Origin of the sequence: Vibrio sp. 10N.286.48.B8 (assembly GCF_003050085.1) — a bacterium.
In the GTDB taxonomy this organism is placed as follows: domain Bacteria; phylum Pseudomonadota; class Gammaproteobacteria; order Enterobacterales; family Vibrionaceae; genus Vibrio; species Vibrio crassostreae.
On sequence record NZ_PIGD01000006.1, the window covers coordinates 1 to 57,671 of the forward strand.

General features: G+C 43.7%; 54 protein-coding genes, 2 tRNA genes, 1 other RNA gene and 2 pseudogenes (1 of these 59 running past the window's edge). 38 read left to right on the plus strand and 21 right to left on the minus strand.

The features are described from left to right. Positions 1–121: 121 nt before the first annotated feature. Together CWO08_RS08900 and CWO08_RS08905 are read right to left on the minus strand one after the other, a co-directional pair. Positions 122–206, minus strand: a tRNA-Tyr gene (locus tag CWO08_RS08900). 103 nt (positions 207–309) lie between these two features. Continuing rightward, a tRNA-Tyr gene (locus CWO08_RS08905) sits at positions 310–394 on the minus strand. Positions 395–783: 389 nt separating this feature from the next. Between CWO08_RS08905 and CWO08_RS08910 the strand changes: the two genes are divergently transcribed. Both CWO08_RS08910 and vexH read left to right on the plus strand, forming a co-directional pair. Further along, positions 784–1,860 carry an efflux RND transporter periplasmic adaptor subunit gene (locus tag CWO08_RS08910; protein ID WP_146161757.1) on the plus strand — a complete coding sequence of 359 codons (1,077 nt, stop codon included), beginning with the start codon at positions 784–786 and terminating at the stop codon, positions 1,858–1,860. Beyond that, positions 1,860–4,973: a vibriobactin export RND transporter permease subunit VexH gene (gene vexH / locus CWO08_RS08915; RefSeq protein WP_108020301.1), complete on the plus strand. Its 3,114-nt coding sequence runs from the start codon at positions 1,860–1,862 to the stop codon at positions 4,971–4,973. The genes CWO08_RS08910 and vexH overlap by 1 nt, the downstream gene beginning before the upstream one ends. A 125-nt stretch (positions 4,974–5,098) precedes the next feature. Here the strand turns inward: vexH and CWO08_RS08920 are convergent, their stop codons facing one another. Then, the gene (locus CWO08_RS08920; protein WP_108020302.1) at positions 5,099–5,692 is read right to left on the minus strand and encodes a thioredoxin domain-containing protein; all 594 of its coding nucleotides are present in this window, start codon (positions 5,690–5,692) and stop codon (positions 5,099–5,101) included. A 186-nt stretch (positions 5,693–5,878) separates the two neighbouring features. Here CWO08_RS08920 and CWO08_RS08925 point away from each other — a divergent pair, with 186 nt between their 5' ends. After that, positions 5,879–6,199, plus strand: a complete 321-nt coding sequence (locus CWO08_RS08925; protein ID WP_004736423.1) for a DUF1244 domain-containing protein — start codon at positions 5,879–5,881, stop codon at positions 6,197–6,199. Between the two features lie 85 nt (positions 6,200–6,284). Here the strand turns inward: CWO08_RS08925 and CWO08_RS08930 are convergent, their stop codons facing one another. Continuing rightward, entirely contained in the window at positions 6,285–7,352 is a 1,068-nt protein-coding gene (locus tag CWO08_RS08930) for a PLP-dependent cysteine synthase family protein (protein WP_017631053.1), read from the minus strand. Between the two features lie 129 nt (positions 7,353–7,481). On the opposite strand from CWO08_RS08930, the gene CWO08_RS08935 reads away from it, so the two are divergent. Further along, the gene (locus tag CWO08_RS08935) at positions 7,482–7,955 is read left to right on the plus strand and encodes an Lrp/AsnC family transcriptional regulator (protein ID WP_017631052.1); all 474 of its coding nucleotides are present in this window, start codon (positions 7,482–7,484) and stop codon (positions 7,953–7,955) included. 71 nt (positions 7,956–8,026) lie between these two features. Further along, complete coding sequence (locus CWO08_RS08940; protein ID WP_048658196.1) at positions 8,027–8,692, plus strand: hypothetical protein; 666 nt, start codon at positions 8,027–8,029, stop codon at positions 8,690–8,692. A 100-nt stretch (positions 8,693–8,792) separates the two neighbouring features. On the opposite strand, the gene tesB is transcribed toward CWO08_RS08940, so the two are convergent. After that, positions 8,793–9,653, minus strand: coding sequence for an acyl-CoA thioesterase II (tesB, locus tag CWO08_RS08945; protein ID WP_026084268.1), 861 nt, complete (start codon positions 9,651–9,653; stop codon positions 8,793–8,795). 167 nt (positions 9,654–9,820) lie between these two features. On the opposite strand from tesB, the gene CWO08_RS08950 reads away from it, so the two are divergent. Continuing rightward, complete coding sequence (locus tag CWO08_RS08950) at positions 9,821–10,261, plus strand: YbaY family lipoprotein (protein WP_108020303.1); 441 nt, start codon at positions 9,821–9,823, stop codon at positions 10,259–10,261. A 59-nt stretch (positions 10,262–10,320) separates the two neighbouring features. On the opposite strand, the gene CWO08_RS08955 is transcribed toward CWO08_RS08950, so the two are convergent. After that, complete coding sequence (locus CWO08_RS08955; protein WP_017631048.1) at positions 10,321–10,623, minus strand: MGMT family protein; 303 nt, start codon at positions 10,621–10,623, stop codon at positions 10,321–10,323. A 51-nt stretch (positions 10,624–10,674) separates the two neighbouring features. Here CWO08_RS08955 and CWO08_RS08960 point away from each other — a divergent pair, with 51 nt between their 5' ends. Both CWO08_RS08960 and ffs read left to right on the plus strand, forming a co-directional pair. Next, complete coding sequence (locus CWO08_RS08960) at positions 10,675–11,418, plus strand: hypothetical protein (protein WP_108020304.1); 744 nt, start codon at positions 10,675–10,677, stop codon at positions 11,416–11,418. Positions 11,419–11,629: 211 nt separating this feature from the next. Then, an RNA gene (gene ffs / locus CWO08_RS08965) (signal recognition particle sRNA small type) lies at positions 11,630–11,726 on the plus strand. Between the two features lie 199 nt (positions 11,727–11,925). Here the strand turns inward: ffs and CWO08_RS08970 are convergent. Continuing rightward, entirely contained in the window at positions 11,926–12,402 is a 477-nt protein-coding gene (locus CWO08_RS08970; RefSeq protein ID WP_258185293.1) for a hypothetical protein, read from the minus strand. Positions 12,403–13,076: 674 nt separating this feature from the next. On the opposite strand from CWO08_RS08970, the pseudogene CWO08_RS08980 reads away from it, so the two are divergent. From CWO08_RS08980 to CWO08_RS09005, 5 genes and pseudogenes are all read left to right on the plus strand, one after another. Next, positions 13,077–13,947, plus strand: a pseudogene (locus tag CWO08_RS08980) (IS5 family transposase). Positions 13,948–14,232: 285 nt separating this feature from the next. Next, positions 14,233–15,156 (plus strand): phytanoyl-CoA dioxygenase family protein, encoded by a 924-nt coding sequence (locus CWO08_RS24210; protein ID WP_258185294.1) that lies wholly within the window; start codon positions 14,233–14,235, stop codon positions 15,154–15,156. A gap of 44 nt (positions 15,157–15,200) precedes the next feature. After that, a complete protein-coding gene (locus CWO08_RS08995; RefSeq protein ID WP_258185295.1) occupies positions 15,201–16,325 on the plus strand; it encodes an MFS transporter in 1,125 nt (374 codons plus the stop codon). Then, positions 16,322–17,491: an acetyl-CoA carboxylase biotin carboxylase subunit family protein gene (locus tag CWO08_RS09000; protein ID WP_108020305.1), complete on the plus strand. Its 1,170-nt coding sequence runs from the start codon at positions 16,322–16,324 to the stop codon at positions 17,489–17,491. Before CWO08_RS08995 ends, CWO08_RS09000 begins: the two co-directional genes overlap by 4 nt. An 82-nt stretch (positions 17,492–17,573) precedes the next feature. Next, positions 17,574–18,350, plus strand: a complete 777-nt coding sequence (locus CWO08_RS09005) for a group II intron maturase-specific domain-containing protein (RefSeq protein ID WP_258185297.1) — start codon at positions 17,574–17,576, stop codon at positions 18,348–18,350. Positions 18,351–18,727: 377 nt separating this feature from the next. Here CWO08_RS09005 and CWO08_RS09010 read toward each other — a convergent pair whose 3' ends face one another. The 4 genes from CWO08_RS09010 to CWO08_RS09025 form a co-directional block, all read right to left on the minus strand. Next, the gene (locus CWO08_RS09010; RefSeq protein ID WP_017105442.1) at positions 18,728–18,979 is read right to left on the minus strand and encodes a GlsB/YeaQ/YmgE family stress response membrane protein; all 252 of its coding nucleotides are present in this window, start codon (positions 18,977–18,979) and stop codon (positions 18,728–18,730) included. Between the two features lie 93 nt (positions 18,980–19,072). Next, the gene (locus CWO08_RS09015; protein ID WP_108020381.1) at positions 19,073–20,800 is read right to left on the minus strand and encodes an aspartate:alanine exchanger family transporter; all 1,728 of its coding nucleotides are present in this window, start codon (positions 20,798–20,800) and stop codon (positions 19,073–19,075) included. A 74-nt stretch (positions 20,801–20,874) separates the two neighbouring features. Then, positions 20,875–22,269 (minus strand): glutamate decarboxylase, encoded by a 1,395-nt coding sequence (locus CWO08_RS09020; protein ID WP_108020306.1) that lies wholly within the window; start codon positions 22,267–22,269, stop codon positions 20,875–20,877. Positions 22,270–22,596: 327 nt separating this feature from the next. Further along, a complete protein-coding gene (locus CWO08_RS09025) occupies positions 22,597–22,935 on the minus strand; it encodes a hypothetical protein (protein WP_102268976.1) in 339 nt (112 codons plus the stop codon). 247 nt (positions 22,936–23,182) lie between these two features. On the opposite strand from CWO08_RS09025, the gene CWO08_RS09030 reads away from it, so the two are divergent. The 5 genes from CWO08_RS09030 to CWO08_RS09050 all read left to right on the plus strand — a co-directional run bounded on the left by CWO08_RS09030 (position 23,183) and on the right by CWO08_RS09050 (position 26,400). Then, complete coding sequence (locus CWO08_RS09030) at positions 23,183–24,016, plus strand: AraC family transcriptional regulator (RefSeq protein ID WP_017631022.1); 834 nt, start codon at positions 23,183–23,185, stop codon at positions 24,014–24,016. Positions 24,017–24,120: 104 nt separating this feature from the next. Continuing rightward, a complete protein-coding gene (locus CWO08_RS09035; protein ID WP_108020307.1) occupies positions 24,121–24,849 on the plus strand; it encodes an AzlC family ABC transporter permease in 729 nt (242 codons plus the stop codon). Between the two features lie 2 nt (positions 24,850–24,851). Continuing rightward, a complete protein-coding gene (locus CWO08_RS09040; RefSeq protein ID WP_108020308.1) occupies positions 24,852–25,181 on the plus strand; it encodes an AzlD domain-containing protein in 330 nt (109 codons plus the stop codon). A 49-nt stretch (positions 25,182–25,230) separates the two neighbouring features. Next, positions 25,231–25,536 (plus strand): NIPSNAP family protein, encoded by a 306-nt coding sequence (locus CWO08_RS09045; RefSeq protein ID WP_108020309.1) that lies wholly within the window; start codon positions 25,231–25,233, stop codon positions 25,534–25,536. Between the two features lie 81 nt (positions 25,537–25,617). Further along, on the plus strand, positions 25,618–26,400 hold the full coding sequence (locus CWO08_RS09050) for a ribonuclease H family protein (protein ID WP_108020310.1): 783 nt from the start codon (positions 25,618–25,620) through the stop codon (positions 26,398–26,400). Positions 26,401–26,574: 174 nt separating this feature from the next. Here the strand turns inward: CWO08_RS09050 and CWO08_RS09055 are convergent, their stop codons facing one another. Next, a complete protein-coding gene (locus CWO08_RS09055; protein ID WP_108020311.1) occupies positions 26,575–27,723 on the minus strand; it encodes a glycosyltransferase family 4 protein in 1,149 nt (382 codons plus the stop codon). Positions 27,724–28,039: 316 nt separating this feature from the next. On the opposite strand from CWO08_RS09055, the gene CWO08_RS09060 reads away from it, so the two are divergent. The 5 genes from CWO08_RS09060 to CWO08_RS09080 all read left to right on the plus strand — a co-directional run bounded on the left by CWO08_RS09060 (position 28,040) and on the right by CWO08_RS09080 (position 32,094). Beyond that, a complete protein-coding gene (locus CWO08_RS09060; protein WP_108020312.1) occupies positions 28,040–28,966 on the plus strand; it encodes a glycosyltransferase in 927 nt (308 codons plus the stop codon). A gap of 16 nt (positions 28,967–28,982) precedes the next feature. Continuing rightward, positions 28,983–30,419, plus strand: a complete 1,437-nt coding sequence (locus tag CWO08_RS09065) for a lipopolysaccharide biosynthesis protein (protein WP_102530472.1) — start codon at positions 28,983–28,985, stop codon at positions 30,417–30,419. A 135-nt stretch (positions 30,420–30,554) separates the two neighbouring features. Further along, on the plus strand, positions 30,555–30,887 hold the full coding sequence (locus tag CWO08_RS09070) for a hypothetical protein (RefSeq protein ID WP_048658209.1): 333 nt from the start codon (positions 30,555–30,557) through the stop codon (positions 30,885–30,887). A 109-nt stretch (positions 30,888–30,996) separates the two neighbouring features. Further along, the gene (locus CWO08_RS09075) at positions 30,997–31,611 is read left to right on the plus strand and encodes a LysE family translocator (RefSeq protein WP_108020313.1); all 615 of its coding nucleotides are present in this window, start codon (positions 30,997–30,999) and stop codon (positions 31,609–31,611) included. Positions 31,612–31,659: 48 nt separating this feature from the next. Further along, on the plus strand, positions 31,660–32,094 hold the full coding sequence (locus tag CWO08_RS09080; RefSeq protein ID WP_108020314.1) for an N-acetyltransferase: 435 nt from the start codon (positions 31,660–31,662) through the stop codon (positions 32,092–32,094). Between the two features lie 75 nt (positions 32,095–32,169). On the opposite strand, the gene CWO08_RS09085 is transcribed toward CWO08_RS09080, so the two are convergent. The 4 genes from CWO08_RS09085 to CWO08_RS09100 form a co-directional block, all read right to left on the minus strand. Beyond that, entirely contained in the window at positions 32,170–32,637 is a 468-nt protein-coding gene (locus CWO08_RS09085) for a DUF3429 domain-containing protein (protein WP_108020315.1), read from the minus strand. Further along, positions 32,634–33,179 (minus strand): glutathione peroxidase, encoded by a 546-nt coding sequence (locus tag CWO08_RS09090; RefSeq protein ID WP_108020316.1) that lies wholly within the window; start codon positions 33,177–33,179, stop codon positions 32,634–32,636. Before CWO08_RS09090 ends, CWO08_RS09085 begins: the two co-directional genes overlap by 4 nt. Positions 33,180–33,259: 80 nt before the next feature. After that, on the minus strand, positions 33,260–34,579 hold the full coding sequence (locus CWO08_RS09095; protein WP_108020317.1) for an AarF/ABC1/UbiB kinase family protein: 1,320 nt from the start codon (positions 34,577–34,579) through the stop codon (positions 33,260–33,262). Positions 34,580–34,801: 222 nt separating this feature from the next. Next, positions 34,802–35,188, minus strand: coding sequence for a thiol-disulfide oxidoreductase DCC family protein (locus CWO08_RS09100; protein ID WP_102432873.1), 387 nt, complete (start codon positions 35,186–35,188; stop codon positions 34,802–34,804). A 401-nt stretch (positions 35,189–35,589) separates the two neighbouring features. Here CWO08_RS09100 and CWO08_RS09105 point away from each other — a divergent pair, with 401 nt between their 5' ends. Continuing rightward, positions 35,590–37,380 carry a hypothetical protein gene (locus CWO08_RS09105; protein WP_108020318.1) on the plus strand — a complete coding sequence of 597 codons (1,791 nt, stop codon included), beginning with the start codon at positions 35,590–35,592 and terminating at the stop codon, positions 37,378–37,380. 90 nt (positions 37,381–37,470) lie between these two features. Here the strand turns inward: CWO08_RS09105 and CWO08_RS09110 are convergent, their stop codons facing one another. Continuing rightward, the gene (locus CWO08_RS09110; protein WP_108020319.1) at positions 37,471–38,814 is read right to left on the minus strand and encodes a sigma-54-dependent Fis family transcriptional regulator; all 1,344 of its coding nucleotides are present in this window, start codon (positions 38,812–38,814) and stop codon (positions 37,471–37,473) included. Positions 38,815–39,100: 286 nt separating this feature from the next. On the opposite strand from CWO08_RS09110, the gene CWO08_RS09115 reads away from it, so the two are divergent. The 6 genes from CWO08_RS09115 to CWO08_RS09140 all read left to right on the plus strand — a co-directional run bounded on the left by CWO08_RS09115 (position 39,101) and on the right by CWO08_RS09140 (position 43,924). After that, positions 39,101–39,658 (plus strand): DUF1439 domain-containing protein, encoded by a 558-nt coding sequence (locus CWO08_RS09115; RefSeq protein ID WP_108020382.1) that lies wholly within the window; start codon positions 39,101–39,103, stop codon positions 39,656–39,658. Positions 39,659–39,884: 226 nt separating this feature from the next. Next, positions 39,885–41,447 (plus strand): glutamate synthase-related protein, encoded by a 1,563-nt coding sequence (locus CWO08_RS09120; protein WP_108020320.1) that lies wholly within the window; start codon positions 39,885–39,887, stop codon positions 41,445–41,447. A gap of 242 nt (positions 41,448–41,689) precedes the next feature. Then, positions 41,690–42,211, plus strand: a complete 522-nt coding sequence (locus CWO08_RS09125) for an NADPH-dependent FMN reductase (RefSeq protein WP_055320105.1) — start codon at positions 41,690–41,692, stop codon at positions 42,209–42,211. A gap of 187 nt (positions 42,212–42,398) precedes the next feature. Continuing rightward, on the plus strand, positions 42,399–42,839 hold the full coding sequence (soxR, locus tag CWO08_RS09130) for a redox-sensitive transcriptional activator SoxR (protein WP_055320106.1): 441 nt from the start codon (positions 42,399–42,401) through the stop codon (positions 42,837–42,839). A gap of 148 nt (positions 42,840–42,987) precedes the next feature. Beyond that, positions 42,988–43,368, plus strand: coding sequence for a VOC family protein (locus CWO08_RS09135; protein WP_102432870.1), 381 nt, complete (start codon positions 42,988–42,990; stop codon positions 43,366–43,368). 136 nt (positions 43,369–43,504) lie between these two features. Then, complete coding sequence (locus CWO08_RS09140; RefSeq protein WP_102478463.1) at positions 43,505–43,924, plus strand: globin; 420 nt, start codon at positions 43,505–43,507, stop codon at positions 43,922–43,924. Positions 43,925–44,019: 95 nt separating this feature from the next. Here the strand turns inward: CWO08_RS09140 and CWO08_RS09145 are convergent, their stop codons facing one another. Continuing rightward, complete coding sequence (locus CWO08_RS09145) at positions 44,020–44,790, minus strand: hypothetical protein (protein ID WP_108020321.1); 771 nt, start codon at positions 44,788–44,790, stop codon at positions 44,020–44,022. A 139-nt stretch (positions 44,791–44,929) separates the two neighbouring features. On the opposite strand from CWO08_RS09145, the gene CWO08_RS09150 reads away from it, so the two are divergent. Both CWO08_RS09150 and CWO08_RS09155 read left to right on the plus strand, forming a co-directional pair. Beyond that, entirely contained in the window at positions 44,930–45,319 is a 390-nt protein-coding gene (locus tag CWO08_RS09150; protein WP_108020322.1) for a DUF4345 domain-containing protein, read from the plus strand. 9 nt (positions 45,320–45,328) lie between these two features. After that, positions 45,329–46,829 (plus strand): annotated as a pseudogene (locus CWO08_RS09155) (arylsulfatase). Between the two features lie 113 nt (positions 46,830–46,942). Here CWO08_RS09155 and CWO08_RS09160 read toward each other — a convergent pair. Then, positions 46,943–47,428, minus strand: a complete 486-nt coding sequence (locus tag CWO08_RS09160) for an Lrp/AsnC family transcriptional regulator (RefSeq protein WP_019825927.1) — start codon at positions 47,426–47,428, stop codon at positions 46,943–46,945. 122 nt (positions 47,429–47,550) lie between these two features. Here CWO08_RS09160 and CWO08_RS09165 point away from each other — a divergent pair, with 122 nt between their 5' ends. Then, entirely contained in the window at positions 47,551–48,150 is a 600-nt protein-coding gene (locus tag CWO08_RS09165) for a LysE family translocator (protein WP_108020323.1), read from the plus strand. Between the two features lie 145 nt (positions 48,151–48,295). Here the strand turns inward: CWO08_RS09165 and ahpF are convergent, their stop codons facing one another. Together ahpF and ahpC are read right to left on the minus strand one after the other, a co-directional pair. After that, the gene (gene ahpF / locus CWO08_RS09170) at positions 48,296–49,888 is read right to left on the minus strand and encodes an alkyl hydroperoxide reductase subunit F (RefSeq protein ID WP_108020324.1); all 1,593 of its coding nucleotides are present in this window, start codon (positions 49,886–49,888) and stop codon (positions 48,296–48,298) included. Positions 49,889–50,087: 199 nt separating this feature from the next. Beyond that, positions 50,088–50,645, minus strand: a complete 558-nt coding sequence (gene ahpC / locus CWO08_RS09175; RefSeq protein WP_016798107.1) for an alkyl hydroperoxide reductase subunit C — start codon at positions 50,643–50,645, stop codon at positions 50,088–50,090. A gap of 440 nt (positions 50,646–51,085) precedes the next feature. Between ahpC and CWO08_RS09180 the strand changes: the two genes are divergently transcribed. The 5 genes from CWO08_RS09180 to CWO08_RS09200 form a co-directional block, all read left to right on the plus strand. Continuing rightward, positions 51,086–51,577 carry a VOC family protein gene (locus tag CWO08_RS09180; RefSeq protein WP_105059226.1) on the plus strand — a complete coding sequence of 164 codons (492 nt, stop codon included), beginning with the start codon at positions 51,086–51,088 and terminating at the stop codon, positions 51,575–51,577. Between the two features lie 305 nt (positions 51,578–51,882). After that, the gene (locus tag CWO08_RS09185) at positions 51,883–52,335 is read left to right on the plus strand and encodes a septal ring lytic transglycosylase RlpA family protein (RefSeq protein ID WP_102480192.1); all 453 of its coding nucleotides are present in this window, start codon (positions 51,883–51,885) and stop codon (positions 52,333–52,335) included. A 287-nt stretch (positions 52,336–52,622) separates the two neighbouring features. Continuing rightward, complete coding sequence (locus CWO08_RS09190; protein ID WP_108020325.1) at positions 52,623–54,056, plus strand: hypothetical protein; 1,434 nt, start codon at positions 52,623–52,625, stop codon at positions 54,054–54,056. Positions 54,057–54,447: 391 nt separating this feature from the next. Next, positions 54,448–55,461, plus strand: coding sequence for a manganese-dependent inorganic pyrophosphatase (locus CWO08_RS09195; protein ID WP_108020326.1), 1,014 nt, complete (start codon positions 54,448–54,450; stop codon positions 55,459–55,461). Positions 55,462–55,684: 223 nt separating this feature from the next. Further along, positions 55,685–57,671 carry the 5' portion of an AAA family ATPase gene (locus CWO08_RS09200; protein ID WP_108020327.1) on the plus strand. Its footprint extends 227 nt past the window's final position, so only the first 1,987 of its 2,214 coding nucleotides appear in the window; its start codon is at positions 55,685–55,687; its stop codon lies beyond the right edge, outside the window.

A 57,671-nucleotide genomic window follows, 5' to 3' on the forward strand; every position in this document is an offset into this window, starting at 1 on the left:
GCCACTCGGGAACCCCTCCAGGGTGTGTCTTACTTTTCACAAAGTAAGCCTAAATTGATGTTTTCCCATAAGCCCATCAACTAGGTTGTTCTCTTAACTCTCAAAAGAGGTAAGAAGAATATGGTGGAGGGAGACGGATTCGAACCATCGAAGGCAGTGCCGGCAGATTTACAGTCTGCTCCCTTTGGCCACTCGGGAACCCCTCCAGGGTGTGTCTTACTCTTCACAAAGTAAGCCTAAATTGATGTTTTCCCATAAGCCCATCAATCAGGTTGTTCTCTTAACTCTCGAAAGAGGTAAGAAGAAATATGGTGGAGGGAGACGGATTCGAACCATCGAAGGCGGAGCCGGCAGATTTACAGTCTGCTCCCTTTGGCCACTCGGGAACCCCTCCAGGGTGTTTTTTCCTAACTCATAATGGATAGGCTAAAGAGATGTTTTTCCCAACGCATCTCTCAAGTGCGGAGCGCATCATAGCAAACACGTTAAACGTGTAAAGGGTTTTTCTTATGGTTTTGTGTTAAATGCTGCCTTTTTGGGCAAAGATGGCGAAAAGTACGCATATTGCTCGTGAAGTGAACATCTGTACTAAGGTTTACGTACTGAGGGGTAACACCTTGAGGTGATTGGCTTTCTGTATTGTGTTCAATGTGTCTAAAGCGTGATGAAACGTAAATGGAATTTAATCTAGATTTACACTTCTTGACGTTACAGTATTCATTAGTTGATAGAATACGGTTAATTTCATTTATAGATAATAAATCTTACTTGCAGACCATTATTATGAAGCATAAATCTGTTATAACCCTGCTTAGCTTGTCTATCCTTATGGCGTCTCCAGCCGCACTTGCTAAACGTATGGGCCCTAGCACTGTCACTGTTGTTACTGAGCAGGTTGATATTCACCAAGTTAGCCAATCTCTTTCTTTGGTCGGTAAGTTAGAAGCCGAACAATCTGTAATGATCACTTCTGAAGTGGCTGGCCGAGTCGACTCTATCAAGATCAAAGCGAACCAAGATGTCACTAAAGGACAGATGTTGGTTCAGCTAGACGACGACAAAGCGAAAGCAGCCGTCGCAGAAGCTCAAGCATATCTAAAAGACGAACAACGTAAGCTGGCGGAATTTCAACGCCTAGTGAAACGTAATGCGATCACTCAAACGGAAATCGATGCACAGAAGACCAATGTTGAGATTGCGAATGCCCGTTTAGCTGCGGCAAATGCCAACCTAAAAGATCTTCACATCAGCGCGCCTTTCTCTGGCACGGTCGGTTTTATCGACTTTAGCCGAGGCAAAATGGTGACATCAGGTACCGAACTGGTGACTCTAGATGATCTGTCTGTGATGCAGTTAGACCTACAGATCCCAGAACGCTACCTTTCAATGCTATCAAAAGGTATGAAAGTCACCGCTCGCACTAGCGCGTGGGGCGATACTCAATTTACCGGTACAGTGGTTGGCATTGATTCTCGCATCAACGCTGAAACCCTGAACCTACGAGTTCGAATTCACTTCGACAACAATAACGATTACCTAAAGCCGGGCATGTTAGTGTCGGCTGATATGGACTTCCCACCGGTTGAAGCGCCGATCATCCCTGTACAAGCGTTGGAATACTCAGGTACTAAACGCTTTGTTTACGTGATTGGTGAAGATAATAAAGCGACTCGTACCGAAGTTTTCCTTGGCGCACGTATCGATAACGAAGTTGTGATTGAAAAGGGCATCGAGATTGGCCAGAAAATCGTGGTGCAAGGCATTGTGAATATGCGTGACGGTGTGTTGGTTCAAGAGCTCGCTGTTAATCGCCCTGCAGGTTCTGCAAGCGATAAAAAAGCACAAGAAGGCGCTAACTAATGTTGTTATCTGATGTTTCTGTAAAGAGACCAGTAGCGGCTGTCGTATTGAGCCTGCTATTGGTTGTGTTTGGTATTGTCTCTTTCAATAAGCTCGCCGTGCGTGAGATGCCTGATATTGAAAGCCCGGTGGTTTCGATCAGTACTCGTTACGAGGGTGCATCGGCCACCATCATTGAAAGCCAAATAACCTCCAATCTTGAAGACCAGTTATCCGGTATCAGTGGTATCGATGAGATCGAGTCTACGACGCGTAACGGTATGTCGCGTATTACGATTACCTTCGAATTGGGTTACGACCTTAATACGGGTGTCAGTGATGTTCGTGATGCGGTAGCTCGTGCGCAGCGTTCCCTGCCAGATGAAGCCGACGATCCGATTGTTTATAAGAACAACGGTAGTGGCGAAGCATCGGTTTATATCAACCTAAGTTCAACCGAGATGGACCGAACGCAGTTAACAGACTATACAGAACGTGTGTTGATTGACCGTTTCAGTTTGATCTCTGGTGTGAGTTCGGTGGATATCTCGGGCGGCTTGTACAAAGTAATGTACGTGAAGCTGAAACCTGCTTTGATGGCTGGCCGTGGTGTGACTGCGTCTGACATTACTGCAGCGTTGAACAGTGAGAACATTGAAAGCCCGGGTGGTGAAGTTCGTAACGATGCGATCGTTATGTCGGTTCGTACTGCACGTTCTTATACTGAAGCAAAAGACTTCGAATACCTCGTTGTAAAACGTGCTTCTGATAACACGCCTATTTACTTGAAAGACGTAGCAGATGTTTACATCGGTGCAGAGAACGAAAATTCGACCTTTAAGAGTGACGGCGTTGTTAACGTAAGTATGGGTATTGTGCCTCAATCAGATGCAAACCCACTTGAGGTGGCTGACTTAGTCCATAAAGAAGTTGAAGCGATTCAAAAATTCCTGCCTGACGGTACGCGTTTGGCTGTCGATTATGATTCAACGGTCTTTATCGATCGTTCTATCTCAGAGGTATACAGCACACTCTTTATTACGGGTGGCTTGGTTATCCTTGTGCTTTACGTCTTTATTGGTCAAGCACGTGCAACGCTGATCCCAGCGGTGACGGTTCCTGTATCTTTGATCTCGTCGTTTATTGCGGCGTACTACTTCGGTTTCTCTATCAACCTGATTACCTTGATGGCACTTATCCTGTCTATCGGTCTGGTTGTAGATGACGCCATCGTAGTAGTAGAGAATATTTTCCACCATATCGAGCGTGGCGAATCGCCATTGCTTGCCGCTTATAAAGGTACTCGTGAAGTAGGCTTTGCGGTAATCGCAACGACGCTCGTACTGGTTATGGTATTCCTGCCAATCTCGTTCATGGATGGCATGGTAGGCCTGCTATTTACGGAGTTCTCTGTATTGCTGGCAATGTCGGTGATCTTCTCGTCTGTCGTGGCATTAACGTTAACGCCAGTTCTAGGCAGTAAGATCCTAAAAGCGAATGTGAAACCTAACCGCTTCAACTTGTTCATTGAGCGTGTGTTCGGCAAACTTGAAAAGGGTTACAGAGCGGTATTGCGCCGTGCTCTAAACTGGCGTTGGGCAGCTCCAATCATCATTATTGCGTGTATGGGCGGTAGCTATGGTTTGATGCAACAAGTGCCTTCGCAACTGACTCCGCAAGAAGACCGTGGTGTTATCTTTGCGTTCGTTCGTGGTGCCGATGCAACCAGTTACAACCGAATGTCTGCCAACATGGACATCGTTGAAGAGCGCCTAATGCCGTTGCTTGGTCAAGGTTTCTTGAAATCATTCAGCATTCAATCACCAGCGTTTGGTGGTAATGCGGGTGACCAAACAGGCTTCGTTATCATGATCCTAGAAGATTGGGATGAGCGTGATGTGACGGCGCAAGAAGCCTTGAACGAAGTTCGTAAATCGTTGAATGGCATCCCTGATGTGCGTGTATTCCCGTTCATGCCGGGCTTCAAAGGCGGTTCAAGTGAGCCCGTTCAATTCGTACTTGGCGGTTCTGATTACACTGAACTTCAGAAGTGGGGTGAACTGTTAAAGCAAGCGGCTGAAGACTCGCCAATGATGGAAGGCGCGGACATCGATTACTCTGAGAAAACACCAGAGCTATTGGTTACCGTAGACAAGCAGCGTGCTGCAGAGCTGGGTGTGAGTGTTTCTGATATTTCAGACACGTTAGAAATCATGCTTGGCGGCCGCAGTGAAACCACCTTCGTTGACCGTGGTGAAGAGTACGATGTTTACTTGCGTGGTGATGAAAACAGCTTCAATAACGCCAACGATTTGAGCCAAATCTACATGCGAACTCAGTCTGGTGAGCTAGTCACGCTTGATACACTGACGCACATTGAAGAAGTGGCATCATCGATTCGTTTGTCGCACTACAACAAGCAAAAATCAGTAACCATTAAAGCGAACCTAATGGAAGGTTACACGCTGGGCGATGCGCTGGATTTCCTTGATGAACAAGCCATTGAACAGCTGCCGGGTGATATCTCAGTAAGCTACTCTGGCGAGTCTAAAGACTTCAAAGAGAACCAATCGAGCATCTTAGTAGTGTTTGCGTTAGCGATGTTGGTAGCCTACTTGGTACTTGCAGCGCAGTTTGAGAGCTTCATTAACCCGCTGGTGGTGATGTTCACCGTACCTATGGGTATCTTTGGTGGCTTCTTAGGCTTGGTGCTGATGAGTCAAGGTCTCAACGTCTACAGCCAGATCGGCATGATCATGTTGATCGGCATGGTAACTAAAAACGGTATCTTGATCGTTGAGTTTGCTAACCAACTCCGTGACCGTGGTATCGAGTTTGAAAAGGCGATCATTGATGCTTCGGCTCGACGTTTACGTCCAATCATGATGACGGCATTTACTACGCTAGCAGGCGCAATCCCATTGATTACTTCAACGGGTGCAGGCTATGAAAGCCGAGTCGCCGTGGGTACGGTTATCTTCTTCGGTATGGGCTTTGCGACTTTGGTTACTCTGTTCGTAATCCCTGCGATGTATCGGTTGATTTCTGGTACGACACGTTCTCCAGGTCACGTAGAAGCGCTTCTAAACAAAGAGCTAAGCCATGACAACGTGGGCAGAACCAGCCACGGTTAATCTGCGTACTTAATAACGTCGATTAGCAGCAACACTAATCAATAAAGCCCGACAACTTACTCGTTGTCGGGCTTTTTGTTGCTTATGAGGTATGAGTTTAGAAAGACAAGCTTATCTATTGAGCCCTATAGGTCACTTAGGTATTTGAGGGTTTCAAGCAATTCATCCATCGAGCGATGACCTCTTAAGTTCACCATGTAGCGGCCGTTTACGATGAAAGTAGGAATGCTAGCAATGGCGGTTTGCTCTGTTTTCGCTGCTGCTTCTTCCATCAACTGAGCCCATTGTTGCTGTTGGCTTTCCGTCATATCTTCTAGCTTTACAAGCTTATGCGTTCTAAAGAAGGTATCGATGTCGGTCGGTTGGAGTGGGCTCTTGGTTTGAACCATTAAGAACAGTTCATTGAGCACTTCGTGAGATAGGTTAGGCTGTTGAACCAATACCGTGTAGTAAAGGCTGGCCGCTTGTTGTGTCGATTCATTAAAAATAACGTGAGTACGGTGCAATGTTAGTTCACCAGAAGCTTCTTTATCTTTGAGTAGTTCGGTCATCTGCCAACAAGGTGTGCAGGTTAATGAGAAAAACTTGTCTATCTGATGGTCTGTTGAATAAGGATTCTCCAGAAGTGTGTATTGTTCTCCTTCGGTGGGAGACGCATAAGTGACTGAGCTAAAAATGATAGACGCTAATAAGAAAAGTACGGCTTGAAATCGTTTCATGGGAGTTCCGGTTTATCGGTGTAGTGACAAAAAGTGCCCATCACACAAGGTGCAATAGGCTTGGTATTGGTTTATTGATGAATGTTTTGAAAAGCCTGCGTTTGCTCCTAGCGAAATGCGGGCTTTTTTTGTATAACAATATCTGCTCAACACATTAAAAAATGAAAACTATTAAGGGACACCAAAGTGGCTGAATTTAAATACAAAGATCTTTCTCAAGAAGAACAAGACAAGCTGGATGCAGCAACCTTTCGTCGCCTGTTAGCACACCTAGACAACAACAAAGATGTACAAAACATCGACCTGATGATCTTGGCTGGCTTTTGCCGTAACTGCTTCAGCAAATGGTACAAAGCGGAAGCTGAGCAACAAGGCCTAGACCTTGATATCGATGATGCTCGTGAGCGTGTATACGGTATGACTTACGATGAGTGGAAACAAAACCACCAACCAAAAGCAACACCAGAACAACTGGCTGCTTTTGAAGCGAAGCAAAAGCCAGAATAATCTCGTGTCATTGGTCACCGATGACACACAAAAAGAGCCCATCAAGGGCTCTTTTTTATTTTGGAACGGGTGCTTATTCTCGCGCTTACGCTAGCTCACCGGTTTGAGAGAAAGCTTCTAACTTCGCTGCGTAAGGCTGTAGATCACCAATGTTGTTGTTCACCCACTCATCATTGAAGTAAGTGTCTAGGTAACGCTCGCCGCTATCGCAAAGCAAAGTCACGATAGAGCCTTTCTCACCGCGCGCTTTCATCTCACTTGCCAGTTGAAGCACACCGTACATGTTGGTACCTGTAGATGCGCCAACCTTGCGGCCAAGAATATCAGACAACCAATGTGTGGTTGCGATGCTTGCTGCGTCTGGAATCTTACGCATTTCGTCAACCACACCTGGAATGAAGCTTGGTTCTGCACGTGGACGACCAATACCTTCAATCTTGCTGAATGTGTTGCCTTTGACATTGGTATTACCCGTTTTGAAGTACTCATGGAATACTGAGTTCTCAGGGTCGACAACACAAAGCTTAGTCTCATGCTGTTGGTAACGAATGAAACGGCCGATCGTTGCTGAAGTACCACCCGTACCCGGGCTCATCACTACCCAAGTTGGAACCGGGTGATCTTCCATCTGCATTTGATTGAAAATCGAGTTCGCAATGTTGTTGTTACCACGCCAGTCGGTTGCACGTTCAGCGTAAGTAAATTGGTCCATGTAATGGCCATTAAGTTCCGTCGCTAAGCGGCGAGACTCGTCGTAAATCTCATCTGAGCGATCAACAAGGTGTGCTTGGCCGCCGTAGAATTCAATCTGTTCAATCTTTTTCTTCGCTGTGCATTTCGGCATTACCGCAATAAATGGAAGACCAAGTAGGCGAGCAAAGTACGCTTCAGACACAGCCGTGCTACCAGATGACGATTCAATGATCGTGGTTTCTGGGCCAACCCAACCGTTACAGATAGCGTATAAGAACAGAGAACGCGCCAAACGGTGCTTCAAAGAGCCTGTTGGGTGTGTGCTTTCATCTTTAAGGTAGATATCAATGCCTTCGATGCTTGGAAGGTCTAGCTTGATAAGGTGCGTATCCGCTGAGCGTTGGTAGTCGGCTTCAATTTTACGAATCGCGTTGTTAATCCATTGATGGTCAGTGCACATAAGCGTTCTCCTGATCTTGTGTAGGAATTCTTTGTAATTGGTATGGTTATAATTTAGCTAGAACTGGAGAGAAAAACTTTGCCATATTTGCTTTATTTTGACTAAAATGTAGAAAATTATTCTATTTAAATGCGATTTGGTGAAAGTGTGATAGATGCCGTAGATAAAAAAATATTAGGGTTGTTACAGGAAGACAGCACGCTGTCACTGAACGATATTTCTGAAGCCGTTAACCTCACGACAACGCCTTGCTGGAAGCGTCTCAAGCGTCTTGAAGAGAACGGCATCATCGAAAAGAGAGTGGCGTTGCTGAATCCTGAGAAGTTAGATCTTTCTTTTACCGCGTTCGTATTGGTTAAGACCAGTGATCATTCTCATGAGTGGTATGGGCGCTTTGTGAATACTGTGTCGGACTTTCCAGAAGTGATGGAGTTCTATCGCATGGCCGGTGAGTATGATTATATGATGAAGGTGCAGGTTAAAGACATGAAGTGCTTTGATGACTTCTATAAGCGCTTGGTTAACAGCATTGATGGGATTTCTAATGTGACTTCAACGTTTGCTATGGAACCATTGAAGTACACAACAGCACTACCACTATAATTAGCCTTATCACCACGCCACATCTTGTCTCAGTTTAGACATCGCCTCTGCGATAAAGAAAAGGATTATTCATGTTTGCAAAAGTCTCTACCGCTATCCAATTGGTGTTAGCTGTCTCCATTTTTTATTTGGGCTACACCATCTACTCGTTCACCAATAAAGTCGGTGAAATCGTCGATACTTACCCTCAGGTTATCGAAGACTTATCGGGGCTAACCAAAGGGTTAAAAGTCGAAGAGATGTTAGCGTTTGCTGAGCATGTCAGTGAATTGGCTCCTCAGGTGTTAGACACGGTTGATGAAGTGAGAAAGACCATCGACCAAGTTAACCAAACCGTTTCGTCGGTTGATGGAAAAATTCCCGCGATTTTGGATGAAGTGAAAAACGTTCGCACCGAAGTTGAGCAGGTAAGAACCGAAGTTATCCCACCAACGCTGACTGAATTGAAACGCTACCGTGTCGATGTGATGCCACCAATGCTTGCGGAAAGTAAATCTTACCGCGAACAAACTATCCCTGTTGTTGTGGCTGAATCTGAAATGCTGAGAGCCGAAGTGCCGGGTATCTTGGATCAAGCAAACTTACTAGCAGATAAGAGTAAAGCACTCGCTCAGGGCGCTGCCGAAGGTGCTGTGAAAGGGGTAGTGCTGTCACCATTCAACCTGCTTAGAGACGCGGGAGATGGCATTAAAACGCGAGTTCAAAGTGAATTCGAGCCGACGCTAGAAACTGAATAGAACTATTGATTCTTGAGCAATGGTTCTCCGTTGATGTTAGAAAAAAAGGGGCTAGGTATGATAGCTAGCCCCTTATTGTTTGGTGTGCGAGTTGAATGACTTACTTAGTAAAGCGCATCACACCTTCTTGAACGGCAGTCGCTACTAGCTCACCTTTCTGGTTATAGATCTCGCCGCGAACTAGGCCACGAGTGTTGGCTGCTGTCGGGCTTTCAATCGCATAAAGCAACCACTCATCCATTTTGAACGGACGGTGGAACCAGATCGAGTGGTCAATCGTCGCAACTTGGAAGTTTGGTGTCATGATAGACACTTCATGAGGATGAAGCGCCGTCACCAAGAATCCCCAATCCGATGCGTAAGCAAGCAGATATTGGTGAATAAGCTGGTTATCTGGCAGCGCACCATTCGCTCTCACCCAAAGGTACTGCTTTGCTTCGGTCTTTTTAGGCTTCAGTGGGTTAACAACCGTTACAGGGCGCATCTCAATCGGCTTTTCACCACAGAAGGTCTTACGTAGTTTCTCTGGTAAGAACTCCGCAATGTGGCTCGCGAGCTCAGTTTCAGAGGCAAAGTTCTCTGGCCCAGGGATGTTTGGCATTTCATTTTGGTGTTCAAAACCTGGTGCGTCACCATGATAAGAAGCCGTGAGATAGAAAATAGGGCGGCCATTTTGAATCGCTTTAACACGGCGTGTGCTGAAGCTGCGTCCATCTCTTAGGTTCTCAACATCGTAAATAATTGGCTTTTCAGGATCGCCGGGAAACAGAAAATAACTGTGGAACGAGTGAACACTACGGTCGTCTTGAACAGTATAACGAGCAGCGGAAAGCGCTTGTCCCAATACCTGACCGCCGTAAACTTGTGGCAGACCAAGGTTCTCACTTTGCCCACGGAATAAACCTTCTTCCAGTTTCTCTAGCTGAAGTAAACTTAGTAATTCTTGTAAAGGTTGACTCATCGCCAGCATTCCTCTTCGTAAAATGGATGTCAGATTATGGTGTTAATCATTAAGATTAGTCAGATATCTGTCAATAAATCATAGGGTTTCAAGACAGAATATGAAAGCTCTCTTATAATTAGCGGGTAGATTTGCCAGTCCGGCAAACATGTTGAGAGAAATTGAATATGAAAAAGGCTCTAATTCTTATTACGTCTTTAGTATCGTTTGGCCTACTTGTTGGCTGCCAAGCAACATCAGAAACGAACGCTTCTCAGGAAGTGGCTGCAGAGAACACTCAAGTGATTTCAGGAACAGTAAGCTATCGCGAAAGAATTGCATTGCCAGAGAATGCAGTGGTTACCGTTACGCTAGAAGATATTTCACTGGCTGACGCACCATCTACTGTTATCGCAACTCAAGAATTCACCACTGACGGTAAGCAAGTACCGTTTGCATTCGAGCTGAGGTACGACAACAACAAAATTCAACCTAACCACCGTTACAATATGCGCGCATCGATTCATGTTGACGGCAAACTGCGTTTCACAACTGACACGATTAAGTCAGTGATTACAGACGTAGAAAACACGCAACAAGCAGACCTACGCTTGGTTGGTGTTCGTTAATTAGAAATGGATTCCACAGTTAAGGCATCTTAATTAACGTCTTTCGATAGATGGCAGCTCTAGGGCTGCCATTTGTATATTCTGAGCTTGACCTTTCCTGCGTCACTCACTTCAATCCCTTCTTCAACCAGATGTTTCTTCTGGCGATCAAACGAATCACCCTTCAAAGAGATCTCGCCTTTACTGTTGATCACACGATACCAAGGCAGTTTGCTTCCTTCTGGTAAATTCCCCAGCGCTTTTCCTACATGCCGCGCATAGCCCGGAAATCCTGAAAAACGTGCTATGTCTCCATAAGTTGTTACTTTCCCATATGGAATTTGGTGAATCACAGCAAAGATTTGGCTCAAAAATTGGTCCATACTAAATGTTCCTAGTTCATTAATACCACGGATCGGTAGAAGGAGAGAGCTATGGTTTTTTCGACATTTCAATTTCTAATTACAACATTATTAGCCGTTGTTTGCGCTAGAGCAATCAGTTTAAGTGAAGGGGACATCCCAGTGCTTGCTATGGTCATTCCTGCATTATGGATTCTACCGCAGGGTGGTATCGCAGGTTTAGCTTTGCTTGCAGCCATGACGACTTACGGCTTAACCCTCCCCTTACAGCCAATCACGCTTTCAGTCAGTGCATGGGTGCTATTCCCACTGCTGATGGTTGTTTTCTCAAGACGCAGCAGTTTGTCCGTCGTGATTATTTCAGGTTTAATTGTCACCACCTTACAGGTTGGGATTATGGTCACGCAATCGGCAGGAAAGCTTGATGGCGCTCCTTGGATCACCACACTGCAGACGTTGTCTATCATCGTGATTTGGTGGGCAGCGAATCATCTAAAACCCGCGAGTCGACACAGCTGGTGGTCATTGGGCTTGATATTGCCATTATGGATAGCCGACTTACCTTATGCAGCTTTGGTGGCCTTGTGTGTCACGGGCATCATGGCATCGATGGAAACACTTAATCGATTGAAAACTTTCCGTTGGAACAAGCTCCTGTGTTGGACTCTGCCCACGGTTGGCTTTGCTGCTCTGGTGATAACGCCAAGCATTGAGGTGCCAAGCCCTGTGTTTGTGGTGTGGTTGTGTTTGTTGGGTACCGCATGGATGACAGACTACATCATTCGTACTGAAGATAACGAAGACATCGATATCTAGTGTCTACTCAATCTAAATGATGTTGTGTGAGAACTTCAAATCACAGGTAAATGGCGAATTTACCTGCGATTTACTGGTGGTTTGAATAAAGGATAAGCACTTAGACCACAATTGCTCAAAAAGAAAGGGGAAGGGCTTGCAATGGTTGCCGGGATGCTTAATAATCCAATCACTCTTTGAGGCAAGCCTCTTAGAAAACGAATCTATGGGGGCCTGGTCCTCCCGCAACAATAGCTCGTGAACTCGGTCAGGTCCGGAAGGAAGCAGCCGCAGCGTGTGACTTGTGTGCCGGGATGTGGCTGGGTTCCCACCCTTTAAAAAAGCCGCTCTTAACGAGCGGCTTTTTGCTATCTGAAGCTTTCCAAGTGTCTTGTCCAACAAGGGTTAGGCTTTGTGGTCTTTTGTCGAATACCTCCTGCTTTACTTCTTTCTAAGCTTAGTCCCTTTCATCAGGCTTATTCGTTCATCAGTTTTGCCAAATACGTTCAAGCTGAATGAGCTACTCGCTTAGTCACTATAGGCTGTCAATCTAAAATGGCTTTGATAAAAAGGCGCTTCACGATTTGCAAACATCATTAATAGTGACGCTTTAGTTGCGATGAATACTGACTGTGTGTTGTTTGTTTGTCTCGTTGTTAAAGCGGTACGAAGCGAGTATGTGATAGCAACATTCAAGGGAGCGAGCGAGTCGCAATTAACAAACCACAGCAAAGTTTTTTTGCTTCCATCTTCAAGCGCCTCAAGAAAATCTGAATTCTCTTTTGCGGATAATGCTGCCGCTGCCGTGTCGTATTCTGAAAAGTCTAAATAGTGAACATCAATGCCTTCTTTATCGGCGAGTATGGAGGCATATTTGATGAAATCAGAGTGAATTACCGCCGAGTCAGCGGCAGAAATCCTAAAGTCCATATCCCAAGCGTGTTGCACGAAAAGTTCAGGAGTTATGTGATTCTCCGGTAGGGGGCTTTCTTTATTTTTATCCAATCTAAACTCAGCCACGGTTATTATATTTACGTTTAATAGGATTAATCATGAGTAGTCAATGTACCACCACAAACCAAGGAGCCGGCGAATCTAGCAAAAGCGCTAGCAAGGTTTTGCCCCATTATCATTTTCGTTGACGAATAAGTCGATAGAAAACCACCTCCAATCTTGATGTTTATTGCATTTTTATTCACTTTTTGAATGGGTAAATTTTCACTCTACTAATTAGGTTTCATGTATTCACATGTGTCCAGCGATGTAGAGTCTTTACTCATTCATATTATCGTACATTTAATTAACACTCCCACCTTGTAGGCTTTAGAAATCTCATTTTTATTGAACCCTCTCTTAAGCCTCGTGGAGTCAGAATTACAGTTCACTCCCCCGAGTTGGCGAACTTTAGCAACTTGGAAAAAATCCTACTTTGAAGCGGGTAGAGAACCACGGGCACTCATACCCAAGCATACGTATAGGGCAACAGTCGAAGAGAAATGGATTCACAAGCCTTGATTAATGAGGCTATTAATAATGTATACCTGACTCGCGAGCGACTTAGTGCTGCTGAATCATACCGATACTATAAGAGTCGCGTAATGGCTTTGTTGCGTAAATCAATGGAACTAAATCAAGAACCAACGATCTGATCAGCAATGTTCACTCCTTCTCGTAGCTCTATGCCTAAACCTCTTTACAAAACAAACAATTGGAAGAATACAACTAATCACTCATTAACCGTGGCTCTCTGACGTTTTAGATTGATGAAGAAGCGATAAGTGGCTGGATGCAAAGTAAACAGAATAAGCGCGGGAGGCCACGTCGGTTCAGTGATTTAGCTAGCACGACAGCGCTGCAAGGATTTATCGACTCGATATTTAGGTTAGTCCATGTACCGTTAAGTTGTCCGCATTACACCTACATCAGTAGTAGAGTCAAGCAAGTTGAGGTCTCATTTAAGACTAAAACGAGAGGTGTGATACAGCACCTGGCCATTGATGCGACTGGCCTTAAGGTTTTTGGCGAAGATGAATGGAAAGTAAAAAACCACGGGACAGATGGCAAAAGTAGAGTCTGGCGAAAGCTGCATATTGCCGTGGATACAAGCACTCATGAAATTTTAGTAGCCGAGCTAAGTTTATCGACGGTTACAGATGGAGATGTACTCCCGAACTTACTGAAACAAACACGCCGAAGCATCTTTGAGCTGTCTGGTGATGGCGTTTGTGATACGAGAGCATGTCACGATGCGATTAAGATTAAGCGAGCTGTTGCGCTTATTCCTCCAAGAGAAGGGGGGAACGGGGTCATCCTCGAAATCTCGCCGTGGGTTGCCAGGAGTTATATGTCTCAAATAAGTATTGGAAAGAGCGGTATGGATAACACTGACGTTCACTACCAGAAACAGCGATGTATCGAGTTAAACAGTTACTAGGAGGACGATTGAGCTTAAGAAATTACAATGCGCAGGTGGGTGAGACTTACGCGATGATAAAAGCGTTGAACAAGCTTACTGGGTTAGGTATGCCTGAAACTTGTTGTATTGACTAAGAAACACACAAAACGGGGTAGTTCTATCTATAAATTTAATTACGCAACAAAGCCACCTTTACCTCTTCGTTGACTCGAAAAAATCAGCATTTCAAAAATGTCATGATTATTCATAACTTGTAACAAGGTTAAACATTGGTTATTCGTGTTAAATTTAATGTGATAAATGTCGCATTTCTTTACGTGGTTGTTTTGAAAAAAATAAAATTCAACATACTTTTCGGTCGGTTCTATTGTGTGCGTATTTGCATATTACGTTTTTTTAATTAAATAATGAAAATAATAATGAGCTTAATAAATAAAAAATTCCAAATAACTGAGTTAGATATAAAAAATTTCCAGCAAGATGGATTTGTTCTTCTAAAAGGTGTCTTTTCCCAAGAGTTTATTAGTACTGTAAAAAATAAAATCGATAATGATATTTCGGCACCAAGTGATAAATATCAATCAGGCTTTAGCCGTATTGCTTTTGACTTATTTGCAGGTGACGAAACGATTGCATCTTTAATGAATAACACTCATTTTAGAAAGGTAATGAATCAACTGTCTGGAAAAGAGCTGCTATATACACAAGGATTGGGGTTTGAGCTTAAGAAAAATGATAGCAAAGGTTTTCCTTGGCACATAGGAACACAAAGTTTTGGTTATCAACAAGCAGAAGATTTCGGTTGTACCATATGGACCCCACTTGTTCCTATTAATAATAATAATCAACAAGGTGGAATGGCTTATGTTCCTAAATCAAAGGTGTCTGGAGAGTTTTTGTACAACGATATCGATCCCGTTGTGTTTGAAATGACTCAGAGAAAAATCGAAACCAATTCAGAGCTCTCTCTAGAGGAATTCGTGCACCTGCGCGATGGGCCGCTAAATGATGCTGCAATGAAAAAGATTCTCGACTTCTTTGCAGTACAAGATGATTACGAACTGGGTGACGCATTGATCTTCGATAAGCATGTTATCCATCGAAGTGTGTTTTTGAAAGATGGTCCAATTGATGCTCGCGCGGCGTTTGTAATGCGTTTTGTATGTTCGGAATCTAAATATGATAAGAAGCGAGCGTTAAACCTAGAAATTCCAAGAGAGCACTTTAAATATGAAGGCCCAACTCGATTCCACTTAGATGTGTGTAAAGAAGATGGCGAGCTAATAAAGAGAAGTAGCTTATTCAACTGCGATATTGAAACAAGAATATTAGCCACTAATTAAAGGAAGGTGCCAGCCAAACTTTATTGGCTGGCAGTTTAATATAGATGAATACAATCATTTATTTACCCATTACTTTTCTCGCTTTTTTACAAGGCGGGTTTTCACTTCTTTCGCTTTACCTATATCAATCTGGAATTGATCAAGAAAGCATTTCGATGATGCTGCCTTTTATGGGTATTGGTGGGTTACTTGGGGGGATTTTTGGTGGCGTTTCCAGTGACCGTTCAAACCCTAAAAAAGTGCTTATGATAATGGCCACACCCTGGCTTTTTATCCCTGCGCTCATCTCTCAAAACAATATGCTTGTCCAAGTGTGTGCGATCTTTTTGATTGGCATGTCGTTGGCGGGGTGCCGCTCTGTGATCTTGTACATTATTACTTCTCAGAGGAATAAAGACCACATCAACCACTCTTTGTCGATCCGACGAATCATCATTAACTTATGCGTTGCTGTAGGCAGTGGCATGATGGGTTTTATCATTACTCAGTCCAACGATTTCTATGCTGTGTATTTGCTCTTTTTCGGCTTAGCAACGTTTGCTTCAATCGCAATTTACAAAGTTGACATGAATAAGTTGTATGTTCTGGATGTTGTTGAGAGCAGGAAGTCTAGAAGCCAATCACTATATTTTTTTTCCATCATTTCTATTACATTGTCGCTTATTTGCTTTAGCTTTATTCCTGTTTACTACACGATTTATATTGTGAGTGAAAAGCAATTTCCGACCGATATAGCTGGTTACATCTTCACTTTTAGTGGCGTCATTATTGTTCTATTTCAGGTTAAGCTTAGTACACTAACAAAGAATATAGATATCCATTATCGAGTGATAAGTGGTGTTCTGATCCTTTCTTTAGGCACATTCAGTGTGAAATATATCAGTGATTATGCTGGGTTGGCTTTATCTGTGAGTGCATGGACATTAGGAGAGATGTTGTTATTTGTTCCTGCTGTTCAATTTATATTGGAATATACAACGAGCAAGAAAGGCAAAACGATTTCCGTTTATCAATCTTTATTTTCTGTATCCGATTTTATTGCACCAATTTTAGGTGGTGCTGTTATTGCCTTTAGTTTCTCGTATATATGGGATATCTCTTTAGCGCTAGGTATCACTTCATCAGTGATCATATTAATAATAAAACAAAAGTGTGGAGTAAAAAAATGAAAGTTATCAGTATTAACACGGCGAAAAGACACAACGCATTGGCGGTAGAATTTTTAAAAGAAAGAAAAATTGTAGTTTGTGTTAAAGATGCTGAGTATGCCGAGTTAAGTGATGAGGTGCTGGACCACGCTTATAAGGTGATTACCTTTAGTTCCGAAGAAGGATTGATGAGTACGTTGGTGACACTAGAGTTCTTGAATGCTGATGATCGTGTTTTCTCGGCATCTGAAGATTTTATGTACTTAGCTGCGCAAATAAGAAAACACTTTGGTCTTGTGGGCATGACAGTGATTGAAACAGCCTACTTTAGGGACAAGTGTTTAATGAAAGAAAAAGCGTTGGCCGCTGGCGTAAATGTACCTCGATATGGGGCGTATCAATCAAACCTTACGTTCTCAGATATTACCCAACACGTTGGGTTGCCTTTTGTTCTAAAACCGAAGGATTCAGCAGGGGCATTTGGTGTGTATGTGATTAGAAGTCAGTACGATTATGATGATGTTATCAATACATCTAAGATTGGCTTGGGTTATGAGTACGAAGCGTTTGTTGAAGGGAAGTTGTACCATGTTGATTTATTGATTAGAAATGGCGAAGTTTGCTTCCAAGCTGCTTGTGAATACTCGTTCCCAAACCTTGATTTTCAATTCGGTAAGCCTTGCCTTTCTTTGGTTCTGGAAGAAGGCCATGAATTGTATGCCCAATTGACGAATTTCGCTGCGTATGCGGTGAAATCTCTTGGCTTAAAAAATGGCCCTTCTCATGTCGAAATCTTTGTAAAAGAGAGCGGTGAGTTGGTTTTCCTTGAAGCCGCTTGCCGTACACCGGGTGCGATTATGGTTCCTATCTATCAGGCGCAATTTGATATGAATATGATTGAGATGGCGCTGGATATTGAGTGTGGGTTGGATATTGCAGAGATAGTGAAAAACGACTCTTATTGCATGGGGGGCATTTTTCCTGCGAAGCAAGGTCGAATAAATAAGATCAATGAAGTCAATTTACAGTCTGAGTTTGAGCTTAACCTCGGCTGTCAGGTGGGAGACTGCTATGATGGTGTCGATAGCGTAAAAAACTTGTCGGGATCGATTGTAGTAAAAGGAAAGAGCTACTCAGAAGTGCTCGCTGATTTTGAGGTATTGAAAGTTCTTTCTCTCGTTGAATAACCAAGCTTTTCTTGCTTGAACTCGTATTAAGGAAGGGCACCGTGGTGCTAATGCCGACCAGTTAAGAAATTTGTGGGATCATTTGACCGATCCTCAAAAGGCTTCAAAATTCGATATTAGGAAACTAATATCGGATTTTTTTATGTCTTTAGAAAGCCAACTTGCGAATACTTTTCGAGTATGTACACCTCAAGGTGGAATAATCTCTCCAACATTGATGTTAATGACTCTCACGGGAATACAATCTACAGCCCTGAAAAAGGGTGCTAGGGCTAACTTTATCGGTTACGCGGATGATTTCTTGGTTACTTGCTCTTCAAAGGAAGTGCTAGTGAACGACATCAAACCGTTGATTGCTGACTTTCTAGGCTTCAATCACAGGAAGTACAAAGGGAAATTACTCATCAAACCGAGCAAATCCAACATGTTGTTATTCTTGAGAAATCTACGAAAACTCATTAAGAAGCATGCAACCATTCCTATTAACGATCTTATCAAGTTGATAAAACCAAAACTCAGGGGATGGGCGAATTACGATCGCCATTATGTTGCTAAACAAATATTCGGGTATATCAGCCACAAACTATTCCAAGCTCTATGGCACTGGGCAGTTAGACATCATCCAACCAAGTCCAAAGACTGGGTTGTTCATAAGTACTTCCTCAACCGTAAAGGCCAGTGGCAATTTCACGGATGGCAGAAAAACATGAACATGGACTGTCACTTCAATCTGTTCCAAATAGCGAAAGTGCCCATGGAACGACACGTGAAAATTAGGAGTGCAGCGACCCCTTTTGACCCTCAACACCAAGAATACTTGGCGAAGAGAAACCCCAAAAGGCTATCTCGTAACTCTTAGAAAGGGCTTGTCCTGGCTGCGTTATAAGTTGCTGGGTATCAATGATGCCTTAGTGGAGGCTTGAGCGGTATGCAGTGAAAGTTGCACGTACGGTTCTTAGAGGGGCGGCACTTGGCAACAAGTGTCGTCTACTCGACAAAACATTCAGAGACTGAATTCTTACCCATACATGTACACTATGTCTTTCGAAGGGTTGACCTGAGTGTGGCAATTTTGCTACGTTGAATTTTAGCCGTTCTACAAATATGTAGACTTCCGATGCAATGTTATGCGAACTTATGTTGCAAGCATCACATATAAAAAGCCGCTCTTAATGAGCGGCTTTTTGCTATCTGAAGTTTAATTTTATCTTGTTTATGACTAGAGGTGCGAAAATATCAGTTTTTGAGGAAACGGTTATAAACAAACAGCAACACAAATGCGCCAAGCGTTGCGGTTATAATACTACCGATGTTAATGCCGTCAGCACTGCCGAGGCCGATGAAGCTCCCTAAGAAACCACCAACAAAGGCACCAGCAATACCTAGAACCATGGTGGCGATCCATCCACCACCATCGTTGCCCGGCATTAGCCACTTGGCTAGCGCCCCTGCAATCAACCCAAGAATAATCCAAGATATAAACCCCATAACTTCTCCTTACTCATTATTGTGTTAGGTACATGTCGTCACACATCCATGGTTAAGTTTAAATCATAGACCATGCATCAAAACTCAATTTAACTAACTGATCACCATTGCGATGTAACCTAATATCAGGACTAAAACTGAAGTTAATGCGTATGGCACGGGGTAGCCAATAGCTGGCATATCACTGTGGCTTGCATCTTGGGCTCCTTTCATTGCTGGGGTACTGTTTCTCCCTCCGGCACAGGCACCCGCTAAAATAGCAGGGTTCATCTTGCGGAAGTACAATCCATATAACCAAGCTAGCAGAGGTGGTACCAGTGCTGCAGTAACGCCTAGTAACGCTATCTTGATGACAATGATGCCTTGGAAAGACGCCAATATTTTGGGGCCGACCGTTGCGGCTAATACAGCAACAAACAGGTTTAGACCAATGTCTTGTAGAAAGCTTCTTGCCCCTTCACTCATGGGGCCGCCAAAGCTAGGGTTACGAGTTCGTAGGAATGAGAAAACGATCCCGGTTAACATACAACCAGCTGATGTGCCTAGGGCAAAAGGGATACCTGCAACGGTGACACTCAAATGTCCAAAGACATAACCAATCAACAGAGAAAGGGAGAGGTAGAAGGTTTCGGTGACCGTACTCTCTACAATTGGAACGCTATTGAGTTTGGATGCGGTTTGCTCTACGCACCATTGGCAGCCTGCAATACGCACAACATCGCCCACTTCGACCTTAGTTTGTGGGAGTAAAGGTTGCTGGTGACCTTGTCTGAAAACTGCTTTGAAGTAGACACCAAAGCCGATCTCCGCATGCAATTGCGCCATGGTTTTCCCTGCATACTCGGATTTACCAACGTGAATATCAGCCACTTCAATGTCGACATTTCTAGCTCGTGGATCATCGACTTCATTTCCGATATCAGCTTCACCTTCCGCAATCAAGATGCGATATTCTCCGCGAATGCCAATAACATCATTTAACTCAAGCGTTGGGTTATCGGAAGCATCAATGACTTGCTCACCTCGAACCACTTTAAGCACGGCCGCATCAGGGAATTTCTGATACAACTCTTGCACTGAACGGCCAACTAACTCTTGGTGTGTGACTTTATAGGCACGAACATCAATCGGTAGGACGCCCACGTCTGAAAAACCAAAGGTGCTTGGGAGTTTCTCGTTGTCATCGCCAGTTGAGAATTCCGCCTCTGCCTCTTTACCTGCTTTGACGGGGTCAATTCCAAAGAGAGAAGGGAGGTACTTAATGAACAAGATGATGAGGACGGTCGACAGGACATAGCTTATCGCGTAGCCCGCCGCGATATTGGCACTAACATGATCAATGCTCATCCCTTCAGGTGGAGTAAATGCGCCTGAGCTAATTGCTGACTGCGCTACGCCCATCACTGCTGTCACTGTGTAACTGCCAGAAATGATGCCCGCGGCATAGCCGGGCTCAAGGCCCATTAGCTTGGCGCCGATGACAACAATCGCAAAATTGCTGAACACGACAATTAAACCAATGACGACGAAGTCGACCCCCCCTCTGGCGAGGCCGGAGAAAAATTGCGGCCCCACTTTCATCCCAATTGCGTACATGAACATCATTAAGAAGATATCAGAGACCAGACCCGGCTCTTCAATTTTTAGCCCATAAACCGAAAAGGAGGTCAGTGCTAAAGCAACACCAACAACTAAAGTACCAGCGGTTGTTCCTAGGCTCACTCCCTTGAATGTGAGTCGACCAAGCGGGTAACCAATTGCGAGTGATAGAAAGAGAAATACAAACGGATTTTCTGACAAGTAACTAAATAGAAAGGACATAATGTCACCTGCTAACTTGTTGATATAAGGGCAAGGAACCATGAAGGCTCCTTGCTTTAAGTGAGATGGGACAATTAACCGTGATTAAAGTTACTCGACTCGTCAGCGTCGCTGCCATTGACGACAGGATGCTTATCGAAGAAGTCCACGCAGTGTTGTAAATCGGAAATCAAAAGATCCGCCATGTCTCGGCTAAATCCATGTCGAACCAAAATACGCATGATCACTAGATCTTCGCGTTCGGCAGGCATTGCATAAGCCGCAATTTGCCAGCCACGAGATCGAATGCGATCAGAAAGATCATAGAGATTGAAGCCTGGGTTTGCGCCATCTTTTATTGACCAACTCAGTGCAGGGATACCACCATGTCCATCATAGATGATGTGGAACATACCCATTTTTTCGACTTCTTTGGCAAGGTAACGAGCGGTGTCATAACAAGCATCATGGATCTTACGATAGCCCTCTTTGCCAAGACGCAAGAAGTTATAATATTGAGCAACGATTTGACCACCAGGGCGAGAAAAATTGAGTGCAAAGGTGGGCATGTTTCCACCGAGGTAGTTGACGTTAAAGATTAAGTCTTCATGTAGAGCATCGGCATCTCGCCAAACAACCCAACCAACGCCAAGTGGGGAAAGGCCAAACTTATGGCCAGAGGCATTGATGGACTTTACTCTTGGTAAACGGAAATCCCACACTAAATCTGGATCGCAGAATGGGGCAAGAAAGGCACCACTCGCACCATCAACGTGAATCGGAATATCTAGCCCGGTTTCTTCTTGTAGTTTATCTAACGCTTCGTGTACCGCTTGTACTGGCTCATATTGGCAAGTAAAGGTCACGCCTAACGTTGGGACAACACCAATCGTATTTTCGTCACAACGTTTGATTACTTCCTCTGGGGTCATGATCAGGCGGTCGCCTTGCATTGGGATTTCGCGAAGTTCAATGTCCCAGTAACGGGCAAATTTATGCCAACAAACCTGAACCGGGCCGCAGATAAGGTTAGGGCGGTCAGTTGGCTTGCCTTGCTTCTTCATTTTTTCACGCCATGCCCATTTAAGCGCCATACCGCCAAGCATTGCTGCTTCACTTGAGCCTGTTGTTGAGCACCCCATTGGATTCTCAGCGTTAGGTGCATGCCAAAGATCTGCGAGCATGTGTACACATCGAGATTCGATTTCGGCCGTTTGTGGGTATTCATCTTTATCGATCATGTTTTTGTCGATGCATTCATCCATTAATTTATGGACTTCGTCTTCGACCCATGTTTGACAGAATGTCGCAAGATTCTGACGCGAATTACCATCCAGCATTAATTCATCATGCACGACTTGGTAAGCATGATCGGGTGCATGCTCTTGCTCTGGAATTCGATACTTGGGCATAACAACAGAAAGATCTTTGGAAGAATAAACATCATCTAAGAGTGAACCACGGACAGTCGATTTTTTATGAAGAGGCATGGTAAATCCTTTATCTTATTGAATTTATGTTACTTATTACCATTGGTATATCAGTAAATAACAATGTGGGCAGCTAAGTGAACATAGCAGGATTTTATAAAAATCCCGCCTAAATAAGCGTGTTGTTGCTTATTTCACGTTGTTTTATCTTTTTTTGTGCACGGTAAAACAAATATTTCAAAGTACACTGTGTGGTGAAAAAACGGAGTTGCCATGATGAGTTTTATATGCCGTTGATGCTTATTTTTTCGTATTTTAAGTTTGGATATATAATTTCGTTCACTGATTATAATTTGGTCATTTTACGATGTTGAATTTTTAATCCTCTTAATTCGCAGGCAGCACAACAGCTGATGCTTCTTCCTCTGAATCTTCCTTGTCTTCGACTTGTTCAGCTACCCAATCAATTGTCTTTGTTAGATAAAGTTTATTGGTTTCGGTATCACACCAACTCTTCGATAATCCTCTTCGATTAAACTCACTGCCAATGGCCGCCAGTGTTTGATTGCTCGAGCGCCCGTAATACAGGGTGTCGCACAGCTGCAGGTTCGACATCGATTGTGGGTATGTATTAACCGACGAGGAGTTCATGCTTAGTGCTTTGGATTGATTGTGCGTGCAGCCTGTAAGGCTCAAGAAAAAGATCAATGCTAAGGTTTTCTTCATCATATCTCTGAACAGTTACCAATGGTTGGCGGGGATTATCAGCATGATTAAGCCATTGATTTGTCAATTTTTCGCCAAGTACCTGCGCAGCATGACTTTGCTCGCAATTAGAAAGCAATATCGAGCGATCTAATTCAACGACCAAAAAACGTATTAACGGCCAAATGCGCAATTTTGTACAAAAGCTGAAAGAGCCTATAGAGTAGACTGATAAGTCGCTCGATAATTAACAGGCTTGGGAATTGTTATGGAGAACAAGAAACGCTCTAAAGAAAAGGCCGAATATAAGATCACAGAAGAACTCGGTGGCCTTGAAATTCTTAATGCTGAATATGAAAAGCAGAACTTTTCACGCCATAGCCACGAGGGCTACACACTTGGTGTTATCGAGCAGGGCGCTCAACGTTTCTATCGAACTGGTGGGCATCATGTCGCACCTCAAGATGCCATCATTCTGGTGAACGCTGATGAAGTGCATAGCGGACACTCTGCCACTGAAGGTGGTTGGGCGTATCGTGCGATGTATCCACTTCCAGAACAACTCGCCAAAATCACTCAAGAGCTTAACCTACCCAATTACGGGGCACCTTATTTCCCAAGAGCGGTGGTTGAAGACCCTGAACTCGCTAATCAATTAAGATTGGTGTTCAACGCGATTGATGAATCAGACAATCGCCTGCTACGCGAAACCTTGATGTACGGAATGTTGGTTAAGCTGATTAGTCGACATGGGAAATCAAGCCTTAAGCCACAACTGGATGGAAAAACTCAGCGTCAACTTGTTCTGGTGAAAGAGTTTTTGGATGATTTTCCGCAAGCCGATGTCTCTTTGGAAGAGTTATCTAAATTGGCAGCCTTAAGTCCATTTCATTTAGTTCGTTCATTTCAGAAAGAGTTTGGTCTTCCTCCTCATGCTTATCAGATCCAGTCTCGTTTGAGGCTTTCTCGCAAGCTGTTGAAGCAAGGACATACGATTTCTGATACTGCTCAAGAGTGTGGTTTTCATGACCAAAGCCATTTTCATCGACACTTTAAAAAAGCCAATGGCTACACGCCGGGGCAATACATCAAAATGCTCTAAATCGGACTCATTAATTCGGTCGCGAAATCGAGCAAGTTTGTACAATCGAACCCATTCAGGTGTTTTTACATTGAATAGCCAATGTGAAGAGAGAAAAGAATCATATGGATAATCAAAAAATGGATAGGCGCACTCAGTTATGGAAGGGCGTTTTAGCTGGAATGCCGCTGAGTATCGCCGTGATCCCGTGGGGGATTCTGGCGGGCTCATACGCGATAGACGCCGGATTGAATCAACTGCAAGCACAAGCGATGTCAGCGATTCTGTTCGCAGGCTCAGCGCAACTGGTCGCTGCGGGTATGTTCAAAGCGGGCATTGGCCTTGGCACTATGTTGCTGACCACGCTGTTCATCACCTCAAGGCATTTTTTATATAGTGTATCGATGCGCGACAAAATCAGTCACCTTCCGGCTCGCTGGCGTCTATTACTCGGTTTTTGGCTTACCGACGAACTGTTTGCGATATGCAGTGGGCAATCTCAACAAGAATTTAATCGTTGGTACGCGGCGGGTGTAGGAGGCGGTTTTTATCTGGTTTGGAATATCGCGAGCTTCGTTGGCATAGTCGCAGGAAGCCAAATCCCGTCACTCAATGAAATCGGTCTCGACTTCGCGGTCGCCGCGACCTTTATCGCGTTGGTATTCCCGTTAATCAGAACTTTGCCTGTAGTTGTATGTGTGGTGGTTTCACTGGTTACATCGGTTGCTATGTCGGTCAACAACGTTGAAGGTGGACTCATGATTGCAGCGATTGCTGGCATGCTAGCAGGTTTTTTCAGTGAGTCGTTTCAAGAGCGAAACAATGGCAATAAGCCAGTAGTGGAAGGGAAATAGAGATGATTTGGTTAACGATATTACTCATGGCTGCGATTGTGTTCTTTAGCCGATATCTGTTCCTTGAGCCTGCAATCCCACTTCGACTAAACCAAACAGCGCGACGCTTGCTACGTTACTCAAGCCCTGCGGTTCTGACTGCGATTTGGGGACCAATTGTTTTCGCACCAGAACAAACATTTTGGCCAAGCCTAGAGAATCCTTACTTGATTGGCGCGATGGTGACAGGCCTGTTGATATGGAAAACGGGAAATGTGCTATTAACGATCGGCGTCAGCATGGCGGTGTTCTTGTTCTACAATCTTGTCGCGGTTGAATATCTTTTTTCTTGATTACTAATATAGGTTTATTCCTTCCTCATAATTTAAGGGCTGTATAAATATGATTACTTGTTATGTTCGATATGTGATTGATCCTAAAAAGATAAAGGAGTTCGAGACCTACGCAAAAATGTGGATTCCGTTGGTGGCTAAGTTTGGCGGTCAACACAATGGGTACTTCTTGCCATCAGAGGGCGCGAACAATATCGCGTTGGCATTGTTCTCTTTTGATAGCTTGGCGGCTTATGAAGACTACCGAACTCAGTCGTTGAACGATGCTGAGTGTATTAAGGCCTTTGAATATGCCGATGAAGTCGATTGTATTGTCAGCTATGAGCGTAGCTTCTTTAGACCTGTTTTTGACTGATTGACCTTGCAACGCATGGCGCGGTGACTTCTAATGTATTGATTCACCATCTGTGTATTTAGGTTTTGGTAAGGAGTTAATTTGGCTAAGAAATATTATGTGGTTTGGAAAGGTCGCACACCGGGTATTTTTACCACTTGGAACGAGTGTAAAGCTCAGGTCGATGGCTTTGCAGGCGCGAGATATAAATCGTTTCCAACACTAGGCGAAGCAGAGTTTGCTTTCGGTGGTAAAGCGTCTTCTGCATCTCAGTCGAGTTCAGGTGCTAAGCCTGCATTTGCGAAGCCACGTACAGCCAGTAAAGCGAAGGTTCCGCCTCTTTCTCAGCAGCAAATTACGGATATGCCTTTTGACATCAAGATCTTTACTGATGGCGCCTGTGAGCCAAACCCTGGTGAAGCAGGGACGGGGTTAGCGGTCTACTTGAGGAATGAGCTAACCGAGTTGTGGTATGGCTTGTATCAACCTATGGGCACGAATAATACTGCTGAGCTGCAAGGTTTAAAGCAAGCCTTCATCCTCGCGCAAGAAAAGCTGCAAGCCGGTTTGTCTGTGGCGATTTATTGTGACTCGAAATACTCGATAGACTGTATTACTAAGTGGGCATCAGGTTGGGAGAAAAAGGGTTGGACGAAGTCGGGTGGCGAGATCAAAAACCTCGATATCATCAAGCCTGCTTATGCGCTTTACCAAGAACTCGCTTCTCAAATTACCATCTACCATGTGAACGGACACGTTGGGATTGAAGGCAACGAATTGGCCGATAGAATGTCTATTGTGGCGATTTCATCGAAAGAGCAACAACTCGCTCAATATCGTGACATCGAAGATATTGAGTCTATTTTGGCATTGCGAGCAGGCTAGCTAGGCTTCTTAATGAAAAGCTAATGAAAGTCACTGAAAGCATAAGTCTCCATCATTGGGCAGTGCTAAGTTGAGCGTTACATTTCAAATTGGTGTAGCGCTCTTTTGATCTTGTTGTGCTCAGTTTTCTTATGGTGCTTTGTTCTTGTGATGCTTAGCTGCCTGAGTTAATCCTTATTGAGCTGGGTTCTCTATCCAGCGAGATAATTGTTGAGCTTGTTTTATCGAATTAAAACTGTCTTTCACTCTCTGACGTGCCTCCAATCCCATTGACGCTTTATCATTACTGCTCAACTGCGCAAAACGCTCAATCGCTTCTCTTAATTCCTCAACGTTCTTTTCGCTAACCACAAAACCTGTTTCAGGTGAGACGATCTCTTTGCATCCCATGATGTTGGTTGTGATGACAGGCGTACCAACGGCCATCGCTTCTTTTAAAACCAGTGGCCCGGTATCCACACATCCTGTTTCGGAAAAGCAGAAGGGCGCGATTAGGCTCTCATAGTTCGACAGTTTCTCTTTCACCCATTCGTGAGATTTGGCACCAAGAAAGGTCACGTTTCGAGTGAGCCCTTGCTCTTTGACCTGCAATTTTAATTGTTGCTCTAAATCGCCAGTACCGATGATATCGAGATGAATGTCGAGAGGTTCGGCAATCGGCGCTAGTGCATCAATAAGATGGTGGATGCCTTTTTGCTCCACTAATCGGCCAAGAAAAACAAAGCGAAGTTGCTTGGTTTCGGTTTTTGGGTTGAGTTGGAATTGTTTGGTATTAACTCCGCAGTGCAGGAGCTTAATGTTTCCTTTCGCCATGGTGTTGAAGTCAGCGAGCATGTCTTTACATACTGCAACCACAAAATCACTCGATGAAATCTTGTGTTCAATATCATAAGCAAACTCGTAAACATCATGGCCGTGAGCAACGAACGAACAGGTGATATTCAGCAGTTTTGCCGCGACGATAGCGTGAGCTGCGGTGTGCTGACAGAAATGCGCATGAACGTGTTCGACGTCGTTTTCCGCGAGTTGCAGCGCTAATTTAAAGCCATAAGCGAACAGTGACTTCTTGGGCATGCTGGTTTGCTTAGAAATAAATGAGGCAGCCTTGATTAACCCTATCCAATTAATGTGGGTGACTTTACTCATCCGAACATCTTTACCTATCTCGACAATGTCGTAGTCGAACTGTTTTTCGCTGTTTTCAATTTTGAACGTCATTACACAAACATCGTGCCCACAGGCTTTCACAGAGTCGACTTCTGTTTGAATGAAGGTCTCACTGAGTACAGGGTAGGTTGGCGCCACAAATGCTACTTTCTTCATTCTTTGCTCCTCAAATCCATCTGATTAAAGCTATCAAGCCAAGGTAATAACCAATAAAGCAAGATACGAACCAAGATCAAATCGTAGCTTTGGCGGGCATTTCAATGGTTTCCTGAAGATTACCCACCCAGAAGTAGTCCGTTTTCTCAAATTGAAAATCAAATTGAGGTTGTAGGTTTTTTGACCGGTTGTGTTTTGTCGTCATTTTGGGAATGGGTACGTAGGGGACTGATCTAGAAGTGATTTTATCGCAAGGTGCTCTCGGCATAGAACATGCAACGTTAGCCATATAACGTATAAATCTGAGGGCGTCATTATGGCTAAAGTAAGTGTTGTTATTCCTACTTACAATTGTCTGGATTACCTGCCTAAGGCAATTGGTAGCGTGCTTAAGCAGACTCATCAAGACATAGAATTAATCATTATCGATGATAATAGTAATGATGGTACGTCGACTTACCTGGCGTCAATCCATGATGATCGTATCGTCAAGTTATCAACCTTGGGTGTCGGGGCTCCTCAAGCAAGAAACCTTGGTATCGAAAAGGCGACGGGTGAATTTATTGCGTTTTTAGATGCTGACGACTTTTGGTTTCCCGAAAAAGTCGAACGCCAGTTTGAATTTCATCAACGATATCCTGATCTTGCGATGAGTTTTACCAATTACGAGCACCTTACGGAAGACTACCAAGTGATAGTCGATTGCTTTAGTTATTGGTCGCAGTTTCAAGATCAAGACGAGTTGTTCATCAATATCGAGAACCCGCTAGAGTTCATTATTGAAAACAATGTGATTGGGACATCGACGGTCATGGTGAGAGCGGATGTGTTTTCTCAAACAGGCAGTTTCAATGCTGATATTAAGTATGGGGAAGATTGGGAGCTGTGGCTTCGAATGAGTGAAAACCATCAGATTGGTGCGTTGAACTCCGTGCAGGTTGGTTACTTGATGAGAGCGAGTTCCGTTACCCAAACTGAAAATCTTAAATTGAGAAATTTGCAGTCGATAGAGACCATTCTTCAACATTACCAAGATTATAGTCAACGATGGAATCTACCCTCTTCAAGTTTCAAAATAGCAAAGGCGAGAATACTGGAAGGCTACGCTGACTATTATCGAGGCTTACAAATAAACCGACTGGCCATCTCATACAGTATTCGTTCGTTGGTTTTGGCTCCGCAAAAACGAACGTTCCGACATCTACTTGGGGACTTTAAGAGTTTCCTAATGCCTGCATTGTAAGGAATAGGTGTCTGCTATGGGGTCACTAAAACAGTCCGCCTATTACGCCATTGGCATTGTGATGATGAAAGGGATATCACTCGTGATGGTCCCCTATATCACCCATAAGATGACGTTGGTTGAATACGGTTCTTTAGAAGCCATTGTCTTGTTGGCTGATATCGGGACGATCCTATTTAGCTTTGGGATTGTTGAGGCTATGTATCGATATGTTGGCGTCGCTGAGGGGGAAGAAAAGAGGAAATTGGTTTCTAACTGTTTCACATTGAGTGTCTTAGTGTGTGTGTTAGGGGGGAGCTTAATTGCACTTAGCATGCCGCTACTGTTATTGATGCTGCCCGTCGAGTTCCAACCCTATCAAATCCTACTTCTGTTGATACCGACCATGCTCGATGGTGCGATTTCTATCCCGTTAACACTGATGCGAATGAATGCGATGGCAAAACGTTTTTGCATGCTTAATGTCTTGAAGGCGAGTGTGCAAGCTGCAATGACGTTTGTGCTGCTTGAAGCGGGTTATGGCATCGATGGTGTACTAATATCTTCCGCTGTTTCGAGTGTGCTGCTGATGCTGTGTTTACTGCGTTATCAATGGCAGGAGATGGGCTCAATTGGCAGCCTCAAGTACTCCGCTAAGATCCTAAAATTTGGATTGCCCACGTTAGTCGGTGGTGCTTCGATTTACATGATTACAGGGCTAGACCGTTGGGTGATGGCGAGTTTCGTCGGCGTTGAAGAGCTTGCGATTTATGCGGTCAGCGGTAAGTTTGCGTTGATTCTAGGCTTACTGTTGCAGCCTTATGCACTTTGGTGGTTTCCGAACCGAGTAGCTATGCTTCAGCAGCTTGGCGGTAGTAAAATTTGTGCAGATAGAGCCTTAGTCGGCGTTAACCTTGCCATCGTGTTAGGGATCCTGATGATTCTAACCGTTCCTGGTTTCATCTCATTAATTTTGCCTAGCAGCTATCACTATGCTGGTACTCTCGTCGTGGCCTTGCTTGTGATTGGTGTTATCAAAAGCGCAGGCGATTACCTCAATTTAGGCTGCTTTAGTGGCGATTCAAGTCAATCACAAATGTGGATTCAAGGTGGCTGTGCGATCTTGGCTGCGATTGGCTACTTTGTTGTGGCACCGATTTATGGAGTGTGGGGTGTGGTGGTGGTGCTTTGTGGTACTTATATCGTGAGGCTGTCACTGCTCTATATCGTGAGCCAAAAGATGGAATATTTACCTTATGATCACCGTAAATGGATAGTCGCGGTGAGTATCGGTCTATTTGCGATTGTCAGTGATAGGGTTCTTGGTTGGGTGCTGGTTGATGTGCATGATTTTGTTTTAGGCAGTTTTGTGGCGATAGTGACGTTAGTTGCCTTCATTCGATACTCTATTATCCCTGTACCACAGCCGCTACTCGATAAGTTTATGTTAGGTAAGCATTCGCATGTGAGTTGAATTCATGTCATCCCAAGTACAGCGGGTAATCGGCACTTAGCTACATAATTATCTTCAACAATAAAAACACTGTTCATAACGACTCGAATTAGATAGTATTTATAAATTCAGTGAATACTAACCATGGAAAGATTTATGAATAAGTGGATGCTGCTCTTGTCTCTGTTTTCAGCTGCCTCATACAGCGCCTCTGATTTTTCAAGTAAGGGTATTACTGCTCCCGACTTCAATTCACAGGATTTCAAGCCGCCAGAAGTTTCTCAACAGGAACAACACAACATCGTTTGTGAAAGCGTAGTCTGCAATTCAACATCTGTACGTCAGCCCGTTCCTGTTGTTGGTGAAGTGCCCGATAGAGAGCTTAACCAAACCATAGAGACTCTTGCGAGTGCCATTTATATAGTGGGTGAAATGGGGATTGCAGAAAACTTAGCGACACCAGAGTACGAGAAATTTTTTGAGAATTAGTTGAAAGGATACGACAGTAGGATTGGTACTGGTTTTAATAGCTGCTATAAAAGGTCATATCTCATTTAATGATACGATAACCTTGGCATATTGAGACTAGGAAATACCAATGGAAATATGGAAGTTGCTACTGTTTATCCCGGCTTGCTTTGCGCTCAACATGACACCGGGCCCAAACAATTTGTTATCAATGAACAACGCCCGTTGTTACGGATTTCAGGCCGCCTTTGTCGCTGGCTTAGGAAGAATCCTCGCTTTTTCTGGCATGATTGCTTTGGCTGCATCCGGTTTAGCTGTTGTGCTTTATACCTCTGAAACTCTGTTTTTCCTTATCAAGCTATTTGGCGCGATGTATCTGTTGTGGATCGCGTTCAATCTTTGGCGCTCACAAGCCAGTCCGGTCGCGGATATTGAACGAAATAAGAACTGGTTTGGTCTTGTTAAACAAGAGTTCGCAATGGCTGCTGGCAACCCCAAAGCGATACTTATCTTCACTGCATTCCTACCTCAATTTGTCGATGTTTCAGCGAACGTAAATACTCAATTCTTTGTTTTAGGCAGCACGTTCCTTGTATTAGAAATGCTCGCGATTTCCATCTATGCAGCCTTTGGTTTATATCTACGAAATTGGTTTTCAAAACCTCAAATGGCCAAGCGTTTCAACAAAGCGTGCTCGGTTTTTCTTGCTCTATCCGGTGCTAATCTGTTGGTGAGTCGACAGTAGTTCTCATTTTGCTTGTCTAGTTTATCGTTAATCTTTTAAGGTCTATCTATGAATATTGTCTGTGCGGAAAAACAGGAATTGGCTGAAATTTACCAGCTTGAACATGCTTTGTTTGGTGACCATGCCTATCCGCAATTTTTTATTCGTCAGGCATTTGATTGCTGGGGAAAAGGCTTATTAGTTGCTAAGCAAGACTCAAAGATTGCGGGCTATGCCTTAACGACAACCACGGACAAGCATAATGAGTTTTGGGTCTTATCATTAGCGGTAGATCCGAACTATCGTGGTATGGGATTTGGCCGGAAACTGATGCAACAGGCTGTTGAGCAACTGCCCCGAGACGCTAGGCTTTTACTCACTGTAGACCCAAATAACACATCCGCTTGCGCGCTCTACGCGTCGGTGGGATTTTCTACGATCAAACAAGAAGAAAACTACTTTGGTGATGATGAGCCGAGGTTAGTGATGCAGCTCATCATCTAGATTGTTGACAACGGTTTTTAATCAAAGGCGCTTAACTAAATTAAAGGCATACACATCAAAGACAGTCTCGTAGCTCTAGGTCAGCATCACGATACCGTGCATTAACACGACACTAGAGGTGAGCCGAGTTCTCATATCAAAGTAGCCATCTGGGCCTTGGCTCTGATTCTCTTCTCTCATTGACCTTTCAGCTCGCCAAACCGCAATGTAGCCAATGATGAGAATTAGGGTAGTGAGAAACTCTTTTTGCTCTCCAAGCAACACTGTCAACCATGCGACGAGCACTATCGCATTACTTAGCAGCAGCGCTTTGTTGCTTGATTGGCTTTCAAAGTTCTCGATGCCGTTTGCCCACAAGATCCCTGAAATAAAGCTTAAAATCGCCACACTGTAGGTGATGAAGAGCGTTTCACCGCTTATCCCCATAAATTGGCTGTCGGTGAGCGAAAGGAGGAGACCGAATAAAAACGGAATTAAACCCATATAACCGAGTTTGGCCATGGTGTTACGTGTTTGAGTTGTCCCCATGTAATCTGACTTCATAACTGCTGCTCGATAGCGGTTTTAAGGGTAGTACTGGTTGGCGATGTAGAACTCGGGAAGGTTGCGACCACTTTACCTTCTTTGCTGATCAAGAACTTATAGAAATTCCATTTAGGTTTGACGCCTGCTTGTTGTTGGATTTCGGCAAAGACTGGGTTTGCTTCTGGCCCAGAGATTGATGCACGCGCCATCATCGGAAAGGTGACGCCATAATCTAAGTAGCAGATTTTAGCGGATTGCTCCTCGCTACCTCTGTCTTGGCGAAAATCATTACTTGGGAAACCAACAACCGTGAAGCCTTGGTCTTTATAGGTTTGATGGAGCTGCTCTAGTTGTTCGAACTGAGGAGTGAAACCACATTGGCTTGCTGTATTCACGATCAATAAAGCCTTACCTTGAAACTCTTCACACAGTTCAATCTCTTCGTTTGAATTTAACAGCCTTTGTTTTCCGTTGAGTATCTCTGGGCAGCTAGCTGAAAAAGCGAATGAACTCGTGAGGCTCACGATTAGGGCGGTGGAGCGCAGCAGTGAATGTTCCATAGGTGTGCCTCATTTTAGTTGGCGTAACTGTTACTACTGTTGAACGGCTTGAAATGATCACTTTCAAGACCAGAATAGTGTCAGTTATCGCTTAGCAAATAAGGATCTACTAGACGCATGATATTCACTTTCGCACCAAGGCGAGCTGCTAACAGATACATGCCACCAATTTTTCGGTGCAGGAACAGCGCATCGGCTGGTGGTGTGTGCCAATACTCTTGTTCCATGCTCAATATGGTGCCTGCTTCACGAAGCCTTTGTGCCAAACCACTGGCTCTAAAGTCGTAGTCTTCGTCAACCAACATCGGCTCACAGGCCATCTTTACGAGGTTTAAAATAGCTTGACGTTGATCGGGAAGAATCGTCTCGCTGAAGAATCCAATTTGCTCTAACGCTTGATTGAGCCCTTGCTCATTGTTATTAATCACTGACGAAAAGGCTAAGCGGTAACCTTCGCTGAAGCGGTCACTGTATTCACGTGTTGCTCCGAAATCTAACAAGCCAATTTGTCGGGTGTTTTCAACGTAAAGGTAGTTAGCGAAATTGGGATCGGTTTGCACCATCTTAAAATCGAACAACTCTCTGAATAGAAGCTCAAGCAAGCTGTGCATCACAAAGTCACGGGTGTCTTGGTCGTAACTTTCTATCTGTTCTATAGAGACGCCTTCGATGAAGTCCATGGCGAGCACGGATTCTGAAGAGACTTGCGGATGAATCTTAGGTACGACGAAGTGAGAGTGCTCTTTTAATGCATTGTGATAACGAGTTGCATAGCCAGCCTCTCGAGCGTAGTCCGCTTCATCATGGAGCTGTTTTTTTGCCTCTTCTAACAAGCCTTTGTAGTCGACCGAGTTTGGTATCAAGCCAACAATGTTGAGCAGTGTGCCGACGTTGTCTACATCACTGTCGATGCTTTTTCTAATGCCTGGGTATTGGACTTTGACGGCGAGTTTGTCCCCGGCATCGCTATAGGCTTGGTGAACTTGTCCGATAGACGCACTGGCAATCGGTTTAAAGCTAAAGGAAAGGAATTCGGTTTTCCACTGGTGCCCAAGCGAGCTCTCTAAGACTTGATTGAGCTGCTTTGTTGGCAGTGGGTCAGCGTCGGAGCGCAGGCGAGAAAGAATGTCGGCTAATTCTGGCTCTAGAACATCGCCCGCATCCATTGATAGCATCTGCCCCAGTTTCATCGCAGCGCCACGTAGGTGCGCCAGTTGATCGGTCAGGCGAGCAATGTTCTGTGGCGTTAACAGTAAGTCTTTTGCTTTGGGTCTGTTGCCTTGTGCAAGCTGCTTGGTGCCTTCCGTTAGCACGTTGCCCGCGACCCTTGTCGCCAATGAGGCAAACTTACTGAATCTAGAAATTCGATGTGTGGGAAGGTTTCTCTCTTTTGCCGACATAAAGGTTCTCACTTAGTTATCAAGACTCACTACAAAGTTCTGCCAATCATTACACAACCGAACGTTTTGTTGTGGTAACTTGTCTCGCGAAACAGTAAACAGAATTAAAAGGACAAAGCATGAGATTTATTTGGTTGAAAGTGGCCGTTACGGTATTGGTGTTCGCAGCTCTGTTTGGCATCGTTTACTACAAAGTCGCCAGCGGCATGTCTTAACTCAATCCTATTTAATGCAGCTGTTTCCGTTGCAGCGTGATTTTCCAGTTAGCCAGAAAGAGACTTTATATCGGTTCTTGGCAAATCGTAAATAACACCAATCTGCGATTGGCTTAAATATCGCCCAACGCAATGGAGCATATAGCCAACCTTTTCCTACTAAGCGCCACGCTTGGTAGGTCACGTCTAAACCTAACAGCACTTTGCCGTTCTCATCCAGTGCATGCAAAATGGTGTTGGCTGCGTCCGCATCAATCTGAGGGTAGTCTGAAAAGGATTCGCTGTAGATGTCAATGGTTTGAATCTTATTCTCGATATCATGCTTGGCAAGTGCCGCCATCTCTTTTGCGCACAATGGACAAGTCCCATCATAAAATATCGTCAGTTGTGTCATTGTTTATTCGCCTGTGGCTTAGCTAGAGGAACCTTCAGTTGCCCGTTAAGTCGGCACCCTTCAATTCAATCGCTTGTTATTCGATAATCTTAGAATGGCTACGCTATTGTACCTTTTAAAGATCACTCTTCTCGAATCAAAGTTCTAAAGATGTCTGACTTAGACACTTTGTTCACCCTTTCAAGTCCTTGATTATTTGGTCAAATCTCTGGTTTATGGACAAATGATAACAAAACGTCCAAGAAAGGTGTGCCTTCAACATATAAACATCAACCAAATCAATTAGTTGAAGTTGGCTTGGAATATGCTCTATCGAACCTACGAATTGCTAAAGGATTTTCTCCAGTTTGGGCATGGAAGAAAACCTTAAAAGCATAAGTATGAACAAATGGAGAGAGAACATGAAGGTTATAAATTATTTACTTAGTGTGCTTCTGTTGTTTAGTAGTCCTCAGTTGGCGTGGGCTACTGTTGATGTGATGGAACTCGATGGTAACGCGACCAGTGATAATAGTGGTATTGATTGGGACGATGTAAATGACCCCAACAGCATGGTTGGGATTGCAGAATTTTTCGAAAAAGACCGTAATGGTATCGACCAAATCTTTTGGAAAGGTGGATCAAAAGATGATTCCGACATTACAGATTGGGCATTCCGTACGGCGTCACCACAACCAAAAGATGACTTTACTAATGCGTATGCCGCAGCTTTTGAAAGCGAAGGTGACTTGCTGATTTACTTTGGTGCCGACCGATATGCGAACAATGGTGATATGTACATTGGTTTTTGGTTCTTGCAAGATCAAGTAGGATTACCGGCAGGAGCGACAAAAGGTGATTTCGTTGGCGAGCACGTCAATGGAGACATATTGGTCTTGATTTCTTTTCCGCAAGCCAGTGGTGGTAAACCTTATATTGAAGTGCTGCAATGGGATTTGAATAATGGTGATGTGACTGACAACATGACCAGACTGTTCCAGACGGCTGGAGACCCTAAATCTAATGATTTCGTTGGTGCAAGATGTGGCAGTGGTGCTGTCGGTGTCGAGAAGATATGTGCGATTTCAAATGATGATTCTATCGGGGCAATTGCTCTACCTAATGTACAAGGTTGGGATTATCTAGCTAAAACGGGTGAAACTACGTCTATTCCGACGGAGAGCTTTGTTGAAGGACGCCTGAACTTATCTGCACTATTGAATGATGAGTTTGGTATTGAGGATATCCCTTGTTTTAGTAGCTTCTTAGTGGAATCACGAGCTTCCCGTTCGATTGATGCGTCTTTGGCTGACTTCGTTGTCGGTTCATTTAGTTTATGTAGTATCAGCATAGCGGCGACTTGTAACACAACCAGTTTTACGGTTGATGGCATGTTCAACATCGACTACACCGTGACGGTTACCAATACTGGCCCTGGTTCGTTAGGCACTAATGGTGATTACGAAGTGGCCTTTTTATCGGAGTCACTAATCTTAGGTGCGCTTCCAGTGGTGGGTAACGGTGATGAAGTGTGGAGCGTCGGTGAGTCATTCTCATTCATGGGTAATTACCTGTCTGTAAATAATGGTGCCGTCGGCGTGATCGATGGTTCAGTGGATCTTGACGGGCTTATCGTGAATGCTCAAGCTCCCGTGGCTTACAATTGTCCGCCAATAGATTTGAGTCCAATGGTTGAGATTTCTAAGGTATGTAATAGCTTCTTAGAAGTTGATAGCGGTCAAGTTGTGCTTAAGAAAACCTATGATGTTGAAATATGTAATACCGGTGATATTCCATTGGCCATTGAATCGCTGGTGGATTCTAAGGATGATTCTTTGAGCCGTTCTGACTTACCTACCGAAGTCGTCAACAGCAGTTATTACCTCGACTTCGCTTTACCTTGTGATGATCTTGAGGATGTGACCACATGTGGTGCTGGTAATATGTGTAGTGCATTAAGTGCCGACCCAGAACTGTTTGCTTGTAAAACGGGTGAGGGTGAGTGGATACCGAACTTTGGTGATGCGATTGGTCAAGTTTGTACACAAGTAAGCAAAACCTATGCGCCAAATGTGTTACCAACTGGAGTAGACGGAATGCTATCTAATCAAGTAACAGCAACGTTTGACTCGTTGTTCTTGCAAGAAGCATTTATGGAAACATCGAACATTGCAACCTGTGATGTTTGTCCATTTACTGTACCTGAGCCATAAGTACTTTCATTAGTTGTACTCACTTAATTTCTAAAGCAGCCTAGTTCGTTAGGCTGCTTTATTTGTTAGGTAATTAATTAGCTAGGCGACTTAAATTACTATTTGATGTTTTTTAATTAGCTTATATAAGGTTGTCCGAGAAATAGACAACGCTTTAGCTGATTGGGAAATATTGTAATGGTGTTGCTGACTCACACGACGAACATTTTTTGAGGAAAGTCGAGTGTCACTCTCAGTGTCGGGCGACGCATCTTTCAATTGAATCCCCATATGACGAGTAGAGAGCGCGTTTGAATTCGAAAGAACAATCGCCCTTTTTATACAGTTGAATAACTCTCTGACATTGCCCGGCCAATGGTACTGTTTCATTTGCTCAAGTGTGTCACTAGGCAGTTTGGTTTTGGATGCGTAATTGTGCTTCAGTTCAAATCGAACCAAATCTTCAATGTCTTCCTTGTGATCATTGAGTGGTACTAGGTCCAATGGAAGTACATTGATCCGATGAAAGAGATCCTTACGAAATTTACCCGCAGCAACGGCTTGTTCGATATTGACGTTGGTGGCGAAAATTACACGGCAATCTACGGGTAATTGGTTATTACTGCCGAGTCGCTCTATCGAGCTATTTTCGAGAAAGTGGAGCAGGTAAGTTTGTAGTGACAGCTCAAGATCGCCGATCTCATCCAAAAATAGTGTGCCACCATTCGCTCTTTCCACGTGTCCGACGTAGCGTTTGTTTGCTCCCGTGAATGAGCCTTTTTCAAAACCAAATAACTCTGAGTGAATCAGTGACTGTGGAATTGCGCCGCAATTTACTGCGATAAAAGGTTTCTGGCTACGATCTGAGGCTTCATGTATCAAACGCGCACATAGGCTTTTTCCTGTTCCTGTTTCCCCTTGAATCAGTACTGGAAAATCGTTGTTAGCGATCTTAGTTATCTTCTTTTTCAGTTGTTGGATGGTGCTGGATTGCCCCACCAATTGATATTCATGGCACGAATCAGGCTTAGGTTTGTGTTGTTTGGTGTCTACCATGCCATACGCATGCCCTAAATTTCGACAAAGCCATTCTGTATCAATAGGTAGATGGTAATAATCCCAATAGGTTTGCTTAATGATCGATAAGTTGCGGCTTGGTGGTTGGTTGCAGATAGCGATTGCTTTTAAATTTGGAAAGTGAACCTTGAGCGTTGATATTTGTTCACATTGCTTGTCGATCGAGGATGATGTTAGACAAGACATCAAAATTGGTGAGTAGCTGTCGCTGCGGGTGTTGAGTAAGTTAATGGCTTGCTCGGTCGTTTCTGCAATTTGAGCTTCCCAGTTATGGAGGCGCAATTCATCTACCCACTGATTATGGTGCAGGCATGTGGTGTTACATAGCAGAATCACAGAACGAGTTTTAGGCTCAGGTGATACTCTTTTTGATGGCATTGTGCTCACTCTTCATGTTTCGACTCCATGATGAAACCTACAGTAAGCCCCCTAAATATCCCATAAGCTTAGAAGCAAAACTCAATTAATTCGAATACACAAATCTGATGGTGTTTGGCTGACAAGTGTCATTATCTCAAGCGGGAAAGCTAATCTGGTGCTTTACTTATTGATATTTATGCTTATTAATAAAGGTATTCACGAATATCGTGTTTTTACTGTTTTGTTTATTGATGACCACACAGTAAACTCCGCGCTAATCACTAACGATAAAGGGCTGATATTGATGATAATTAACGTAGCAAAGAAGTTCATTTTGGCAGCTTCTGCGCTGGTGCTAGGCGGTTGTGTTAGCTATAGCGTTACTGAACAAGAAATGACGAACTACCTGCAAGATTCGGTGATGTTAGAGCAAGAAGTCGGTGTGCAAAACGTTATGTATGCGCAAGTGGCGGTTGATGACTTAGCGGTGCAAATTGGTCGAACTGATGCCGAGCGAGTGTCTGTTCTGGCGAATACCAATGCAAAGGTTCAAGTGTTTAACATGCCAAACATGGGGCTAGATCTGGATATCAAATTCAGCGCAATTCCCGAATACGACAAAGAGAGTGGTGAGGTCTACTTAAAGTCTCTGCGTCTTGAGCGCTTTGAGGAGAAGGGAAAGCAGCTTTCTCCTGAGATAGAGAAGCTACTTAAACCTGCCGTTTCTATGATCGGTTTTGCTTTGTCTCAATCTCCAGTATACAAACTGGATAGTAACAAGGTGCAAGAGTCATTGTTCAAGTCATCGGAACCTAATCTTGTGATTAAAGACAACAAGCTGGTCATCGAGTTATTCGATTAGCCCTTCCCGTTTAGCTTGGACTAAGATCTAAAACACAATGGCTGCCGATTTGGTAGCCATTTTTGTTTGTGTTGAATCAGCAAGACTTCTGTTTTTAGGTTGTCTATTAAGCTTGTTTTCTCTGGCTCATTTATTGAATTAGCTGCGTATCTCACCTTTACTTTACTCTTGTGAGCAAGTCATCGCTTCAGTCATCAAATCATAAGAAAGAAAAGGTGAACGAACTATGAAGAATCCAGTAATAGCGGATAACAAGCCCGTTAAGGTCGAGTTAACCGAAGGCGAGGAGTATTACTTCTGTACCTGTGGTAAATCGAAAAACCAACCGTTTTGTGACGGTTCCCATGCAGGAACGGGCTTCAAACCAAAGAGTTTCGTGGCCGAGGAAACCGGCGACGCTTACCTGTGCCGCTGTAAGTATTCGAACAACCTTCCTTTTTGTGATGGTACCCATAAACAGTTTACGGCTGAGCAAGTGGGTCAAGAAGGCCCTGATGTGCATATCCAAGCGGCAACGCCCGATCTCTCACCTGCACCTTCTGCAACTAAAGAAGAGCCCACGGTTGAGTTCATTCATCAATTGGCACGAGATGGCTTATCCAAAGTAGGTCACCATGGGCCAATGACCTCAATGGGCGTCCCAAGATATCTATTACCTCACTGGGATGATATTCAAGTGATGGTCGCGCAAATGGCCACCAAGCCTTTGCTAGAAAATGTGCCGGTTGGTACTGAACTGATTATTGGTCCCAAAGCGAAGAAGCCGCTTAAATTGGACATCTCTTTGTTTGTGTCTGATATGAGTTTTGGCTCGCTATCTGAAGAAGCAAAAGTCTCTTTGGCGAAAGGTGCTGAACTTGCAGGAACAGGCATCTGTTCTGGAGAAGGCGGTATGTTACCCGAAGAGCAAGCTGCGAACTCACGTTACTTTTACGAACTAGCCAGTGCACAATTTGGTTACGATGAATCTAAGCTCAAAAATGTCCAAGCCTTCCACTTTAAAGGCGGGCAGGGGGCGAAAACCGGAACGGGCGGGCACTTACCGGGCGCGAAGAACATAGGTAAGATTGCAGAAGTACGTGGCATTGAAGCGGGTACGGCAGCGATTTCTCCGCCCACCTTTGTTGACCTTAAAACAGTCGAGGATTTCAAAAAGTTCGCCGACCGAGTTAGAGAGGTGACGGGCGGTATCCCAATAGGCTTTAAGCTAAGTGCTAACCATATCGAGGAAGACATTCAGTTCGCATTAGATGCCAGTGCCGATTACATCATCTTGGATGGGCGTGGCGGCGGTACAGGGGCGGCGCCAGAAATGTTCCGAGACCATATCAGTGTGCCAACTATTCCAGCGCTTGCTCGTGCCAGAGCCTATCTAGACAAGCAAGGTGTCAGTGACAGAGTAACATTGATCATCACGGGCGGTTTGCGCGTACCGATGGACTTTGTGAAAGCAATGGCGCTTGGTGCTGATGGTGTCGCCATCTCGAACAGTGCCATGCAGTCGATAGGTTGTGTAGCGGCGAGAATGTGTAACACCAATAATTGCCCAGCGGGTATTGCGACTCAAAAAGCCGATTTACGCCAGCGTTTAAATGTGGAGAAGGCATCGAATCAGCTTAAAAACTTCTTTGAGGCGTCGACAGAATTAATGCAAGTGATGGCGAGAGCGTGTGGGCATGATCACTTGAATCAATTTAACCCTCACGATTTAGCAACATGGAATCGCGAAATGGCAGAGCTATCGGGAGTTGCCTATTCTGGTGTCAGTCCACTAAACCAACTTAAGTAAACAGCACTTCGATAAGGCACACCTACTGCTCTTTTGGGTGTGCTTATTTCCTCAGCCCCAAAGTTATCCTTTTTCAATGCATTGATTTATAAGCGTTTTTAGGATATTTCCTATTTTTTAAAAATATCGCTTTACCTCAAGTTAACTTGAGGTTTTATTATCATTCCCAATCTAAATACACAGACAATCGCCTCTGAAACCATGAATGTGGAAAGGTGATACAAATGAATTAGGAACCAACAATGAAAGTATTAGCGATTGGCGCGACTAACAGTACAACATCAATTAACCAACAACTTGCAGCTTACACAGCAGGTTTAGTCGAAGGCGCGCAAGTCGAGGTGCTCGACCTCAATGATTTCGAGATGCCAATTTACAGTGAAGACAGAGAAAAAGAGTCCGGCGTTCATCAACATGCGCAGCGCTTTTTTAGCAAGATTGGTGAAGCTGATGCTGTGGTCATCTCTTTTGCTGAATACAACGGTTCATACACCGCAGCCTTTAAGAATGTGTTTGATTGGACATCACGCATCGACATGAAAGTTTATCAAGGCAAACCTGTTGTTATGCTCTCCACATCACCAGGCCCTGGTGGTGCAAGTTCTGTGTTGTCGTCAGCGGTAAATTCTGCACCTTACTTTGATGCTGATGTGAAAGGCTCTATGTCGGTGCCAAGCTTCTACGATAACTTCGATATGGAAGCGGGAGAGATGACTAACGTAGAGATGATCGATAACCTTAAGATGATAATGAAAAAGATCTAGGTGCATATTGGTCATAAGACTCAAACACCCTTCCTTGATGGCTGTTTTTGCGTTTTAAGCCCTGCTGTTGTTATATGAAAACTCAAAGCTAACTCAAGAACCTCAACTTAAACTTAAGATTAACTTTAGCTATACTGCTCTGTGGACTTGAATAGCTAAATAACATGAACAGGGAAAGTGATAGAGCATGAAAAACATCGTGTATTTAACGATTGGTCAACTCTCGGAGCGCAGTGGTGTTGCTCCTTCTGCACTGCGTTTCTATGAGACTAAAGGGTTAATTGCCTCTATTCGAACGAATGGAAACCAACGCCGTTATCAGTCAGCGATGTTGCGTCGAATTGCTCTTATTCAAGTTGCGCAGTCGATAGGCTTTACTCTTGAAGAGATCACGGAAGAGTTATCGACGCTGCCGATGAACCATACCGCAACCAAGCGTGATTGGGAGCGAGTAGCGAAGAAATGGCAAGGGCAACTTGATAGCAAGATGGCACAGATTCGTTCGTTACAAGAGAACTTAACTGGCTGTATCGGTTGCGGATGCTTGAGTATGCAAAAGTGCCATTTATTAAACCCAGAAGATATTCTTCATGACCAAGGGCAGGGTGCTCAGCGTATTGTTGATTAGCCTCCATTTCGTCTGAACATCGAACTCAATTCTATATGTGTTATCACTTGATAGAGCAGTGGTGGCAGGGGTAGGGGTATCTCGTCTAGACAAAGCGGAATTAAGGGTCTAGTTTAGGTGGTTCTTTCAATAAAAGAAGAGGTTAGTTATGTTCAGCCATGTTTTTCTCGGTACCGAAGATATTGAACGCGCGAAGTGTTTTTATGACCCCATCATGAAAGTACTTGGTTATAACGAAGGCTCAGTTGATCCCAAAGGGCGCTGTGTTTACGTTAGTCAAACGGGCGTGTTGGGCTTAACGAAACCGATTGATGGCCTGCCTGCAACGCACGGCAACGGCATGACGGTGGGTTTTCTGGCGTCTTCTCCTGAAGTTGTAGATGAGTGGCATCGGGTTGGCGTCGAAAATGGCGGTACCAGTATTGAAAACGGCCCCGGAGCGAGAGGTTCTGACGAGCGTCGCTTGTACATGGCTTATTTGCGAGATCCTGATGGAAACAAGATCTGTGCAACTCACTTTATGCCATAGTTTACGTTATGCCACCGTTTATTTTATGCCACAGTGGCGTATACTTAGATCATGTTGATGGTTCGGAGTTGGCTAAGTCGCGGCTCTGAACTTGTTAGCTTTCTGAATACTCAAAATTTTGCAAAGGTTCAGCTAAATGACATCGAACGAACTGTTTTATGAAAGCTTTGAGCGCTGCCGGATCGACCAAGAATTTCTCGAAACGTTTTTGGCGGATTTTTGCGAGCATAATCCAAGGTTTTCAGAACGTTTCGAAAAGATAGGATTAGAGCAACAAACCAAGATGCTTAAAGCCTCGATCATTCTTATCTATAACTCTGCGGGTCTGCCGAGCGTGCGTAACTCAGTAAAGAAATTGGGTAAAAGGCATAAAGATTTAGGGCTGGATATTTCCGAAATTGAGCTCAACGAATGGTTTAATTCGTTACTCAATACGGTTAAAAAATACGACCCACACTACAATGAGCAAGTAGAAAAAGCTTGGACCGAAACTCTTGAAGCAGGCTTAACTATCATGAAGAAAGAGTGTGTTGTGCCAGGTTCTGTGAATCAATAGTTAAGTCACCAGCAGCTTTTCTTGAAAGGTAGATTTCGTTTGAGAGGTAAGCCATCAATCAGGCTTACCTCAATTCTCAATTTTTTAACTCATCATTAAAAATGAGCAGCCCAACCAATCAGGAACCCTTGCGATGCGGCATCGTACTCAAAGGTGCCCTTGTTTTCGTAATCAACCCAGGTCGATTTATAGGCAATATTTAAGTCAGACCAACTGTTTATTTGGTATCGCACGCCAGTTAACAGAGATGAGGTAAAGTTGGTGTCACTGCCAAGCCCTGCATCCATGGTTGCGTGAAACTTCCAATCCTTATTGACCTGCGTAATCCATCTCACACCTACTTGGTAGTCAACCCAATCTTCATCAAGTGATCGGTCGACACTTAACCTACCACCTGAACCGTAAAGCTTGGTATCAATGTCGTTATCCCACCAACGAAGCCCAAACAGATAATCAATCGTGCCAAAATCGTATTGGTAGCGCTTAAAACCCTTCACATCTAAAACACCTTGTCGGATATCAAGGTTGCCTCTTAATAACTCTGCGTTGGATCCTAATACCGAGTTTGTTTTTCCGCTTAGTTTCATGAAGCTGTAGTCAATGTAATAGCCCCATTGATTGTCATAGACACCCTCTAAACGCACCATTGCGGTCATATCAAGATGATCCATGATGAATGAAGGATCAACATCAACATCTGCTGACAAATTACCAATGGTGCTATCTCCACGAATATTGAGTGCGAGCGCGTAGATTTCGAAGCTATGTTGCCACTTTTTTGTATCCATCGGTGTACTTGCTTCTTGCGCATTTAGAGTTGAACTAACAGCCAGTGCTGATGCGATTAGATAGCGCCATTTAGTCATATTGATATCCTTATCCTCAATGTGAAATCGCACTGTTATGAATGTATGTTTTGACCATTCATTTCCCATATATGCAACTTGTATATCGCTGATTGTAGACTATGTTTTTTGAAAAGAGCCAAATTAAAAGAGTAAGGATATGAAGCCACAAAGTGTTTTTTTGTTCGTCGCTGTTTTGGGTTTAACACCGATTGCATTGTCGTACGGTTATGCTCCCGTTGTCTCCCTCGATTATCTTTTCGGAATTGATGCAACTCCCGTCAATGTCACCCACATCTTTCGTGCAGTGATGGGGCTTTATTTGGCTCTGGCGTTATTTTGGGTGTTTGGTGCACTGTTCAAAAAATATCGACTGCCAGCGCTCTATAGTTTGGTGGTTTTCATGTTGGGTTTAGCTGCCGGACGAGTCATCAGTTTGGTGGTGGATGGCATGCCGCATTGGCTACTTTTTGTCTATCTGATCTTGGAACTGGGCTTTGGCTTAGTCGGTTTAAAAATGATTCATAACGAACAATCTGAAACAGCATAAGGACATTCTATGAAAAGGATTTTCCATCTTCTTATCCTGAGTGTGTTGAGTAGCTTTTCGCTATCAGCATGGTCAGCTCAAGAGCAGCCAAATATCTTTGTTATCTTCACTGATGATGTGGGAACCTCAAACTTAAGTGCCTATCACAATGGCGTGATGAGCAGTGAAACACCAAATATCGACAGCATTGCGAGAAGGGCATGTTACTCACCGATTACTACGCTCAACCTTCGTGTACCGCGGGTCGTTCAGCCTTCTTAACTGGGCAGTTACCAGTACGAACAGGCATGCACTCCGTTGGCTTACCTGGTGGGCCTGTGGGTTTGAGTGCGGATACCCCAACGCTTCCAGAAATACTCAAGAGCATGGGCTATGTGACGGGGCAATTTGGTAAAAACCACTTAGGTGACCGAGACGAATTTTTACCAACTATGCATGGTTTTGATGAGTATTGGGGCTGGTTGTATCACCTGAATGCAATGGAATACACCGAGGACCCTGATTGGCCAAAAGATGGCTCGTTAGATGCCTTCGCACCTCGTAACGTGATTTACGCGAAATCGGACGGCAAGGGCAGTCAAACCATTGAAGACGATGGTGCATTGTCGATAGAACGTATGCATACTCTCGATGACGAAGTCATAAACACGCGATCAACTTCATCGAAAGGGCGGTTGAAGCGGATAAACCGTTCTTCACTTGGTACTGTCCATCACGTGGTCACGTTTGGACGCACCTTTCTGAAGAGTATGAAGCCATGCTTGGCCAGAACGGGTGGGGACTGCAAGAAGTGGTCATGAAAGATCTCGATGATCACGTTGGTGAGATGCTTGCCAAAATGGAAGAGCTCGGAATTGCAGATAACACCATCATCATTTTCACGGCCGATAATGGCCCAGAAATCATGACATGGCCAGATGGCGGTATGACACCATTCCATGGCGAAAAAGGCACAACATGGGAAGGTGGTGTTCGTGCTCCTGCATTGGTGAGTTGGCCGGGCAAAATCCCAGCTGGCAGTGTCGGTAATGGCATCTTTGATGGTATGGATTGGTTGCCAACATTGATTGCAGCGGCGGGTGGTCCAACAGACCTGAAAGAGAAAATGCTGAAAGGTCACGATGGCTTTAAAGCGCATCTCGATGGTTACAACCAAGTCGATATGTTGACGGAAAAAGGCGAGTCGAATCGTAAAGAAATTTACTACTACGAGCGAGATAAGCTACAAGCCGTTCGAGTAGGAGATTGGAAGGCACACTTCGTGGTTCAGAATCACGGTTGAAGTGGCCCGAAAGAAGAACTTAACGCACCACTATTGTTCAACCTGCGTCGTGATCCTTACGAGCGAGCAGCTGAAGAGTCTGGAATGTACTTGAAATGGATGGGACAGAGAATGTGGGCATTTGGCCCTGCTCAAGCCGCTATTCAGCAACACTTAGCAACCTTCGAAGAGTGGCCGCCAGTCACACCAGAATCTCCGGCAGAGAAAACCGGCGGTGTGGGGAATTAACGTATGCTCATTTCCTAGAACCTAAATAAACAAAGCCCAGCCCCTAAGTTTTAGAAATCTAGGGAGCTGGGCTTTTGTTTTGCTGAAAGAACAGGGCAGTCAGGAGAAGTGAACTAGTCCTCAAGAGGAAGCTGATAGCTGTTTTTTAGTTCTTTCACTGAGATGTTGGATTGAATCGCACTCACGCCTTTTACTCGTCTTATTGAGCTAATACGCTCAAAGTACTCTTCCAAATCTTTTGCTAACACTTGCACCATATAGTCGGCACCGCCAGCAATGCAGTGACACATCGGAATCCAATCGGTAACGGCGACAAACTCTTCGAACGGTTCTGTGTTTTCAACTTCGTGGTTACCTAAGGTCACAAGAGTAAAGCCTGCTACATGAAAACCCAGCTTTTTGCGGTTTAGCTTCGCTGCGTAACCATCGATATAACCCGTCTCTTCCATGCGTTTCCAACGGCGCCAGCATGGGGTTTCGCTGAGGTTTACCTTCTCGGCGAGTTTACTGTTACTCATGCGCCCGTCTTGTTGGATATGTCCTAAGATGGCGATATCTGTGTCATCTAACACTTCTTTGGTGGATTCTTTCTGTTTCATGGCTATTTTGGAAAAGTCTTGCTCAAATTTGGGTTAATATTAGCCTATATAGCAATTTAATTCCTAGTCGAATCTGTAAACTCTCTCCCTATAAATACTTTACTTATTAGGAGTGAGAGGAAATGAGCTCTCAATTAATGCTGGCGTTCTTGCTATTTTCAACATCAATTGCAATTACACCTGGGGCAGGCAATATCGCATTACTTGGGATTTCAAGTCGTTATGGGTTTGCTGCGACTTTACCTTTTATCTCTGGAAACGCTGTTGGCATCATCATCGTACTGGCGGGTTCTAGTGTCGGTTTGGTGAGCCTATTTACCCTTTATCCAGAGCTATACAACATTTTGAAATACGCGGGTGCGGCTTATTTGTTGTTCATGGCGTGGTCGATTGCGAACATGCAAATCGAAGAAAGCACTACCGACAATCGTTCAGGTTTCATGTCTGGTGTGCTGGTGCAGGTGTTAAACCCTAAAGGTTGGATTGCTTCGTTAACTGTGTTTTCTCAGTTCATCACTCCGAACGCAGACTATCTGATTCAAGTGGTGACCATTATTGCTGGCATGGTGATCACGGGTGTACCGTGCATGTTGGTGTGGGCTTATTGCGGCACTATGCTTAAAAAGTTGCTGCAATCACCAAAACAGGTGATGTTTGTGAACCGCTGCTTGGGTGGAAGCTTAGCAATGGTGGTGGCCTTTATGCTTTATCAACCGGCATAAATCACAAAGAAAAAAACCACTCCTAAATCCATAGGAGTGGTGTCTAAATGTCGACTAAGTCGTTAACAGTAAAGAATTAAGTTAACAAATATTTAAGGAACTTGAGTTAAAAGCTTTTATGCCTAGAAGCTTTTAAGTTTTAAGATTAAGCGGTTTCAGTCTCTTTAACCGGAGCTGAGTTACGGATTAGGTGGTCAAATGCACCTAAACTTGCTTTAGCACCTTCACCCATCGCAATGATGATCTGTTTGTAAGGTACGGTTGTTACGTCACCCGCTGCAAATACACCTTTCATTGATGTTGCACCATGAGCGTTAATCTCAATCTCACCGCGTGGTGATAGTTCTACCTTTGTTCCCTTCAACCATTCGCTGTTTGGCATTAGGCCGATTTGAACAAAGATACCCGCTAGTTCAATCTGTTTCAGTTCATCGGTGTTGCGGTCTTTGTATTCCAGACCGGTTACGCGGTTGCCATCACCCAATACTTGTGTAGTTTGAGCCATCTTGATGATTTCGATGTTTGGCGTTGCGTTCGCTTTGTCGATAAGTACTTGGTCAGCGCGTAGCGTGTCTGCAAATTCAAGTACGGTTACGTGTTCCACGATACCTGCTAGGTCAATAGCGGCTTCAATACCTGAGTTACCGCCACCGATAACCGCTGTTTTCTTACCTTTGAACAATGGACCGTCACAGTGTGGGCAGTAAGCAACGCCTTTGTTGCGGTACTCTTGCTCACCCGGAACGTTCATTTCACGCCAGCGTGCACCCGTACTTGTAATAACAGTGCGCGCTCGCAGTGTTGCGCCGCTCTCTAGCTCTACATGGATGTAGCCATCCTCTGTGTCTTCTGCAGCAATGATGTTGGCAGCGCGCTGCTCAGTCATTACTTCAACACCGTACTCTTTTACGTGCTCTTCTAGGCTAGCCACTAGCTTAGGACCCGTTGTCGCTTTCACTGAGATAAAGTTCTCAATTGCCATGGTATCCATTACCTGACCACCAAATCGGTCAGCAACCACACCTGTACGAATGCCTTTACGTGCTGCATAAATTGCTGCTGAAGAACCTGCAGGGCCACCACCCACAACTAACACGTCAAATGGTGCTTGTTGATTTAGGTTTGCTGCTTTCTTTTCCGCTGCACCTGAGTCTACTTTATTAAGGATCTCAGCCAGTGACATACGGCCTTGACCGAATAGTTCACCATTAATGAACACGCTTGGTACTGCCATGATATCGCGAGATTTCACTTCCTCTTGGAATGCTGCGCCATCAATCATGGTGGTCTTAATCAACGGGTTAATCGCTGACATCATGTTGAATGCCTGAACCACTTCTGGACAGTTCTGGCACGATATTGAGATGAAAATTTCTACATTCAGCTCTTGATCTAATTCTTTAATTTGCTCGATTACGTCAGCTTCAAGCTTGATTGGGTGACCGCCACTGTGAAGCAGTGCCAGTACAAGAGACGTGAACTCGTGACCCATTGGTAAACCGGCGAAACCGATCGCTGTGCCTTTCTCTTGGTTCACTACCTGCATGATAGGGCTGCGCGTGCTTGCGCTATCATCGCGTGTTACTTCAATTTTGTCCGTTAAAGACGCGATGTCGTTTGCTAGGTTTTGGAGTTTGTTTGCGGTATCGCTGTCATCTAGGCTCAGCAATAACTGAACATTGGTTTTTAGGTTTTCTAGGTATGCTTTTAGCTGCTGCTTCATTGCTTGATCTAACATAATCGTGCCTGCTCTAAATTCTGTGTCTTGGTATTGACCAATACCTTCTTGCTGAAAAAGGAAAATAAAAAGGGGGCGCAAGTCGGCAAATATTGTGGTTTTAATGGTTTGAAAGGGTGGCGCGCAACTGCCCTTTAGGAGGGAGGCCGAAGCGCGCCTGTAGAACCGTTTTATTTGTTCTTTTTAGATAGGCTTAGAATTAAATCTTACCTACTAGGTCTAGAGATGGAGCTAGAGTCTCTTCGCCTTCTTTCCATTTAGCTGGGCAAACTTCACCTGGGTTAGCGGCTACGTATTGTGCTGCTTTAACCTTGCGTAGTAGGTCTTCTGCGTCACGGCCGATGCCTTCAGCTGTGATTTCCATTGCTTGGATAACGCCTTCAGGGTCGATTAGGAACGTTGCACGGTCTGCAAGGCCTTGACCTTCACGCATAACGTTGAAGTTATTTGTGATGTTGCCTGTTTGGTCGCCTACCATGAAGTATTCGATAGTGCCGATTTTGTCAGAAGTATCGTGCCATGCTTTGTGAGAGAAGTGAGTGTCAGTTGATACTGAGTAAACTTCTACGCCGCGAGATTGAAGCTCTGCGTATTTGTCTTGTAGGTCAACTAGCTCAGTTGGACATACAAATGTGAAGTCTGCTGGGTAGAAGAAGAATACAGCCCACTTGCCTTTAACGTCTTGCTCAGTGATTTCTACGAATTCGCCGTTTTTGAATGCTGTTGCGTTGAATGGTTTGATTTCTGTGTTGATCATGATTTGACTCTCTTTCTAATTTGTAGTGTTTAACGCTATCCCGCGTCGATGTAGATATATTGCATTGCCACCGAAAATTAGTGAAATCGGACATTTCTATAGATTCAATAGGCGAATCCTATCTTTGAAAGGAAAGGACTATCGGTAAAAGCTATCAACAAAAACTATTAACAAAAGCCATCAAACATCAGCACCCCCAATTTGAGTAGCTATGCTTTTTAGGTTGCTCTCTATTTAGGTAAGGGGAAGTACGGTTTCTTTACGCGAGTTGAGTTGAGTTGAGTTGTTATACCAAATTGTAAATAACAAAAAATTATCATTAATATAATTTATGATAATTTCAGTTAATCGTCGCATCTCCATATACTCTCTCCATCGAAACGAAACACCGAAGCTAATCTTCGGAAAGCACAGAATTAAAAACGAATTTGGAGCAAGTTATGAAAATGAATCACGTAGGCATCATGGTAGGCGACATGGACCAAGCAGTAGAGTTTTACACAAAGGCTCTAGGTCTAAGAGTTGTGATGAACAACACTAAAGTGATGGAAGAGCGCGAATCAGCAATCGGCCGTATGTGTATTGCTGTATTTGGCGAAGGCTTCAAAGGCTTCAACATCGCACACCTAGTAACATCTGATGGTATCGGTGTTGAACTGTTCGAAATGGTTGACCGTGAAGAGCGTCATAACGTTGATTTCTCTCGTCTAGGTATCTTCCACTTCTGTCTACAGCTTCCAAAAGAGCAGTTTCATTCAGCTATCAAGCGCGTTGAAGAGTTTGGCGGTAAGGTACGTATGGATATTCACCGTTACCACCCAGAAGACGAACTAAAACAAGCACAAATGGTTTACCTAGAAGACCCGTTTGGCAACCTATTCGAATTCTACTCTCACTCATACGAAGATACGTACGCGACAGATTACGAGTAATCGCGTTACTGCCTTGCATAAGGTAGAAAACCGAAACACCCCCAAAGAGGATTGGTAGAGATACCAATCCTTTTTTGTGTTTGGATGATTGGCTGGGTGACTTATCTACATCAAGTATTCAAGAAAGATACAGATTTAAGGTGTTGTTAAATTTGACGTTTCTAAGATAAAACCTTTCATGAATATGACGAAATAAAGCGTTGTTCATGAAAACATTGCGCCATCATACCGAATGGTAGCCTTGGCTGAGCCGTGACTATACTCAGCATTATATTGCTAACCAATAACAACGAAAATAGAGAAAAATGCACAGATTAGCGCCCCCAAATTACATGAAAAAATCACATATTATCTTTACTGCTCTTATTCTTATGATATTAGCTGGATGCACCTCAACGTCGGCTGTCGGCAGTTCCAAAACAAAGGAATATGCCAAGTCACATGCTCTTGCTGGTAAAGCTTCTTGGTATGGCGATAAATTCCATGGAAGGCTCACAGCAAGTGGTGAGACGTATAATATGAATGCGAATACTGCGGCTCATAAAACCTTACCCTTCGGCACTATCGTGAGAGTGACCAATACAGACAATAACAAGTCGGTCGATGTGAAAATTAATGACCGAGGCCCTTACGTAAAAGGCCGAGTTATCGACCTTTCGCACAAGGCATTTGCAAAAATCGGCAATGTTAAGCAGGGCACCTTGCCTGTCAAAATCGAGATTGTTGATGACAGCAATACCTTCAGGTACAAACACTAATTGCCTCTGAGCCTGAACTGGTTAGTGAAACTTAAGGATTGGTAGAGATACCGATCTTTTTTGTTTAGGGCCATTCTTAACTTTGTTTCAAGTAGTAAGGAATAGATGATTAATAAAAGATAATTGCACTAGATAAAGTTACATTCATTTTTATCGCGATGTGATCAATACATCATATGGTTGTATTGAAAATCTATATATTGCTTCACGAGTAAGTGTCAACCTACTTTGAAAACAATAACAATAACAATAACAATAACAATATTAACCGTTAGGTGTCGATCGAAATGAAAATGAAGAAGCTTATGCTTTGTGGGCTTGCCGTTGGCTTAGTTGGTTGCGGTGGGAGTGGCGGTAGTGACAACAGTGGAGGAGATTCCAATATTTCTTCTATTTCAGGGAAGGTTATTGATGGCTATATTATTGGGGCTACGGTTTATCTCGACCTGAATTTCAATAATGAGTTGGATGCCAATGAACCTAGTGTTGTCACTAAAGAACAGGGCGATTTTAGTTTAGATATACCATCAACTTATCGTGAGTGCGCGCAATACGTTCCTATTGTGGTAGATGTTCCGGAAGGTGCTATCGATACTGATTTTCCTGATACTCCAATTGAAGACGCTTATACGATGGTAATACCTCCTCAATATGCGTTGAGTACAGATGAAGAGCTATACAACTTAACACCATTAACCTCTGTGGTTTGGAATGAAGTAGAAAAAGAGTTACGCGAAAGTACTTCTCAGGAGCTTTCTTGTGAGTCTTTGCTAGAAGAACAAGAGCTGAGAGACGACATAGCTGAACGTCTAACTGAGCAAGAACTTCACGTTGCTCGTCGCTACAACATCACAGTAGATGAATTGTATGGTGATTATATTGAGTCTAGTAATGATGAAGTGCATCAAATTGCTCAAGATATTGTTCCCGGATTACAAAAGTCATACGCAGATACACGGGAACTAATCAATCAATACCCAGAAGCAGACTTTGCTTGGGTCGAATACTTCATGGGCAAATGGGATAGTTCTAATAACAACTATAAGGATGTCTGGTATCGCTACCAATTCGTGCAAATGTCTAACGGTAACTCTGAGTCAGAAACTCATGTAATGTCTGATGATCTCAATAGTAAAGTTCAGCTTCATGATAGGCACTCAATGGAAACAACGGTTCGAGATGGCGTTAATATTGAAAAAACGATATCTATGGATATGGCCAGCAGTGACTACTATTGCTCTGTGAGTGAATGGCTGGAGACTATCTCTCAGGATTCGTCAGGGGTTCGTAACACCGTATATGGCCAAGCTGGAGACTGGAGTGATTGTAGTAGCCTTATTTTAAGTAATACTCTCACGGTTCAGGCTTTAGTTACGAAAGATTATGATGGTTCTGATCTTACTAGTTATTCAGAGCACAGTTATGACGATGGCAACGATAGCGGGTTCAGTCACCTGATTGGCGTCACAGACACTATCACTGCATCAGATTTAACTCCTGTTCGTAATGTGATTGATACCGACTTCTATAGTGAAGAAGGGCATGGTGCGGATTCCTGGTCTCGCGTGAAAAATGAGTTTAGAGAAAATCCGACTCAAGTGATGACTAGCCATAATAGTGATGGGGGCTGGGAACGTCTCACAAATTATAAAGACGGCACTCATAAAACGGAATGTGGTACGTCTGAATCTGATTTGTCAGAGGCTAACTGTTCAAGCTAAACCTATTTAGCATTCGGTTTTCCGTTTGAAGTGCAAGAGCATAACATTCATACATATACTATAAAGGCTGCTTTCGCAGCCTTTTTTGTGCTTTCTTCTAATCAAATTCCGATAAGATTCTCTAATTTTTAGTATTTGGCTTACGTGTTTTTCCTTAATTTAAATCAGTGGCTTAAATTTGATTTCACTGAGTTTCATTAAAATTCATTGTGAAATAATGAAAAGCTGACCTAATCCCAAATCATGTGTAGCTTGGCTAACAATGGGAAAGGGTAGGGGAATTACATTTCGTTACTGATTGAAGTAAATCTGAAACATAGCTGACACGATTCTGAAATTTTTGAGGGCTAGCGTATGGAGTTCTAAAACGAATCCAAATAAGGAAATACCCGTGAAGCTAACACCTATCGTTGCCGCCGTAATCATGTCTTTCAGTTCAGCAAGTTTTGCTTTTAGCTTGCAACAATCTGCCAATGAAAACAGTGAAGATCTCGTATGGATCGGGCATCTTAGCCCAGACAGCGACACGGTTATGTCTGCGATGCTTGCGGCTCATGTCTATGGTGGTACGGCGACAGTGCCTGAGCCTATCAACCCTGAATCGACGTTTATCTTAAACTACTGTAATGCGGAATCACCACGTATAGAGACAGATTACTCTTCATATCGAGTAGGGCTGGTGGACTTCAACCAAGTGACTCAACTAGCGCCAACCATCGATCAATCATCCATTGTTGCTGTGGTTGATCATCACGCTATTGGTGGCTCACCGATTAACACCCCACAAATTGTCGAGATGGATATCCGAGGTTGGGGTTCAGCTGCCACTATTTTGGCTGATAACGCTGAAAAGCTCGATGTGACTTTACCTAAGCACCTTGCTTGTGTCGGCTTAGGCGCGATTCTCTCTGATACTGTGGTATTCCAATCGTCAACCACCACTGAGCATGATCGTGAATATGCAGAGAAGTTGGCGAAGGTTGCAGGCATTTCGGATATCGAAGGTTTCGGCCAACAAATGTTGATTGCTAAATCAGACCTTAGCCACCTTTCTTCTGAAACCATTCTGACTCTGGATTACAAAAACTTTAAATATGGTGGAAAACAGGTGGGCATCGGTGTCGCTGAAACGCTAACCGCTCAACAACTGATTGACCGTAAAGACGAGCTTTTGGCGGCAATGAAGTCTTATAAAGAAGAGAACGGCTTAGATCATCTGTTCTTCTCAATCACAGATACCAAGAACAAAGAAGCGAACCTATTGTGGGTGGACGAAAGCGATTATCAAGTCATCAAGTCGGCTTTCAACGCTGAACCAACAAGCGACATGTTGACTTTGGAAGGCGTAACCTCACGTAAGCGTCAGATTGGCCCTGCAGTTCAAAAGGCAATTGAGAGCTTGTAAGTATTAAGAGAACTTTGGAAGGGATTGGTAGAGATACCAATCCCTTTTTTGATTCTTGGGCGTCTAAATGGGATTTGGACAAAAGCGTGTTGGTGCTTCCCTATTAATTGAACGATTATAGAGGATGATTAACATATTAAATAATGATGATAATTGTCACGTATCACACCCGCAAAAAATATAACTGATACAATATTCCGACTAAACAGGCCGGAGTAAGTTCATGTTTAAAAACATAAAGTTTATAAAAGATTTCGGAATTTTCAAGAATGCAAAAACAGTTGGTGGTGAATCATTTCATCAGTTCAATTTGATATATGGCTTTAACTATTCGGGTAAAACAACACTATCAAGGATCTTCAGATCTATCGAGCTAGGTGAGAAAACTGAAGGTTTTGAGACTGGTTCTTTTGAAATCAATAAACATGATGGTAATTCAATCAAAAGTAACGCTCTGCAGAAAGTAGATAACCTTCGTGTTTTCAATTCAGACTATATCGCAAAAAATGTTGATTTCGATGAATCAAGTGTTGATCCTGTTCTTATCGTTGGTGAGAGGAATATTGATCTTGAAGATGAACTAAAGCGTCTTAGAGAAGAGGTTCCGGCTTTAGAGAACAACAAAGCCAATAGCATCATAAAATCAGCTACAAAAACAACTGAGCGTAATAACCGTTTAACGGCTGTAGGCAGAAATGTAAAACAGCTTAATATTCTTGGTACAGCGCAGTTTAATGCCGCAAATGTTAAACCAATGCTACTTGAAGCTGATGTATTACATTTAAAGACAGCAGAAGAACTAGGTGCATTGCTCGAAACTGCAAGATCTGATGCTGTTTCAAGTGTAACCACAGCGACAATCGCCGTTCCAAATATGATCACGGAGCTATCTAATGTTGAGGAAATATTAGCAGCATCCGTTACGCAAATTACGATTGCGGAGTTAGAAGCTAACCATGCATTAAAACAATGGGTTGAGAAAGGTATAGATCATCACCAAGGAACAACAACATGCCAGTTTTGCCAATCAGAGGTGACTGTAGAGCGATTAGAGCAGTTGAATAACTACTTTTCAGATACCTACAAAACATTAAGCAAACGAATTGAAAGCGCCATAGCTGACATTTTAGGTAAATCAGTGACATCTAGCATGCCTGACAAAAGGGATTTGTACACAGATCTTCAGACTGGTTTTGACGACCTAAAAGACCAGGCTGAACCTATTAAACTTGAATTTGAAGCTGTAAAAAATGCATTGGTAGCTTTACTGGAAGATAAGAAGAGCAAAATGGCAGAGGTCGTCCCGTTTAATGGTTCTGATTATCCTCTACCAGATCCAACAGACTTATTGGCAAAAATTAATGCTCCAATATTTGTTCATAACGAGAGGGCATCAAATCATTCGACAGAGAAAACTAACGCCATAAACACAATTAAACGCCATTATGTTTACCAAGAAACGCAAGACTACAACCATTCACAAGCACTTACTGAAATTGAAGCATTAGATATAGTTACAAAAAATGCAGGAAACGATATTCGAACTAAGAATGAACGTATTAAGGTTATTGAAGCTGAACTAAACAATATCAATGAAGGCGCTGAAAAGCTTAATGACAATCTAAGACAGTATTTTGGTAAGACGGATATAACTATAAAATTAATCGAAGGGACATATCAGTTTATACGTGAAGAACGTAAAGCTAAGCATTTATCAGATGGTGAGCGTACAGCTATTGCTTTTGCTTACTTCATAACACAGCTGGAAGATGAAGCTCTTCAGGGCGTTCAACCAATTGTCTACATCGATGACCCAATCTGTAGCCTTGATTCAAACCACATCTACAATGTTCTTGGCATTATAAAAAGTAAGTTAAATCATGACAAAGTAGAACAGCTCTTTATTTCTACACATAACTTTGAATTCTTCAACTTGGTTAAGATGTGGTTATCGCATTATAAAGAAGTTGAAGGAAACTTTAGGCGTACAAGGTACTTCCTAATCAACAGAAAAGACAACGAATCACGTATTGATCGCCTACCTGACTTACTAAAAGAGCATCGTTCTGAATATGCTTACTTGATCAGTAAAGTTAAGGAAGCTATTGAAAGGCCGTACAATTTTGATGCTGTTGCGGTCCAGTCGTATGTCCGAAAAGTGATGGAAGTCTATTTTTCATTCAGGTTCAACCTAACTCAATTCAGAGAAC

Coding starts and splice junctions, on each gene's coding strand:
- CWO08_RS08920 (WP_108020302.1), bottom strand. CDS start 5,692: ATGAAACGATTTCAAGCCGTACTTTTCTTATTAGCGTCTATCATTTTT.
- CWO08_RS24210 (WP_258185294.1), top strand. CDS start 14,233: ATGAGCTTAATAAATAAAAAATTCCAAATAACTGAGTTAGATATAAAA.
- CWO08_RS09095 (WP_108020317.1), bottom strand. CDS start 34,579: ATGTCGGCAAAAGAGAGAAACCTTCCCACACATCGAATTTCTAGATTC.
- CWO08_RS09020 (WP_108020306.1), bottom strand. CDS start 22,269: ATGCCTCTTCATAAAAAATCGACTGTCCGTGGTTCACTCTTAGATGAT.
- CWO08_RS09190 (WP_108020325.1), top strand. CDS start 52,623: ATGAAAATGAAGAAGCTTATGCTTTGTGGGCTTGCCGTTGGCTTAGTT.
- CWO08_RS09150 (WP_108020322.1), top strand. CDS start 44,930: ATGAAGCCACAAAGTGTTTTTTTGTTCGTCGCTGTTTTGGGTTTAACA.
- vexH (WP_108020301.1), top strand. CDS start 1,860: ATGTTGTTATCTGATGTTTCTGTAAAGAGACCAGTAGCGGCTGTCGTA.
- CWO08_RS09010 (WP_017105442.1), bottom strand. CDS start 18,979: ATGGGGTTTATATCTTGGATTATTCTTGGGTTGATTGCAGGGGCGCTA.
- CWO08_RS09115 (WP_108020382.1), top strand. CDS start 39,101: ATGATAATTAACGTAGCAAAGAAGTTCATTTTGGCAGCTTCTGCGCTG.
- CWO08_RS08960 (WP_108020304.1), top strand. CDS start 10,675: ATGGTTTTTTCGACATTTCAATTTCTAATTACAACATTATTAGCCGTT.
- CWO08_RS09030 (WP_017631022.1), top strand. CDS start 23,183: ATGGAGAACAAGAAACGCTCTAAAGAAAAGGCCGAATATAAGATCACA.
- CWO08_RS09100 (WP_102432873.1), bottom strand. CDS start 35,188: ATGACACAACTGACGATATTTTATGATGGGACTTGTCCATTGTGCGCA.
- CWO08_RS09120 (WP_108020320.1), top strand. CDS start 39,885: ATGAAGAATCCAGTAATAGCGGATAACAAGCCCGTTAAGGTCGAGTTA.
- CWO08_RS08950 (WP_108020303.1), top strand. CDS start 9,821: ATGAAAAAGGCTCTAATTCTTATTACGTCTTTAGTATCGTTTGGCCTA.
- CWO08_RS09160 (WP_019825927.1), bottom strand. CDS start 47,428: ATGAAACAGAAAGAATCCACCAAAGAAGTGTTAGATGACACAGATATC.
- CWO08_RS09055 (WP_108020311.1), bottom strand. CDS start 27,723: ATGAAGAAAGTAGCATTTGTGGCGCCAACCTACCCTGTACTCAGTGAG.
- CWO08_RS09135 (WP_102432870.1), top strand. CDS start 42,988: ATGTTCAGCCATGTTTTTCTCGGTACCGAAGATATTGAACGCGCGAAG.
- CWO08_RS09070 (WP_048658209.1), top strand. CDS start 30,555: ATGAATAAGTGGATGCTGCTCTTGTCTCTGTTTTCAGCTGCCTCATAC.
- CWO08_RS09045 (WP_108020309.1), top strand. CDS start 25,231: ATGATTACTTGTTATGTTCGATATGTGATTGATCCTAAAAAGATAAAG.
- CWO08_RS09000 (WP_108020305.1), top strand. CDS start 16,322: ATGAAAGTTATCAGTATTAACACGGCGAAAAGACACAACGCATTGGCG.
- CWO08_RS09090 (WP_108020316.1), bottom strand. CDS start 33,179: ATGGAACATTCACTGCTGCGCTCCACCGCCCTAATCGTGAGCCTCACG.
- tesB (WP_026084268.1), bottom strand. CDS start 9,653: ATGAGTCAACCTTTACAAGAATTACTAAGTTTACTTCAGCTAGAGAAA.
- CWO08_RS09110 (WP_108020319.1), bottom strand. CDS start 38,814: ATGCCATCAAAAAGAGTATCACCTGAGCCTAAAACTCGTTCTGTGATT.
- CWO08_RS09065 (WP_102530472.1), top strand. CDS start 28,983: ATGGGGTCACTAAAACAGTCCGCCTATTACGCCATTGGCATTGTGATG.
- CWO08_RS09185 (WP_102480192.1), top strand. CDS start 51,883: ATGCACAGATTAGCGCCCCCAAATTACATGAAAAAATCACATATTATC.
- CWO08_RS09060 (WP_108020312.1), top strand. CDS start 28,040: ATGGCTAAAGTAAGTGTTGTTATTCCTACTTACAATTGTCTGGATTAC.
- ahpF (WP_108020324.1), bottom strand. CDS start 49,888: ATGTTAGATCAAGCAATGAAGCAGCAGCTAAAAGCATACCTAGAAAAC.
- CWO08_RS09015 (WP_108020381.1), bottom strand. CDS start 20,800: ATGTCCTTTCTATTTAGTTACTTGTCAGAAAATCCGTTTGTATTTCTC.
- CWO08_RS09080 (WP_108020314.1), top strand. CDS start 31,660: ATGAATATTGTCTGTGCGGAAAAACAGGAATTGGCTGAAATTTACCAG.
- ahpC (WP_016798107.1), bottom strand. CDS start 50,645: ATGATCAACACAGAAATCAAACCATTCAACGCAACAGCATTCAAAAAC.
- CWO08_RS09125 (WP_055320105.1), top strand. CDS start 41,690: ATGAAAGTATTAGCGATTGGCGCGACTAACAGTACAACATCAATTAAC.
- soxR (WP_055320106.1), top strand. CDS start 42,399: ATGAAAAACATCGTGTATTTAACGATTGGTCAACTCTCGGAGCGCAGT.
- CWO08_RS09140 (WP_102478463.1), top strand. CDS start 43,505: ATGACATCGAACGAACTGTTTTATGAAAGCTTTGAGCGCTGCCGGATC.
- CWO08_RS09075 (WP_108020313.1), top strand. CDS start 30,997: ATGGAAATATGGAAGTTGCTACTGTTTATCCCGGCTTGCTTTGCGCTC.
- CWO08_RS09165 (WP_108020323.1), top strand. CDS start 47,551: ATGAGCTCTCAATTAATGCTGGCGTTCTTGCTATTTTCAACATCAATT.
- CWO08_RS09040 (WP_108020308.1), top strand. CDS start 24,852: ATGATTTGGTTAACGATATTACTCATGGCTGCGATTGTGTTCTTTAGC.
- CWO08_RS09145 (WP_108020321.1), bottom strand. CDS start 44,790: ATGACTAAATGGCGCTATCTAATCGCATCAGCACTGGCTGTTAGTTCA.
- CWO08_RS09035 (WP_108020307.1), top strand. CDS start 24,121: ATGGATAATCAAAAAATGGATAGGCGCACTCAGTTATGGAAGGGCGTT.
- CWO08_RS09025 (WP_102268976.1), bottom strand. CDS start 22,935: ATGAAGAAAACCTTAGCATTGATCTTTTTCTTGAGCCTTACAGGCTGC.
- CWO08_RS08930 (WP_017631053.1), bottom strand. CDS start 7,352: ATGTGCACTGACCATCAATGGATTAACAACGCGATTCGTAAAATTGAA.
- CWO08_RS09085 (WP_108020315.1), bottom strand. CDS start 32,637: ATGAAGTCAGATTACATGGGGACAACTCAAACACGTAACACCATGGCC.
- CWO08_RS08995 (WP_258185295.1), top strand. CDS start 15,201: ATGAATACAATCATTTATTTACCCATTACTTTTCTCGCTTTTTTACAA.
- CWO08_RS09105 (WP_108020318.1), top strand. CDS start 35,590: ATGAAGGTTATAAATTATTTACTTAGTGTGCTTCTGTTGTTTAGTAGT.
- CWO08_RS08940 (WP_048658196.1), top strand. CDS start 8,027: ATGTTTGCAAAAGTCTCTACCGCTATCCAATTGGTGTTAGCTGTCTCC.
- CWO08_RS08935 (WP_017631052.1), top strand. CDS start 7,482: ATGCGATTTGGTGAAAGTGTGATAGATGCCGTAGATAAAAAAATATTA.
- CWO08_RS08955 (WP_017631048.1), bottom strand. CDS start 10,623: ATGGACCAATTTTTGAGCCAAATCTTTGCTGTGATTCACCAAATTCCA.
- CWO08_RS08910 (WP_146161757.1), top strand. CDS start 784: ATGAAGCATAAATCTGTTATAACCCTGCTTAGCTTGTCTATCCTTATG.
- CWO08_RS09180 (WP_105059226.1), top strand. CDS start 51,086: ATGAAAATGAATCACGTAGGCATCATGGTAGGCGACATGGACCAAGCA.